At 69.4% G+C, this 54,258-nt stretch carries 55 protein-coding genes (1 of these 55 cut by a window edge); 36 read left to right on the top strand and 19 right to left on the bottom strand.

The window, feature by feature from the left end:
* The first annotated feature begins 55 nt into the window (after window positions 1-55).
* The 3 genes from AC3RCE_RS24435 to AC3RCE_RS24425 all read left to right on the top strand — a co-directional run bounded on the left by AC3RCE_RS24435 (window position 56) and on the right by AC3RCE_RS24425 (window position 3,449).
* Window positions 56-1,495 (top strand): MFS transporter, encoded by a 1,440-nt coding sequence (locus AC3RCE_RS24435; protein ID WP_218298067.1) that lies wholly within the window; start codon window positions 56-58, stop codon window positions 1,493-1,495.
* Between the two features lie 233 nt (window positions 1,496-1,728).
* A complete protein-coding gene (locus tag AC3RCE_RS24430) occupies window positions 1,729-2,811 on the top strand; it encodes a pirin family protein (RefSeq protein ID WP_492254156.1) in 1,083 nt (360 codons plus the stop codon).
* Window positions 2,812-2,972: 161 nt separating this feature from the next.
* A complete protein-coding gene (locus tag AC3RCE_RS24425) occupies window positions 2,973-3,449 on the top strand; it encodes an FKBP-type peptidyl-prolyl cis-trans isomerase (RefSeq protein WP_369643676.1) in 477 nt (158 codons plus the stop codon).
* Window positions 3,450-3,530: 81 nt separating this feature from the next.
* On the opposite strand, the gene AC3RCE_RS24420 is transcribed toward AC3RCE_RS24425, so the two are convergent.
* Complete coding sequence (locus AC3RCE_RS24420) at window positions 3,531-4,664, bottom strand: thiolase family protein (RefSeq protein WP_492254155.1); 1,134 nt, start codon at window positions 4,662-4,664, stop codon at window positions 3,531-3,533.
* 235 nt (window positions 4,665-4,899) lie between these two features.
* On the opposite strand from AC3RCE_RS24420, the gene AC3RCE_RS24415 reads away from it, so the two are divergent.
* Window positions 4,900-5,493, top strand: a complete 594-nt coding sequence (locus AC3RCE_RS24415) for a TetR/AcrR family transcriptional regulator (protein WP_218341747.1) — start codon at window positions 4,900-4,902, stop codon at window positions 5,491-5,493.
* An 89-nt stretch (window positions 5,494-5,582) separates the two neighbouring features.
* Here the strand turns inward: AC3RCE_RS24415 and AC3RCE_RS24410 are convergent, their stop codons facing one another.
* Window positions 5,583-6,512: a LysR family transcriptional regulator gene (locus AC3RCE_RS24410; RefSeq protein ID WP_492254154.1), complete on the bottom strand. Its 930-nt coding sequence runs from the start codon at window positions 6,510-6,512 to the stop codon at window positions 5,583-5,585.
* Window positions 6,513-6,619: 107 nt separating this feature from the next.
* On the opposite strand from AC3RCE_RS24410, the gene AC3RCE_RS24405 reads away from it, so the two are divergent.
* Window positions 6,620-7,264 (top strand): glutathione S-transferase family protein, encoded by a 645-nt coding sequence (locus AC3RCE_RS24405; protein ID WP_492254153.1) that lies wholly within the window; start codon window positions 6,620-6,622, stop codon window positions 7,262-7,264.
* Window positions 7,261-8,232, top strand: a complete 972-nt coding sequence (locus AC3RCE_RS24400) for a flavin-nucleotide-binding protein (RefSeq protein ID WP_492254152.1) — start codon at window positions 7,261-7,263, stop codon at window positions 8,230-8,232. The genes AC3RCE_RS24405 and AC3RCE_RS24400 overlap by 4 nt, the downstream gene beginning before the upstream one ends.
* On the opposite strand, the gene AC3RCE_RS24395 is transcribed toward AC3RCE_RS24400, so the two are convergent.
* Entirely contained in the window at window positions 8,201-9,070 is an 870-nt protein-coding gene (locus tag AC3RCE_RS24395) for a TIGR03915 family putative DNA repair protein (protein WP_492254151.1), read from the bottom strand. The two genes, AC3RCE_RS24400 and AC3RCE_RS24395, sit on opposite strands and share 32 nt — an antisense overlap.
* 11 nt (window positions 9,071-9,081) lie before the next feature.
* On the bottom strand, window positions 9,082-10,368 hold the full coding sequence (locus tag AC3RCE_RS24390) for a putative DNA modification/repair radical SAM protein (protein WP_492254150.1): 1,287 nt from the start codon (window positions 10,366-10,368) through the stop codon (window positions 9,082-9,084).
* 253 nt (window positions 10,369-10,621) lie between these two features.
* Between AC3RCE_RS24390 and AC3RCE_RS24385 the strand changes: the two genes are divergently transcribed.
* Together AC3RCE_RS24385 and AC3RCE_RS24380 are read left to right on the top strand one after the other, a co-directional pair.
* Entirely contained in the window at window positions 10,622-11,479 is an 858-nt protein-coding gene (locus tag AC3RCE_RS24385; RefSeq protein ID WP_255591883.1) for a helix-turn-helix domain-containing protein, read from the top strand.
* 127 nt (window positions 11,480-11,606) lie between these two features.
* Entirely contained in the window at window positions 11,607-11,951 is a 345-nt protein-coding gene (locus AC3RCE_RS24380; protein WP_218298057.1) for a VOC family protein, read from the top strand.
* Window positions 11,952-12,115: 164 nt separating this feature from the next.
* Here the strand turns inward: AC3RCE_RS24380 and AC3RCE_RS24375 are convergent, their stop codons facing one another.
* The gene (locus AC3RCE_RS24375; RefSeq protein ID WP_492254149.1) at window positions 12,116-12,961 is read right to left on the bottom strand and encodes a class III extradiol dioxygenase family protein; all 846 of its coding nucleotides are present in this window, start codon (window positions 12,959-12,961) and stop codon (window positions 12,116-12,118) included.
* Between the two features lie 11 nt (window positions 12,962-12,972).
* Window positions 12,973-13,329: a protocatechuate 4,5-dioxygenase subunit alpha gene (locus AC3RCE_RS24370; protein WP_492254148.1), complete on the bottom strand. Its 357-nt coding sequence runs from the start codon at window positions 13,327-13,329 to the stop codon at window positions 12,973-12,975.
* A gap of 75 nt (window positions 13,330-13,404) precedes the next feature.
* Between AC3RCE_RS24370 and AC3RCE_RS24365 the strand changes: the two genes are divergently transcribed.
* The gene (locus tag AC3RCE_RS24365; RefSeq protein WP_492255433.1) at window positions 13,405-14,373 is read left to right on the top strand and encodes a LysR family transcriptional regulator; all 969 of its coding nucleotides are present in this window, start codon (window positions 13,405-13,407) and stop codon (window positions 14,371-14,373) included.
* 27 nt (window positions 14,374-14,400) lie between these two features.
* Here AC3RCE_RS24365 and AC3RCE_RS24360 read toward each other — a convergent pair whose 3' ends face one another.
* A complete protein-coding gene (locus tag AC3RCE_RS24360; RefSeq protein ID WP_218298053.1) occupies window positions 14,401-15,273 on the bottom strand; it encodes a gamma-glutamyl-gamma-aminobutyrate hydrolase family protein in 873 nt (290 codons plus the stop codon).
* A 297-nt stretch (window positions 15,274-15,570) separates the two neighbouring features.
* On the opposite strand from AC3RCE_RS24360, the gene AC3RCE_RS24355 reads away from it, so the two are divergent.
* The 3 genes from AC3RCE_RS24355 to AC3RCE_RS24345 all read left to right on the top strand — a co-directional run bounded on the left by AC3RCE_RS24355 (window position 15,571) and on the right by AC3RCE_RS24345 (window position 21,719).
* A complete protein-coding gene (locus tag AC3RCE_RS24355) occupies window positions 15,571-19,143 on the top strand; it encodes a TonB-dependent receptor domain-containing protein (protein WP_492254147.1) in 3,573 nt (1,190 codons plus the stop codon).
* Complete coding sequence (locus AC3RCE_RS24350; protein ID WP_492254146.1) at window positions 19,115-21,124, top strand: CHASE2 domain-containing protein; 2,010 nt, start codon at window positions 19,115-19,117, stop codon at window positions 21,122-21,124. The genes AC3RCE_RS24355 and AC3RCE_RS24350 overlap by 29 nt, the downstream gene beginning before the upstream one ends.
* A 244-nt stretch (window positions 21,125-21,368) precedes the next feature.
* Entirely contained in the window at window positions 21,369-21,719 is a 351-nt protein-coding gene (locus AC3RCE_RS24345; protein ID WP_218297921.1) for an HPF/RaiA family ribosome-associated protein, read from the top strand.
* A gap of 212 nt (window positions 21,720-21,931) precedes the next feature.
* Here AC3RCE_RS24345 and AC3RCE_RS24340 read toward each other — a convergent pair whose 3' ends face one another.
* Window positions 21,932-22,897 (bottom strand): PDR/VanB family oxidoreductase, encoded by a 966-nt coding sequence (locus AC3RCE_RS24340; RefSeq protein WP_369643667.1) that lies wholly within the window; start codon window positions 22,895-22,897, stop codon window positions 21,932-21,934.
* Window positions 22,894-23,940: an aromatic ring-hydroxylating dioxygenase subunit alpha gene (locus tag AC3RCE_RS24335; protein ID WP_218297919.1), complete on the bottom strand. Its 1,047-nt coding sequence runs from the start codon at window positions 23,938-23,940 to the stop codon at window positions 22,894-22,896. Before AC3RCE_RS24335 ends, AC3RCE_RS24340 begins: the two co-directional genes overlap by 4 nt.
* A 287-nt stretch (window positions 23,941-24,227) precedes the next feature.
* Between AC3RCE_RS24335 and AC3RCE_RS24330 the strand changes: the two genes are divergently transcribed.
* The 8 genes from AC3RCE_RS24330 (at window position 24,228) to AC3RCE_RS24295 (ending at window position 32,192) form a co-directional block, all read left to right on the top strand.
* Window positions 24,228-25,007: a GntR family transcriptional regulator gene (locus AC3RCE_RS24330; RefSeq protein WP_492245240.1), complete on the top strand. Its 780-nt coding sequence runs from the start codon at window positions 24,228-24,230 to the stop codon at window positions 25,005-25,007.
* 331 nt (window positions 25,008-25,338) lie between these two features.
* Entirely contained in the window at window positions 25,339-26,526 is a 1,188-nt protein-coding gene (locus AC3RCE_RS24325) for an ABC transporter substrate-binding protein (RefSeq protein ID WP_492254145.1), read from the top strand.
* Window positions 26,527-26,861: 335 nt separating this feature from the next.
* Window positions 26,862-27,734: a branched-chain amino acid ABC transporter permease gene (locus AC3RCE_RS24320; protein ID WP_492254144.1), complete on the top strand. Its 873-nt coding sequence runs from the start codon at window positions 26,862-26,864 to the stop codon at window positions 27,732-27,734.
* A gap of 1 nt (window position 27,735) precedes the next feature.
* A complete protein-coding gene (locus AC3RCE_RS24315; RefSeq protein ID WP_218297916.1) occupies window positions 27,736-28,731 on the top strand; it encodes a branched-chain amino acid ABC transporter permease in 996 nt (331 codons plus the stop codon).
* Between the two features lies 1 nt (window position 28,732).
* Window positions 28,733-29,506, top strand: coding sequence for an ABC transporter ATP-binding protein (locus tag AC3RCE_RS24310; protein ID WP_218297915.1), 774 nt, complete (start codon window positions 28,733-28,735; stop codon window positions 29,504-29,506).
* On the top strand, window positions 29,499-30,224 hold the full coding sequence (locus AC3RCE_RS24305; RefSeq protein WP_218297914.1) for an ABC transporter ATP-binding protein: 726 nt from the start codon (window positions 29,499-29,501) through the stop codon (window positions 30,222-30,224). The genes AC3RCE_RS24310 and AC3RCE_RS24305 overlap by 8 nt, the downstream gene beginning before the upstream one ends.
* Before the next feature lie 7 nt (window positions 30,225-30,231).
* A complete protein-coding gene (locus AC3RCE_RS24300) occupies window positions 30,232-31,212 on the top strand; it encodes a Bug family tripartite tricarboxylate transporter substrate binding protein (protein ID WP_492254143.1) in 981 nt (326 codons plus the stop codon).
* Between the two features lie 62 nt (window positions 31,213-31,274).
* Window positions 31,275-32,192 carry a DUF1932 domain-containing protein gene (locus AC3RCE_RS24295; protein WP_492245277.1) on the top strand — a complete coding sequence of 306 codons (918 nt, stop codon included), beginning with the start codon at window positions 31,275-31,277 and terminating at the stop codon, window positions 32,190-32,192.
* Here the strand turns inward: AC3RCE_RS24295 and AC3RCE_RS24290 are convergent.
* Window positions 32,185-33,105: a LysR substrate-binding domain-containing protein gene (locus AC3RCE_RS24290; protein ID WP_492254142.1), complete on the bottom strand. Its 921-nt coding sequence runs from the start codon at window positions 33,103-33,105 to the stop codon at window positions 32,185-32,187. The genes AC3RCE_RS24295 and AC3RCE_RS24290 overlap by 8 nt on opposite strands.
* 160 nt (window positions 33,106-33,265) lie before the next feature.
* On the opposite strand from AC3RCE_RS24290, the gene AC3RCE_RS24285 reads away from it, so the two are divergent.
* The 8 genes from AC3RCE_RS24285 to AC3RCE_RS24250 all read left to right on the top strand — a co-directional run bounded on the left by AC3RCE_RS24285 (window position 33,266) and on the right by AC3RCE_RS24250 (window position 40,065).
* On the top strand, window positions 33,266-33,955 hold the full coding sequence (locus AC3RCE_RS24285; RefSeq protein WP_492254141.1) for a substrate-binding domain-containing protein: 690 nt from the start codon (window positions 33,266-33,268) through the stop codon (window positions 33,953-33,955).
* 58 nt (window positions 33,956-34,013) lie between these two features.
* Window positions 34,014-35,048, top strand: coding sequence for an amidohydrolase family protein (locus AC3RCE_RS24280; RefSeq protein ID WP_492254140.1), 1,035 nt, complete (start codon window positions 34,014-34,016; stop codon window positions 35,046-35,048).
* 1 nt (window position 35,049) lies between these two features.
* A complete protein-coding gene (gene ligK / locus AC3RCE_RS24275) occupies window positions 35,050-35,733 on the top strand; it encodes a 4-carboxy-4-hydroxy-2-oxoadipate aldolase/oxaloacetate decarboxylase (protein ID WP_492254139.1) in 684 nt (227 codons plus the stop codon).
* A gap of 92 nt (window positions 35,734-35,825) precedes the next feature.
* The gene (locus tag AC3RCE_RS24270) at window positions 35,826-36,827 is read left to right on the top strand and encodes a Bug family tripartite tricarboxylate transporter substrate binding protein (RefSeq protein WP_492254138.1); all 1,002 of its coding nucleotides are present in this window, start codon (window positions 35,826-35,828) and stop codon (window positions 36,825-36,827) included.
* A 27-nt stretch (window positions 36,828-36,854) separates the two neighbouring features.
* Complete coding sequence (locus tag AC3RCE_RS24265; RefSeq protein ID WP_218297907.1) at window positions 36,855-37,778, top strand: amidohydrolase family protein; 924 nt, start codon at window positions 36,855-36,857, stop codon at window positions 37,776-37,778.
* 4 nt (window positions 37,779-37,782) lie between these two features.
* Complete coding sequence (gene ligA / locus AC3RCE_RS24260) at window positions 37,783-38,223, top strand: protocatechuate 4,5-dioxygenase subunit alpha (RefSeq protein WP_218297906.1); 441 nt, start codon at window positions 37,783-37,785, stop codon at window positions 38,221-38,223.
* 2 nt (window positions 38,224-38,225) lie between these two features.
* Window positions 38,226-39,095: a class III extradiol dioxygenase subunit beta gene (locus tag AC3RCE_RS24255; protein WP_492254137.1), complete on the top strand. Its 870-nt coding sequence runs from the start codon at window positions 38,226-38,228 to the stop codon at window positions 39,093-39,095.
* A gap of 1 nt (window position 39,096) precedes the next feature.
* Entirely contained in the window at window positions 39,097-40,065 is a 969-nt protein-coding gene (locus AC3RCE_RS24250) for a Gfo/Idh/MocA family oxidoreductase (RefSeq protein ID WP_492254136.1), read from the top strand.
* A gap of 129 nt (window positions 40,066-40,194) precedes the next feature.
* Here AC3RCE_RS24250 and map read toward each other — a convergent pair whose 3' ends face one another.
* Complete coding sequence (gene map, locus AC3RCE_RS24245) at window positions 40,195-40,986, bottom strand: type I methionyl aminopeptidase (protein WP_492245247.1); 792 nt, start codon at window positions 40,984-40,986, stop codon at window positions 40,195-40,197.
* Window positions 40,986-41,240, bottom strand: coding sequence for a ParD-like family protein (locus AC3RCE_RS24240; protein WP_492254135.1), 255 nt, complete (start codon window positions 41,238-41,240; stop codon window positions 40,986-40,988). The genes map and AC3RCE_RS24240 overlap by 1 nt, the downstream gene beginning before the upstream one ends.
* A gap of 143 nt (window positions 41,241-41,383) precedes the next feature.
* Here AC3RCE_RS24240 and AC3RCE_RS24235 point away from each other — a divergent pair, with 143 nt between their 5' ends.
* Window positions 41,384-42,388, top strand: a complete 1,005-nt coding sequence (locus AC3RCE_RS24235; protein WP_492254134.1) for a GNAT family N-acetyltransferase — start codon at window positions 41,384-41,386, stop codon at window positions 42,386-42,388.
* 36 nt (window positions 42,389-42,424) lie between these two features.
* Here AC3RCE_RS24235 and AC3RCE_RS24230 read toward each other — a convergent pair whose 3' ends face one another.
* Complete coding sequence (locus AC3RCE_RS24230; RefSeq protein WP_218297901.1) at window positions 42,425-42,853, bottom strand: hypothetical protein; 429 nt, start codon at window positions 42,851-42,853, stop codon at window positions 42,425-42,427.
* A gap of 153 nt (window positions 42,854-43,006) precedes the next feature.
* Here AC3RCE_RS24230 and AC3RCE_RS24225 point away from each other — a divergent pair, with 153 nt between their 5' ends.
* The 4 genes from AC3RCE_RS24225 (at window position 43,007) to AC3RCE_RS24210 (ending at window position 45,951) form a co-directional block, all read left to right on the top strand.
* A complete protein-coding gene (locus AC3RCE_RS24225; RefSeq protein ID WP_492254133.1) occupies window positions 43,007-43,618 on the top strand; it encodes a YdeI/OmpD-associated family protein in 612 nt (203 codons plus the stop codon).
* Window positions 43,619-43,634: 16 nt separating this feature from the next.
* Window positions 43,635-44,021 carry an iron chaperone gene (locus tag AC3RCE_RS24220; protein WP_492254132.1) on the top strand — a complete coding sequence of 129 codons (387 nt, stop codon included), beginning with the start codon at window positions 43,635-43,637 and terminating at the stop codon, window positions 44,019-44,021.
* 56 nt (window positions 44,022-44,077) lie between these two features.
* Window positions 44,078-45,097, top strand: coding sequence for an aldo/keto reductase (locus AC3RCE_RS24215; RefSeq protein ID WP_492254131.1), 1,020 nt, complete (start codon window positions 44,078-44,080; stop codon window positions 45,095-45,097).
* 83 nt (window positions 45,098-45,180) lie between these two features.
* Window positions 45,181-45,951: an immunity protein Imm33 domain-containing protein gene (locus tag AC3RCE_RS24210; protein WP_492254130.1), complete on the top strand. Its 771-nt coding sequence runs from the start codon at window positions 45,181-45,183 to the stop codon at window positions 45,949-45,951.
* Between the two features lie 234 nt (window positions 45,952-46,185).
* Here the strand turns inward: AC3RCE_RS24210 and AC3RCE_RS24205 are convergent, their stop codons facing one another.
* The 3 genes from AC3RCE_RS24205 to AC3RCE_RS24195 all read right to left on the bottom strand — a co-directional run bounded on the left by AC3RCE_RS24205 (window position 46,186) and on the right by AC3RCE_RS24195 (window position 48,005).
* On the bottom strand, window positions 46,186-47,106 hold the full coding sequence (locus AC3RCE_RS24205; protein ID WP_218297896.1) for an OmpA family protein: 921 nt from the start codon (window positions 47,104-47,106) through the stop codon (window positions 46,186-46,188).
* A gap of 68 nt (window positions 47,107-47,174) precedes the next feature.
* Window positions 47,175-47,552 (bottom strand): DUF4398 domain-containing protein, encoded by a 378-nt coding sequence (locus AC3RCE_RS24200; RefSeq protein ID WP_218341771.1) that lies wholly within the window; start codon window positions 47,550-47,552, stop codon window positions 47,175-47,177.
* Window positions 47,553-47,873: 321 nt separating this feature from the next.
* A complete protein-coding gene (locus tag AC3RCE_RS24195; protein WP_369643649.1) occupies window positions 47,874-48,005 on the bottom strand; it encodes a hypothetical protein in 132 nt (43 codons plus the stop codon).
* Here AC3RCE_RS24195 and AC3RCE_RS24190 point away from each other — a divergent pair.
* Window positions 48,004-49,149 (top strand): mechanosensitive ion channel family protein, encoded by a 1,146-nt coding sequence (locus tag AC3RCE_RS24190; protein WP_218297893.1) that lies wholly within the window; start codon window positions 48,004-48,006, stop codon window positions 49,147-49,149. The two genes, AC3RCE_RS24195 and AC3RCE_RS24190, sit on opposite strands and share 2 nt — an antisense overlap.
* 122 nt (window positions 49,150-49,271) lie before the next feature.
* Here the strand turns inward: AC3RCE_RS24190 and gap are convergent, their stop codons facing one another.
* The 3 genes from gap to AC3RCE_RS24175 form a co-directional block, all read right to left on the bottom strand.
* Window positions 49,272-50,270, bottom strand: coding sequence for a type I glyceraldehyde-3-phosphate dehydrogenase (gene gap / locus AC3RCE_RS24185; RefSeq protein ID WP_492254129.1), 999 nt, complete (start codon window positions 50,268-50,270; stop codon window positions 49,272-49,274).
* A gap of 92 nt (window positions 50,271-50,362) precedes the next feature.
* Complete coding sequence (tkt, locus tag AC3RCE_RS24180; protein WP_369643647.1) at window positions 50,363-52,450, bottom strand: transketolase; 2,088 nt, start codon at window positions 52,448-52,450, stop codon at window positions 50,363-50,365.
* Between the two features lie 317 nt (window positions 52,451-52,767).
* Window positions 52,768-53,397 (bottom strand): response regulator transcription factor, encoded by a 630-nt coding sequence (locus tag AC3RCE_RS24175; RefSeq protein ID WP_369643646.1) that lies wholly within the window; start codon window positions 53,395-53,397, stop codon window positions 52,768-52,770.
* A 320-nt stretch (window positions 53,398-53,717) separates the two neighbouring features.
* Here AC3RCE_RS24175 and AC3RCE_RS24170 point away from each other — a divergent pair, with 320 nt between their 5' ends.
* Complete coding sequence (locus AC3RCE_RS24170) at window positions 53,718-54,107, top strand: S-adenosylmethionine decarboxylase family protein (RefSeq protein WP_218297889.1); 390 nt, start codon at window positions 53,718-53,720, stop codon at window positions 54,105-54,107.
* Window positions 54,108-54,157: 50 nt separating this feature from the next.
* Window positions 54,158-54,258: the start of a nucleotidyltransferase family protein gene (locus tag AC3RCE_RS24165; RefSeq protein WP_218341806.1), read on the top strand. The gene runs 646 nt beyond the window's last position; 101 of the gene's 747 nt are visible here — the first part of the coding sequence; the start codon lies at window positions 54,158-54,160; its stop codon lies beyond the right edge, outside the window.

The raw sequence follows: 54,258 nt of genomic DNA, 5'->3' as shown, positions 1-54,258 counted from the left end.
CCCCCCTGGCGGGGACGCGCCGCACTGCGAATCCTTTTTTCACTCCCGCCGCTCCATGACCCTCCGCATCGAAGGCCGCGCACGCTGGCCCGCCCTCATCCTGCTGTGCCTGGGCGAGCTCATGATCGTGCTCGACACCACCATCGTGAACGTCGCGCTGCCCAGCATCAAGGCCGACCTGGGCTTCACCGAAACGTCCCTGGTGTGGGTGGTCAACGCCTACATGCTCACCTTTGGCGGCTGCCTGCTGCTGGGCGGGCGGCTCGGGGACTTGTATGGCCACCGGCGGCTGTTCCTGGCGGGCATCACGCTGTTCACCCTCGCGTCGCTGGCCTGCGGGTTGGCCCATACGCAGGGGCTGCTGGTGGCGGCGCGCGCGGTGCAGGGCGTGGGCGGGGCCGTGGTGTCGGCCGTGGCGCTGTCGCTCATCATGAACCTGTTCACCGAGCCCGGCGAGCGCGCGCGGGCCATGGGGGTCTATGGTTTTGTCTGCGCCGGAGGCGGCAGCATTGGCGTGCTGCTGGGCGGCGTGCTCACCAGTGCGTTGAGCTGGCACTGGATCTTTCTGGTCAACATCCCCGTGGGCGCGGCCATCTACGCGGCCTGCCTGGTGCTGCTGCCGGGCGGCAAGGGGCATGCCCACGGCCAGCGGCTGGACGTGGCGGGCGCCGTCACCATCACCGCGTCGCTGATGCTGGCGGTGTATGCCATCGTCAATGGCAACGAGGCGGGCTGGGCCTCGCTGCAGTCGGTGGGGCTGCTGGGCGCCTCGGCCGCGCTGCTGGCGTTGTTCCTGTACATCGAATCGCACGTGGCCGCGCCCCTGGTGCCGCTGCCCTTGCTGCGCCAGCGCAACCTGGCCATCTCCAACGTGGTGGGCGTGCTGTGGGCCGCCGGGATGTTCGCGTGGTTCTTCTTGTCGGCGCTGTACATGCAGCTGGTGCTGGGCTACGACGCCATGCAGGTGGGCCTGGCCTTCCTGCCGTCCAATCTCATCATGGCGGGCTGTTCGCTGGGGCTGTCGGCCTGGGTGGTGATGCGCTACGGCATCCGCGGCACGCTGGGCTGGGGCCTGCTGCTGGCCGCCGTGGGCCTGGTGCTGTTCGCGCTGGCACCCGTGGACGGCCGCTTCGTGCCGCATGTGCTGCCCGGCATGCTGCTGCTGGGCGTGGGGGCGGGCATCGCGCTCAATCCGCTGCTGCTGGCCGCCATGGGCGACGTGAAGCCCGAGGATTCGGGCCTGGCCTCGGGTGTGGTCAACACCGCGTTCATGATGGGCGGCGCGCTGGGCCTGGCGGTGCTGGCCAGCCTGGCCGATGCGCGCACCGGCGCGCTGCGCGAAGCGGGGGCATCGGCCCCGATGGCCCTGAACGGCGGCTACCAGCTGGCGTTCTGGGTGGCGGCCGCGGGCTCGCTGGCGGCGGCGCTGCTGGGTGGCCTGGTGCTGCGGCCCGCGCGGCCCCCGGCCGTGGGCGCGCAGGTGGCGGCTCACTAGGGGACAAAAAACGAACTGCTATTGAATAAATAGCTGTTGGCGCAATATCCATAAGCGCTGGCGCCCCATTTCTTTCAAATTGCGAGCAAGGTGGGCCCGCCGGGATCGCCCCACTGTCCTGCCTGGCGCACCGCACTGTTCCACCGGGCGCACTTCTGCTCAGGCACCATTGGCGCCATATTCCACTGGCATGCCGCCCGATCGTGGTGGTGCACAACACGAGGAGTCTTCGTATGTCGTCGTCCACACCTGCTGCAACCACCGCCCTGGTGCCCATCGTGCGCGCCCAGTTGCTGGGACCGCAGTGGCCCACGCTCGACCCGTTTCTTTTCTGCGCCCACCACGACGATGCCTACCCCGCGGGCAACGCCGCGTTCGGCCCGGCCGTGCCCATCGAAGACCGCCAGATCGGCAGCGACTTCAGCCGCAAGGACGGCTGGAGCATGTACCACGGCGACACCGTGCCCGGCTTTCCGGGCCACCCGCACCGGGGCTTCGAGACCGTGACGCTGGTGCGCAAGGGCCTGATCGACCATTCCGACTCGCTGGGCGCGGCCGCCCGGTTTGGCGGCGGCGACGTGCAGTGGGTCACGGCTGGCAAGGGCATCGTGCATTCCGAGATGTTCCCGCTGCTCAACGCCACCGAGCCCAACCCGCTGGAGCTGTTCCAGATCTGGCTGAACCTGCCCGCGCGCAACAAGATGGTGGAGCCGCACTTCACCATGCTGTGGAACGAGCGCATCCCGCGCCTGGTGCACCACGACGCCGCCGGCCGCGCCACCACGGTGACGATGGTGGCGGGTGCCCTGCCCGGCGCGCCCGCGCCCCTGCCGCCACCCCCGGAATCCTGGGCCTCGCAGCCCGAGGGCGACGTGGCCATCTGGACGCTGCGCCTGGAGCCGGGGGCCGAGTGGACCCTGCCTGCCGCCCAGGGCGAAGGCACGCAGCGCATGCTGTACTTCTTCGTGGGTGACAGCCTGCGCGTGGGCCCGCAGGACGTGGACCGCCACGCCGCGCTGCAGGTGCGCCCGCAAGAGGACTGGCTGCTGGCCAACACCGGCGCCACCACCGTGGAATGCCTGGTGCTGCAGGGCCGGCCGATTGGCGAACCCGTGGCGCAGTACGGCCCCTTCGTGATGAACACGCAGGCCGAGATCATGCAGGCCATGAACGACTACCGCCGCACCCAGTTCGGCGGCTGGCCCTGGGCCGAGCAGGACCCGGTGCACGGCACCGAGGCGCGGCGGTTTGCGCGCTACCCCGGCCAGGCCGAGGAAGAGCGCCCCGGCGAGGACGCCGCGGCGGCGCAGGCCTGAACACCTTCGCCCGGTGGGGTCGCGGGCGCGGCCGGGCGGGGTGCCTGGCCGCTCGTGGACAATCCAGGTTTTCGATGCGCGCAGCGCGGCCCGGGCGCCAGCCGGCGGGCAAGGCGCCGCGCCGCACCCCCTGACCCAAAGATGAAAGCGCAAGCCCAGCCATGAGCACCCCCATCACCAAAGACTCCGCCGTCACCCTCACCTACAAGGTCACCACGCCCCAGGGCAAGCCGCTGGATGCCGGCAACCTGTCGTACCTGCACGGGGGCTACGAAAACATCTTCCCCAAGGTCGAGTCCGCCCTCGAAGGCCAGTCCGTGGGCTTTGCCACCACGCTGGACCTCGCCGTGGAAGACGCCTTCGGCGCGCGCGACGAAAGCCTGGTGCGCACCATCCCCAAGACCGAGTTTCCGCCCGGCGTGAAGGTCGGCGGCCAGCTGCAGGGCGTGGGCAGCGACGGCCAGCCCGCCGTGTTCAACGTGGTCAAGATCAAGGGCCCCGAAGTGCACCTGGACGGCAACCACCCGCTGGCGGGCCAGGCCCTGAAGTTCAGCTGCAAGGTGACCGATGTGCGCGCCGCCAGCGCCGAAGAAATTGCGCACCGCCATGTGCATGGCGCGCACGGGCACCAGCACTGACATGGAGGGTGGCGGCCGCCCACGCTGGCTGCGGCCTCGTGGGCCGGCCCCCGGGCAGGCCGAGGCCCGGCGTGGAGAGGGCTACAGCGCCTCCAGCACCGTCGCAATCCCCTGTCCGCCGCCAATGCACTGCGTGGCCAGTGCGTAGCGGCCCTTCTCGCGCTGCAGCAGCGCGGCCGCCTTGCCGGTGATGCGCGCGCCCGTGGCGCCCAGCGGGTGGCCGATGGCCAGGCCGCCGCCGTCGAGGTTGATCGTGTCCTCGCGCAGCCCGAGTTCGCGGATGCAGGCCAGCGCCTGCGAGCCGAAGGCTTCGTTGATCTCCACCACATCCATGTCGCTGGCCGAGAGCCCCGCGCGCGCCAGCGCCTTGCGCGTGGCGGGCACGGGGCCCATGCCCATGTAGGCCGGGTCCACGCCCGCCGTGGCCAGGGCGCGGATGCGCGCCAGGGGTGACAGTCCGTGCCGGGCGGCGTAGGCCTCGGTGGCCACGAGCACGGCCACGGCGCCGTCGGTCAGCGGCGACGAGGTGCCCGCCGTCACCACGCCGTCCTCGCGGAACGCGGGGCGCAGCGCGGCCAGCGCCCCGGGCGTGGTGCCGGGGCGGATGCAGCCGTCCTGCGCCACCACCTCGCCCGCGTCCAGCGCGATGGGCACGATCTCCGCCTGCAGCCGGCCGGCCTCGCGCGCGGCGGCGGCCTTGCGGTGCGATGACACGGCCATCGCCTCCTGGTCGGCGCGGGACACCGCGTACCGGCGTGCCACGTTCTCGGCCGTCTCGCCCATGCTGATGTAGGCGTCGCTGTGCTCATACAGCGCGGGGTGGGCCGAGAAGTTGAAGCCACCCTGCGGCACCATGCTCATCGACTCCACGCCGATGCACAGGTACGCCTCGCCCAGGCCCGCCTCGATTTGCGCGGCGGCGATGTGGATGGCCGACATGGACGAGCCGCAGAAACGGTTCACCGTCATGCCGCCCAGCGCGTGCGGCAGCCCCGCCAGCAGCGACACGATGCGCGCGATGTTGTTGCCCTGCGCGGCCTCGGGGTAGGCGCAGCCGGCGATCACGTCCTCGAGCGTGGCCGGGTCGATGCCGGTGCGCTGCAGCAGGCCCGTGACGACCTGCGCGGCCAGGGTGTCGGGCCGCACCCCCGCCAGCGCGCCCTTGCGCGCGAAGTGAAAGGGGGAACGGGCATAGGCGGAAATCAGTGCTTGCATGGCGGTGCCTTCCCTATTCCTGCGGATGGCGTGGCCGTGGGCGGAATCAGGCCGTGGCGGCGGCGGCGTGGCGCCGCGCCCGGCAAGGGGCGCGGGGAAGGGGACGTGGGGGTGGTCATGGGGGCTCCTGGAAGCGTATTTTAGATGACGGTCATCACGTTTAAATTATATGACAACCATCATTTAAAGTGTCAAGCTGGCGTTTTCGGGGCATCCGGCACAAAGGGGATCGGCGATGAAGGTGAGCAAGGAACAGATGGCGGAAAACCGCGAGCGCATCCTCGATGCGGCGGCGCGGTTGTTCCGCGAACGCGGGTTTGACGGCATCGGCGTGGCGGACCTCATGAAGAGCGCGGGGCTTACGCACGGCGGCTTCTACGGGCACTTCGCGTCCAAGGACGAGCTGATGGCGCAGGCCACGGCACGCGCGCTGGACGGGCTGCAATCGGCGTGGGCCGCGCTCGCGCGCGGCGCCGCGGCGCAGGGGCGGGATCCGCTCGCCGCGATCGAGTCGGCCTACCTGTCGCCGGGCCACCGCGATGCGCCGGGCCAGGGCTGCCTGCTCGCCGCGCTGGGCGGCGATGCGTCGCGCCAGGGGCCGGCCGTGCGCCGGGCCGTGACCGAAGGCATGCAGGCCCAGGTGGCGGGCCTGGCCACGCTGGTGCCCGGGCGCAGCAAGGCCGCCAGGCGCCAGCGCGCGCTGGCCGACTATGCCAGCCTCGTGGGCGCCCTGGTGCTGGCGCGGGCTGCGGACGACCCGCAGTTCTCCGACGAGATCCTGCAGGCCACGGCGGCGGCGCTGCGGCTGCCGGGGCATGCTGCGGACTGAGGGATCGGAATGCTATTTATTTAATAGCTATTTCCGCCGGATGGACGGGCGTTGGCGGCCAAAATCATCGAGGTTGCCATGGTGGCCCGTCACCCCCGCCCGCCGCTGCGCCGCGCCAGGCCCCGCCCCTGCAGCACCGGCTCGGCCGCGAGCCGCCCGCGCGCGAATTCGACAAAGGCCCGCACCTTGGCGGGCGCGCGCCGTCCCGCGGGGTAGACGATGTGCACGGGCACCGGGTCGGGCTCGTGCTCGGCCAGCACCACGCGCAGGCGCCCGGCGCGCAGGCTGGCGGCGGCCTGGTAGGCCAGGCACCGGGTGAGCCCGAGGCCTGCCTCGGCGGCGGCGATGTCCACCTCGTTGCTGTTGCTGATCCAGGCCTGCTGCGGCATGCCCGTGGCGCCGCCCCGGAACTTCCAGGGCGCGGGCGCGCGCGCATCGAACGAAAAGGCAATCGCCCGGTGCTGCCCCAGTTCCTGCGGGTGGCGCGGCTCCCCATGCCGCGCGAGGTAGCCGGGCGACGCCACCACCATGCGCCGCAGCGCACCCACCCGCAGCGCGGTCAGGCCCGAGTCCGGCAGGTGGGCGATGCGCACGGCCACGTCCATGTCCTCCTCCAGCAGGTGCACCAGCCGGTTCACGAACAGCGTGCGCGCCTGCACGCGGGGCTGGGCCTGCAGGAAGTCCAGCACGATGGGCGCCACGTGCTGGATGCCGAACATCTGCGGCGCGGTGATGGACAGCAGGCCCTGCGCCTCGGCCTGCGCGCCGCTGGCGGCCTGCTCGGCCTCCTGCAGGTCGTTCAGGATCGGGCGGCAGTCGGCCAGGAAGCGCTCGCCCGCCTCGGTCAGGCGCACGGTGCGCGTGCTGCGCTGGAACAGCAGCACCGACAGGCGTGCCTCCAGCGCCGCGATGGCGCGGGTCACGGCCGTGGCCGAGCAGCCCAGGCGCCGCGCCGCCACGGCGAAGCCGCCCGCATCGGCCACGGCCACGAAGCAGCGCAGGGTGTCGAGATGGTCCATTGTTGCGGAAAATGCAATTTTGAAAGGCGAACTATGGCTATTCACGGCAGGATACGCAATAGCTAACGTGGAGGCTTCTTTGTTGACCCTCTCCAGGACCCACCGCCATGGCACCCACCTCCCCTTTGACGCTGTACCGCATGTCCATCTCGGGCCACTGCCACCGTGCCGAGCTGATGCTCTCGATGCTGGGCCTGCCCCACGCGCTGATCGACGTGAACCTGCTCGCCGGCGAACACCGGCAGGCCGCCCACCTGGCGCGCAACCCGCTGGGCCAGGTGCCCGTGCTGGTGGATGGCGACGTGGTGCTGTCCGACAGCAACGCCATCCTCGTGTACCTGGTGCAGCGTTACGCGCCCGGCAGCCAATGGCTGCCGCAGGACCCCGTGGGCCAGGCCGGCCTGCAGCGCTGGTTCAGCCTGGCGGCCGGCATGCTGGCCCCCGGGGCATCGAGCGCGCGTTTTGCCGCCCTCACGGGCCGCGAGCCCAGCGAGGCGGCGCTCGCCATCGGCCGCAGGCTCTTCGACTTCATGGAGCCCGCGCTTGACGGCCGCGACTGGCTGCTGGGCGGTGCCGCCCCCACGCTGGCCGACATCGCCATGGTGAGCTACACCTCGCAGGCGCCGATCGGCGGTTTGTCGCTCGCCACCTATCCGCGCATCGCGGCCTGGGTGGCGCGGATGGAAGCCCTGCCGGGCTATGTGCCGCTGGCGGACCGCCTGCCCGCCCCTGGCGCCATGGTGCCGGCATGAACGCCACGCCCGCCGCCGCCTTCCACGCGGGCGAGCAGGCCCTGCAGGAGCGCGTGGGCGTGCGCGAGCGCATGGCCGCCGTGGGGCCCCTGGTGCTGCGCGACCACATGCCCGACCAGCACCGCGAGCTGTTCGAGAAGCTGCCCACGCTGCTGCTGGGTGCGCTCGACGACCAGGGCCAGCCCTGGGCCACCATGGTGGCAGGGCCGCCGGGCTTCGTGCACACGCCCGATGCCCATGCCATGCACATGGCGGTGGCGCCCGATGCGGCCGACCCGGTGCTGGCCCGGCTGGTACCCGGTGCGCCGGTGGGCGTGCTGGGCCTGGAGCCGCACACGCGCCGGCGCAACCGCATGAACGGGCGGGTGGCGTCGTTCGGCGCCCGCGGGCTGGAGGTGGACGTGGTGCAGAGCTTCGGCAACTGCCCCAAGTACATCCAGGCGCGTGCGCCCGGCCTGCGCGCGGAGGTGACGCCGCCGGCACCGGCCCAGGTGCTGGGTGCGGGGCTCGACGCCGCCGCGCGGGGCCTGATCGCGCGCAGCGACACGATGTTCATCGCGAGTGCCTCGGCGGCGCACCCGGGCGCAGGGCGCGATGAAGGCGTGGACGTGTCGCACCGCGGCGGCGAGCCGGGTTTCGTGCATGCCGAGCAAACGGAGCGGGGGCTGGTGCTGACCCTGCCCGACTACCCTGGCAACCTGTTCTTCAACACCCTGGGCAACCTCGCGCTGCACCCGCAGGCCGGGCTGCTGTGGGTGGACTACGAGGAGGGCGGCCTGCTGCATGTGGCCGCACGCGCCGAGCTGCTCTGGGACGAGGCCTCGCGTGCGCGCTGGCCCGGCGCGCAGCGCGTGCTGCGGCTGCAGGTGCTGGGCGGCATCTGGCGCGCGAATGCCTTGCCCTGGCGCTGGACAGCGGCCGAACCCGCGCCGCAGTTCAGCGCGATGCGTGCGCGTGCGACGGAATGAGCGGTGCGATGGCCTTGCGCGGCGTGGTGGCCTCGGCCTGCACCATGCGCGCGCTGCGTTCGTGGGCGCCGCGCGCCAGCTCGGTGATCAGGGAGGCCTCGGGCAGGTTGTGCCAGTAGCGCTGCGGCATCTCCTTGCGCATCATGTCGGTCTTCAGGCGCGCGGGGTTGAAGATGTGGCGGTAGTAGGTGAGCCACAGCGCCTCGCCGGCGTCGGGCGGCGGCGCATCGCTGCGCTGGCCGCCCGGGCCGGTGTGCAGCGCCGTGCCGTCCCAGCGCACGCTGGCATCGGGCGTGAGGATGGCCCAGCGCATCTGCGTGAAGCGCCGCACGAAGAAGCCGGCATTGGCCTCGGTGATGAAGTGGTCGGGCTCGAACCAGGCCACCTGCACGGTATGGCCCTCGGTGTCGGTCACGGGGCGAAAGCGCACGAAGGCGTGCATCTTGTGCATGTCGCGCGCCACGGCACGCACCATGTGGTGGGCCTGCAGGCGGTCGGCATCCAAGGGGTCGTGGCGCAGTCCGCGCTCGCGCACCAGGCGCCACAGCAGGCGGTACATGAGCGCGAAGCGCACCGGGTTGCGGTGCAGCACCAGGCGCTCGCACAGGCGCAGGAAATCCTCGGGCACCCGGGGCGCCGCGCCGCCCGCCGGGGACGGCAGCGGATCCACGGAGGAGCCCGGTGGCGCGGGGCTGGCGAACAGGTCCTGCGCGGCCCCTTGCGCGGTGAACCACTGCACCTCCTGCGGCGGCACGCCGGCCTGCACCAGCGCGCGCGCGGCCCGGCGAAAGCCCGGCCAGTCGGTGGCATGTGCGAGGGTGATGGTGTGCAGGGCCATGGTGGCTTGCCTCAATCGAAAAGCTTGCGCTGCGCCGGCGGCGGGGCCATGCGCGCGGCCAGGTCGGCGGCGTCGAGCGCGCGGCCGGGCCGGTAGTCGGCGGCTTCCACGAAAGGCAGCACCTTCTGGAGCGGCACGTGCAGCCGCGCCAGGTCGGCGTGGCGCAGGCGGCGCACGCGGCGCGCGGCCAGCAGGCGGTCCACCGTCAACACGCCGAAGCCGGGCACGCGCAGCAGCAGCTCGCGCGGGGCGGTATTCAGGTTCACGGGGAAGCGCTCGCGGTGCGCAATCGCCCAGGCGAGCTTGGGGTCCATGTCCAGCGCCAGCATGCCGCCCTGGCCGGCGGGCACGATCTCGCCGTGCGCGAAGCCATAAAAGCGCATCAGCCAGTCGGCCTGGTACAGGCGGTGCTCGCGCACGGTGGGTGGCGCGACGAGCGGCAGCGCGCGCGCCGCGTCGGGGATGGGGCTGAAGGCCGAGTAGTACACGCGCCGCAGCCGGTGCACGCCGTACAGCCCGGCGCTGGTGGCCAGGATGGTGCGGTCGTCGGTGGCGTCGGCGCCGACGATCATCTGCGTGCTCTGCCCGCCGGGCGCGAAGTGTGGTGCCGCCGCGCGCCGCGTGAGCGTGCGCCGGGTGGCGGGCATCGACACCACCTGGGCGGCGGCCTGCTGTTCCTTGCGCGCCTGCCGCGCGTCCTCGATGTGCACCGCCATGCGCGCCATGGAGCGCGCGATGGCCGCGCCGTCCTTCTGCGGCGCCAGGGCCGTGAGCCCTTCGGGCGTGGGCAGCTCCACGTTGATGCTCAGCCGGTCGGCATGGCGGCCCGCGCGCTCCATCAGCTCGGGCGAGGCATCGGGGATGGTCTTGAGGTGGATGTAGCCGCGAAAGTCGTGCTCCTCGCGCAGCACGCGCGCCACCTCCACCACCTGCTCCATGGTGTAGTCGGGGCTCTGGATGATGCCGCTGGAGAGGAACAGCCCCTCGATGCAGTTGCGCCGGTAGAAGTCCAGCGTGAGCTGCACCACCTCCTGCACCGTGAAGCGGGCGCGCTGCACGTTGCTGCTGACCCGGTTCACGCAGTACAGGCAGTCGTACTGGCAGAAGTTGGTGAGCAGGATCTTGAGCAGCGAGATGCAGCGGCCGTCCGGCGCGTAGCTGTGGCAGATGCCCATGCCCTCGGTGGAGCCCATGCCGCGCCCGCCCACCGAATCGCGCGGCGCCGCGCCGCTGGATGCACACGAGGCGTCGTACTTGGCGGCGTCGGCCAGGATGGCGAGTTTGGACTGTAAATTCACTGTATGAATTTACAGTATTTTCCGGTGTCCGACCAGCTTGCAGGGTGTATTTGCTATCAAAAAAATAGCTTTTCGCGCAGATGGATAAAGCGCTAGACGCCAAAAAGGCTTGAAGCCTGTGGCTGCGCGGCCTCCCGTGCCAGCACCGCCGGGGTTCGTGGGCCGCGCGGGGTCCGCGACCCCGGCGACCTGGGGAGCCGCTGGGCGGTGTAAGGTGGCCCACCGGCGCACTTCGGCCCGGCAGGAGGAACCCATGCCATCGCTCATCGCCTCAAGCCGGGCCATCCCCGGCCCCGGCTTGCCGGGGCTGCCCGCCGCCGCCTGTGCGATGTGGGGGTTCGAGGAATACCTGCCGCACACGGTGCGCCGCCTGGAGGTCGCGCACGCGGGCATCAAGCTGATCATCGGCTGGCACGCGGCTTACGGCGTCGGGCAGCCCGGCGGCGCCATGCAGCGGTACCAATCCCTGGTGGCGGGGCTCGGTGGCGGGCCGATGGTGACCGAGCACCTGGGAGCGCAGTCCTGCGTGGAAGTGACGCTGGCACCCTGGCTGGGCTTTCAGCTGTTCCATGGCAGTCCGGATGTGCTCTCGTGCCCGGTGGCCGCGCTGGCCGATGTGTGGGGCGGCACGGCCACGCGGCTGTCCGAGCAGTTGCACCACGCGCCGGATTGGCCCGCGCGGTTTGCCCTGGTGCAGCGGTGTCTGCAGGGGGTGCTGGGCCGGTCGCGCCACACGGCGCAGGCCCCGGTGCGGCAGGCCTGGGCATTGCTCAGCGCGCAGCGCGGCAACCTGTCCATGTCTGCCCTGTGCCGCGCCGTGGGCTGGAGCGAGCGGCATCTGGCGCTGCAGTCCCGCAACCAGCTGGGGGATACACCCAAGCGCCTGGCGCGGCGGCTGCGCTTTGGCGCGGCCCAGCAGGCCCTGGGAGAGGTCACCGGGCCCGCGGGGATGGCGGACCTGGCGGATCTGGCCGCCCGCTGCGGATATGCCGACCAGAGCCACCTGAGCCGGGAGTTCCGGCACTTTGCCGGTTGCTCGCCAGCGGCCTATCAGCGCGCAGGCTGGGCCGATGTCCCGGGCAAGCCTGCCAGCCTGGTGGAGACGGCGTAGCCGGGGGGAGAGGACGGGGCCGCGGTCCGAGGCACCGGAACCCCCCAGGTCATTTTTCTTCAAGACGGACAGGCGCAAGCAGCCCAGACTGGCGAACCTGACCTGTTTTTTTCAGATGGAGCTTCCGATGCACGCCAACGTCTCATTCCTTGAAATTGGAGCCGAAAACGCCCTGGTTTCGCAGCAGTTTTTCAGCCACCTCTTCCAATGGGCCTTCGAGCCCACGGAGAAGGAGGGCGAGGGCTGGTTTCGCAATGGGAACATGAACGTCGGCCTGCATGGCGCGGACCCTGCGCGGGCCATCACCCCCTTCTTTGAAGTGGCCGATGCGACGCAGGCGGCCCAGCGTGTGCTGGCGCTGGGAGGGACCGTGCAGCCTCCGGGGCCGCAGGAGCCCGGCTTTGGCGTGTTTCTCATGTGCACGGACCCCGGCGGGGTCCGCTTTGGCCTGCACCAGCCGGCAGGGCGTTGAAGGCGGCGGCCAGCGTTCCTTGGAACCCGTTCGAGGCCTTGGTGGCGCCGCGCGCCTTCCTTGCCTGGATGGGGGATGGGATGCCAGTCGCGGTGCGCGGCTGCTAGCCCGCGCATCCAGAACCCCTGGGCAGGTTCTGGGCGCCTGGGCTGCCGTCCACCGTGCTACACCGCCTCCAGCGCCATGACAGCGGTGGCGGTGTTCGAGATCGGGATGTGGTAGTTGCTGTGCACGCGGCGCACGCCCGGCGCGGCGGCGCTGAGCGCGCCGCGCATCGCCAGCCACATCAGCAGCTCCACGCCCTGGGTGCCCGTCTTCTCCACCAGCTCGTGCACGCTGAACTGCGTGGCCCATTCAGGGTTGGTGGTCAGGCTCTCGATGAACTGCAGGTCGAACGCCTTGTTGATGAAGCCCGCGCGCTCGCCGTCGAGCTGGTGGCTCAGGCCGCCGGAGGCCATCACCGCCACCTTCTTGTCGCTGTCCCAGCTCTGGATGGCCTGGCCCACGGCCTTGCCCAGCGCATAGCAGCGCTTGGCCGACGGCAGCGGGAACTGCACGGTGTTGATGCACACCGGCACCACCGTCACGGGGCAGTCGCCCTCGGGCCAGAAGAGCTTGAGCGGCAGCGTGCAGGCGTGGTCCACCAGCATCTCCTGGCAGGTGGTCACGTCGAACTCCTGGTCGATCAGCGTGTTGATGAGATGCCACGACAGGTCCACCTCGCCCGCGAACGGCGGCAGCGTGGGAATGCCCCAGCCCTCGTCGGCGTTGTGGTATTCGGCGGCGGCGCCCACGGCGAAGGTGGGCATCTTGTCCAGGAAGAAGTTCAGGCCGTGGTCGTTGTAGAACATCACGACCACATCGGGCTTGCGGGCCTGCAGCCACTGGCGGATGGGCGGAAAGCCGTCGAAGAAGGGTTTCCAGTAGGGCTCGTTCTGCAGGCCCTTGTGGATGGCGCCGCCAATGGCGGGGATGTGCGAGGTGCCGAGGCCACCGATGAGTTGTGCCATGTGATGTCTCCTTATTGACCTGCGGCCACGAGCATGGCCTTGAATTCGTCCTTGGTCATGCCCGTCTGCTGCGCGCCGATGTCCTGCATGTCGAGCTTGAAGATGCCCGCGAATTTGGCCAGGTAGTAGGCGTTGCCGCCCGCCGCGATGAGCTGCAGCACGTTCCTGGCGCGGATGGCGGCGGCCTGCTGCGCGTTCAGGCCGTACTGCTTCATGTAGGCCTCCTCGTCCTCGGCGAAGGCCTTGCGGTTGGCCTCGTCGTTGAACGAGAAGCACATCTTGTTGAGCGCATAGCCCTTACGGGCCTGGGCGCCGTCGAACGGCGTGGTGCCCGGGATGGGGCGCGGCGGGGTCGGTTTCTTGGTCACGATGTCTCCGTGGCTTGATGTAGGTCAGGCCGCAGTGTCGGGCGTGCATTGCCAAAGATGAAGGGGGCAAAGATCATCGAACGCATGAGCAGAATCGATGATTGGTCCGGCCTGGACGCCCACCTGCTGCAACTGCTGGTGGCGGTGCTGGAAACCGGCAGCATCACCGCCGCCGCCGCCCGCCTGGGCGTCACGCAGTCGGCGGTGAGCCACCTGCTGGGCAAGCTGCGCGCCATCACGGGCGACCCGCTGTTCGTCAAGCGGGGGCGGGGCATCGTGCCCACCGCGCGGGCCGAAAGCCTGGCGGCGCCGGCGCGCGAGCTGCTGCGCCAGATGCAGCAGTTCGCGCAGGGCTGCGCGTTCGAACCCGCCCGCTGGCGGGCCGACCTGACCCTGGCCGCCAACGATTTCCAGCGCGACCTGCTGCTGCCGCCCCTGGCCGCCCGCCTGCGCGAGGCCGCGCCCGATGTCACGCTGCGCATCGTGCCCAGCGGCGCGCCCGGCGCGGACCTGCTGCGCTCGGATGCATGCCAGCTGGCCATCACCCCGCGCCCGCCGGACGGCACCGACATCCTGCAAAAGCGCCTGTTCGAGGACCAGTACCGGGTGTTTTACGACCCTGCCGTGCGCGAGGCGCCGCGCGACGCGCAGGACTATCTCGCGGCGGCGCATGTGACGGTGGCCTATGAGGCGCACCGCGGCCTGGCGCTGGACCGCCAGCTGGCGGCCCGCGGCCTGCACCGCCGCTTCGCGGTGCGCGTGCCGGGCTTCGGGGCGCTGCCCGCCTTCGTGCGCGGCACGCCGCTGCTCACCACCGCCCCCTCGCTGCTGGGCCGCACGGCGCTCTCGGCGCTGGCCAGCGCGCCCGTGCCGGTGCCTTGCCCGCGCCTGCCGATGTACCTGGTCTGGCACGCGCGCTACCAGCAGGATGCGGCGCACCGCTGGCTGCGGGCGCAGATGGAGGATGTGGTGGGGACGGCCCTGGCCGGCGGCCCGGGCGCCGAGGTCAAGGCCGGGCAAGCCGTGCGGGCGCAGCCCGCCTGAGGCGCCGCGCCCGGGCGCGGCGTGCGCTCACTCCCGGGTCCTGTGCAGCGCCTGCCGCAGCATCCGTGTCGCCCGGTCGCGGATGCGCAGGGGGCCGCGGTGCGGCGGGGGGTTGGCCTTGGCCAGCGCACAGGCGGACAGGAAGTCGTCGAGGATGGCGGTGTCGTCCAAGGTGTCCGCGCCCACCTTGTGAAATTCCGGATGCCACTGCGTGGCGGCGATGTAGCCGCGCCCTGGCGCGGGCTTCAGGCGGATCGCTTCGGGCACGCCGTCGGGTTCGCTCAGGGCCTCGACGACAAAATCCGGCGCCACCCGCTTGATGCCCTGGTGGTGGATGCTGTTGACGCGGGCGCGGGGCGTGTCGGGATACAGCTTGGCCAGGTGCGAGTCCGGCACGATATGGATGTCGTGGAAATGCTGGTCGTACGTGGTCGCGTTGCGGTGCTCCAGCGCCCCGGGGTGCTGGGTCTGCAGGTCCTGGTAGAGCGCACCGCCAAACGCCACGTTGATCAGCTGCAGGCCCCGGCAGACGCCGAAGATGGGCTTGCGCACCTCGGCGAACGCTTTCACCACGGCCAGGTCGTACAGGTCGCGCACCCGGTCGCCCAGCCACTCCTCGCGCAGCGGTTCCTCGCCGTAGTTGCCCGGCCAGACGTCGGCGCCGCCGTGCATGACCACGCCGTCGAGCCAGTCGGCGTAGTGCGCGAGCGTCACGTCGCCGCGCGCCGTCTCGCCCGTGGGACAGGGCACCATCACGACCATCGCGCCGGCGGACATGAGCCAGTGCGCGATGGACTGCTCGACATACTGCAGCGTCTTGCCGGTGAAAAGCGGGCGGGTGGGGTCGGCATGCTGGAAACAGGCGGACAGACCAATCTTGAGGCGGCGGGAAGCGGGCATGGTGGAGGGCTCCGGGCAGTACGCAAATGGTGTGCACCCGGTGCGATGCAAGGGGTATGCCAATTTGTAGCACCGACCCCGCACGGCGTCTGTAGGAAGGGGCCGTGCGGGGTGGTGCGCGATCCCCGGGCCGTGACTTGATGCTGCGAAATGTGGCTTTCTTCATGAAAATGCAAGCGCATGCAGCGTGTAGGCGGGGGGCTGCGGGGCCGGGGCTCGTGATAATTTCTGCACGCCGGGCGCCAGGGAGGTTGCGCCCGGCGGGTGCCATTCCAGCCTTCCCCGAAAGTCCACGACATGCCCCACAAGAAGAATTGCCTGCCCGCCCTCACGGCGCTGGCCGCGTTGACCGCCCTGGCCTGGCCGCTCTCCGGCCACGCGGCCGTGCCCGCGGGCGCGGCCGCGGAGATCGTCAGCCTGCAGGGTACGGGCGACCAGCGCGCCGCGGCCGCCGCCGACTGGCAGCCCGCCCGCCCCGCCCAGGCCCTGGCCACGGGCGACTTCGTGCGCACGCGCCAGGCCGCCAAGATGGCCCTGCTGTTCGCCGACGACACGCAGCTGCGCCTGCACCAGAACACCGTGCTGCAGGTCAAGGGCGTGGCCACGCCGGCCCAGCCCGTGACCACCCTGCTGCTCAACGCCGGGCGCGCGTGGACGCAGACGCGCCGGGCCGATGGCAGCCGGCTGAACCTGGAGACGCCGGCCGCCACCGCCGCGATCCGCGGCACGGACTGGGACCTCGCCGTGGAGGACGATGGCCGCACGCTGCTCACGGTGCTGTCGGGCACGGTGGAGTTCTCCAATGCGCAGGGCCAGGTCTCGGTGGGCGCCAACGAGGCCGCCATCGCCGAGGTGGGCAAGGCCCCGGTCAAGCTCGTGCTGAGCCAGCCGCGCGACCGCATCCAGTGGGTGAACGCCCTGCGCGCCGACCCCGTGCCGCACCTCGCCGCCGAGCCCGTGCCGCCGCCGCTCGCGCCGGTGCGCGCCGCGCTGGCCGCCCGCGATCTGGCCACCGCCCGCGCCGCGCTGGCGCAGGCGCGGGGCCAGGCGCCCGCACCGTGGGCGGCGGTGATGGACGCCGCCATCGCGCTGCAGGCCGGCGAGGTCCTGGCCGCCCGCGAACTGCTGGCGCGCCAGCTCGCCGCCGCCGCGCCGGCCGCCGCCCCGCTGCCCGCGTGGCTGATGCAGTCGGACCTGCAGCTCATGGACGGCGATGGTGCCGCCGCCGCGCAGACCCTGCGCACGGCGTTGCAGCACTGGCCCGCGCAGCCCGCGCTGGTGGCCCAGCTGGCCCGGGCGCAGATGCTGAGCGACCGCGTGGAGGACGCCACGGCCACGCTGGCCCCGGCGCAGGGCACCGCGCACGCGGAGATCGCCCTGGTGCGCGCCGAGCTGGCCCGCCGCCGGGGCGATGCGCCCGCCACGCTGGCGGCCTACACCGAGGCCACGCGGCTGGCCGGGGGCGACGCGCGCGGCTGGCAGGGCCTGGGCAGCGCGCACACGGAGCGCGAGGACTCCGGCCCGGCCCGCGCCAGCCTGAAGCAGGCCCTGGCGCTCGCGCCGCAGAGCCCGGGCGCCTGGGGCGAACTGGGCACGCTGGAGACCTTCGCCAACCAGTTCACGGAAGCGGGCCAGGCATTCAACACGGCGCTCGGCGAGAACCCGGCGGACTATGTGGCGCTCACGGGGCAGGGGCTGCTGCACCTCAAGCAGGGCCAGCCGCAGGCCGCGCTCGACGTGTTCCTGCGCGCCGGGGTGATGGAGCCCCGCTACGCGCGCGCCAAGACCTGGACGGCCGTGGCGTACTACCAGCTCGGCCGCCACCAGGATGCCCTGGCCACGCTGCACCAGGCCAGCGCCCTGGACGACAAGGACCCCGTCCCGTACATGCTGCTCGCGCAGATCCACACCGACCTGTTCCAGCCTGGCGAGGCCGTGGAGGCGGCCCGCGCCGCCGTCGAACGCATGCCCTATCTCAAGTCCCTCAACCAGGTGGCCAATGACCAGAAGGGCAGCGCCAACCTGGGCGCCTCGCTCGCGTTCTTCGGCATGGAGGACTGGGCGCTGGAGCTGGCGCAGCAGAGCTTCTACCCGTACTGGGGCGGCAGCCACCTGTTCCTGGCGGACCGCTACCCGGGCGAGTTCAACAAGAACTCGGCGCTGTTCCAGGGCTTCCTCACGGACCCGATGGCGTTTGGCGCGAGCCAGCGGTATTCGTCGCTGCTGCAGCAGCCGGGCGCGCACGGGGCCGTGGGGGTGACGCTGGACAAGGACCTGTACCGCATGCGGGCGCCCGCGGTCACCCTCAACGGCATGGACAACACCCACGTGCCCGTGTCGTGGTTCTTCAAGGCGCAGTCGGCCAATGCCAGCGAGTTTCCGTTCGATCTGCAGGTCAACGATGCCCCGGCCGTGCGGGGCGGCTATGGCGACGTGCGCGCACGCGCGGTCACGGTGGGCGCAGGCATGCAGCCCACCGAGCGCATCAACCTGTTTGCCTATGTGAACCAGTTCGACATGCGCCTGCGCAGCCAGAACCTGTTCGAGACCTCCATGGACAACAAGAGCACCCAGGGCGCCCTGGGCATGTCCTACCGCTGGGGGCCGACCGAGCAGACCTGGATCAAGCTGGGGCGCAGCGTGGAGGACATCCTGCTGCTGCGCTACCCCACGCTGTATCTGCAGCCGCCCTTCGTGAGCCTGATGGGCGTGAGCAGCGAACCCAAGAAACAGTTCACCGACCTGCAACTGCGCCATACGGTGGACACCGCGCCCGGCAGCCGCTGGAGCGTGGCGCTGGAGCACGTGCGCGAACGCCAGAACAACCTGATCGGGGGCGAGGCGGCCGTGGGCGCCAACATCCCGGGCGTGGGCGAGTACCGCGACTACCTGCTGGTGGGCGGGTACAACCGCGTGGACCGGCGCTACACCGCCCTGACCCTGGCCACGACCCAGCGCCTGGACCCCGCGCTGAACCTGGATGCGGCGCTGGGCCTGCAGCAGATACGCCACCGCGTCGATGGCCTGACGCAGAGCTACCTGGTGAATCTGGACCACTTCAGCGAGGAGGAGGCGCGCCGCGCCGAGATGGAACGCGTGGTCACGCCGCGCGTCGGCCTCGTCTGGCAGCCAGCGCAGGGCACCACGGTGCGCATGGCCTACCAGGATTGGCTGCGCCCGCTCAGCGTATCGACGCTCACCAGCGTGGAAACGGCGGGAATTCCCGTCGAGGACCGTCTGGTCGAGGCCGGCGGCCGCCACAAGCGCACCGTGGCGCAGGTGGGCCTGGAGCTGGGTGCGAGCACCTTCCTGAGCCTGCGCGCGGACCACCTGCGCGTGCGCAACCCCGGCACCGTGGGCGTGGACCTGCGCACGCCCAGCCTGCCGTTCCTCGAAGAAATGCGCAACGCGCAGCTCGTCAACCTCTCGACCACCGACCTGCTGGAAGACACGCCCAGCTTCGACTCCGGCACGCTCAAAACCCTGGGCGCGGGCCTCAACCACATGTTCAGCCGGCGCTGGTCGGGCTATGCCAAGTACCTCTACCAGGGCAGCGAAAGCCGCAGCCACGACGCGGACGTGCCCGTGGGCCGCATCCCCTACATCCCGCGCCACACGCTGGCGGTGGGCGCCACCTGGGCCAGCCCGCAGCGGCTGTACCTGAGCGGCCGCGCGGTGTACCGGTCGGAGCGCTTCGAGGACAAGGAGAACCTCACGCGCATCGCGCCGGGCTGGGGCGTGGACCTCATGGGGTTCTGGGAATCGCAGGACAAGCACTGGGTCGTGGGTGTGGCCGCCATGAACCTGTGGGCGCCGAAGTCGGACCGCAGGAAGACCCGCTATGTCCTGGACGCGCGCTACCGCTTCTGAGCCTGCCGCGCCCACCGCGCGGCGCCGGCAGCGGCTGCTGTCGCTGGGGGCCTGCGCGCTGGCGCTGCTGCTGGTGGGCGCCGCCACGCTCAGCCGCCCGTGGCACGCGCTGGAGTTCAAGACCTTCGACGTGCTCACGGCCCTGGCCGCGCCGCAGCGTCCGGGCCTGCCCGTGGTGATCCTGGCGATCGACGAACCCACCTTCCAGGAACTGCAGCAGACCTGGCCGTTCCCGCGCGGCATGCATGCGGCCCTGCTGCGGCGCCTGCACGCGGAGGGCGCCGCCGCCGTGGGCCTGGACATCGTGTTCGCCGACCCGTCCACCGAGGCGCAAGACGCCGCCCTGGCGCGCAGCATCGCCGAGACCGGCCCCGTGGTCCTGGCCGCCACCCGCGAGAAGATCGACAGCGCCAACGCCGCGCTGTGGATGGACGTTCTGCCGCTGCAGCGTTTTCTGGACGCCGGTGCCGATGCGGGCGATGCCGGCGTGGAGCCGGACGACGACTTCGTGGTGCGCCGCGCCCCGGTGGCGCGCGAGAGTTTTGCGTTGCGCCTGGCGCAGCGCGCGGCCGAGGCGCGCGGCCAGATGCCGGTGCTGCGCCACTTCGACTGGATTGGCTACCGGGGCCCGCGTGGCACCTTTGACACGCGCTCGTACTACCAGGCGCTGGAGCCGGGCCTGCTGCCCGCGGGCTTCTTCAAAGGCAAGATCGTGCTGGTGGGGCGCTCGGCGCGCACGGCCACCGAGCTCACGCGCTCGCAGGCCGATCTCTTCAATTCGCCGTTTGGCACGGCGGGGGGCGAGCGGCTGTTCCCGGGGGTGGAGCTGCAGGCCACGCTGGTGGACAACTTCCTGTCCGGCGGCGGGCTGCGCAGCGTTTCGGAGGGCTGGACGCTCGCGCTCACCGCCTTGCTGGTACCCGTGCTGCTGTGGGGCAGCCGCCGCCTGCACCCTGCGGGCGCGGCGGCGCTCACGGGGGCGCTGGTGGTGGCGATGGGGGCGGTGTCGTGGTGGCTGTTCGCCGGTTTTCGCCTCTGGTGGCCGCCGCTGCTGCCCGCCGCGGCCGCGGTGGCCGTCTATGGCGCGGCCGCGCTCGTGGGCTTTGCCATCGTGCGCCAGCGGGCCCGCCAGACGCGGGCGATGTTCGCGCAGTACGTGCCCCCCGCCGTGGTCTCGCGCCTCATCGCGCAGCCCGGGCTGATGCGCCTGGGCGGCGAGGCGCGCGAGGTGACGCTGATGTTCACCGACCTGGCCAACTTCACCACCTTGTCCGAGCAGCTGAGCGCGGAGCAGACCGTGGAGGTCCTCACCGGCTATTTCAACGCGATGACGCCCATCGTGCATGCCAGCGGCGGCACGGTGGACAAGTTCATCGGCGATGCCGTGATGGCGTTCTGGGGCGCGCCGCTGGACGACCCGCAGCATGCCGCGCATGCGGTGCAGGCGGCCATCGCCATGCAGCAGGCGATGCAGGCGCTGGTGGCCGACCTCGTGGCGCGGGGGCTGCCGCCCATCCACATGCGCATCGGCCTGCACACGGGGCGGGTGGTGGTGGGCAACGTCGGGTCGGAACAGCGCTTCTCGTACACCGCGATCGGCGACGCGGTGAACCTCGCGGCCCGGCTGGAGGGGGCCAACAAGGCGTTTGGCACGGGCATCCTGCTGTCGGCCGCCACGGCCGCGCAGTTGCCCGCCTCGGTGACGCTGCGCGCGCTGGACGATGTGATCGTCAAGGGCAAGACCGAGCCGGTGCGCGTGTTCACGCCCTGCGACGATGCCGTGGTGCGCGATGCCAGCCTGGCGGCGCTGGGCGCCTTCCATGCGCGCGACTGGGAGCGCGCCAATGGCCATCTGGCGCAGGTGCTGGCGCGCGTGCCCGGCGATGCGGCGGCGCTGCGCCTGCAGGAGCGCGTGGCCCTGGCGCGCGCCTTGCCCGCTGGCGGCGACTGGTCGCCCGCCGTGGCGCTGGACAAGTTGTGAGGATGTTTTGACATGTATTCACCGGGGACATGGCCCGCGGTGCCATCATGGGGTCAGGAGCCTGTCTGACCTGGAGCGTCGAAGCGAAGATTGGCCCAGCGAGGATGGTTTTGCTGGATTTGCAGCCCCATGGCCGAGCCATGGGGCCAAAGACGGTAAAAAAATGGACCGCTGCGGCCAATCCGCAGCCGACGACTCCCAGTCAGACAGGTTTCTCAAGCAACGTCATCTGAAAGGAACCCCGATGCAAGTACACGTCAACACAGACGACCACATCCACGGCGGCGAGTCGCTCGCGCAGTGGATCACGGATGAATCCAGAAGCCGCCTGTCGCGCTTTCAGGATCACGTCACGCGGCTGGAGGTGTTTCTGTCGGACCTGGATGCGGGCAAGTCCGGCGCCAACGACAAGCGCTGCCGCATCGAAGCGCGCGTGACGGGTCGCCAGCCCATCACCGTGACCGACGAAGCCGACAAGATGGCCAACGCCTTCATCGGTGCCGCCGACAAGCTGGGCCGCGCCCTCGATACCGACCTGGGCCGGGCCAAGGACCGCCACGGCCGCGACACCATCCGGACGGCGGTGGAAGAGTAGTTTTGAATGAAATTGGCCGCCAGCGCTTGATGGATAAGCGCTGGCAGCTATAAATTCAGGAGCTTTTCCAGGAGCCTGGTGTTTGTCCTGGAGCGGGTGCATGAGCTGGGCGTGCCCCCCGCGAGGCCCGCCAAGCAACAACCGCCCCGCTTCGGGGGCTCCGTCCCCCTTCAGGAGGACGGAGCCACGGGCGACTCAGGGGGAGGTCAATTTCACAGATCCAGCACCAGCAGCTTGCTGCGCGCGCGCGAGCAACAGGGCATGAACTGCTCGTTGCCCGCTTTTTCTTCGTCGGTGAGGTACATGTCCCGGTGGTCCACCTCGCCCTCCAGCACGCGCGTGAGGCAGGTGCCGCACACGCCCTGCTCGCACGAGGTCAGGATGTCGATGCCTTCGCTGCGCAGGGCCTCCACCACCGACACATCGCAGGCAATGCGGTAGACCTTGCCGGTGCTGGCAATGCGCACGTCAAAGTCCTGATCGCCCGAGGTGTCCTGCGCGGGGGTGCCAAAGTATTCGAGGTGGATATGGTCCTGCGGCCAGCCCAGGGCCTTGGCGGTGGTCACCACGTGGTCGATGAAGCCCGGGGGGCCGCACACATACAGGCGCTTGTCGGGCCCGGGGCCGGCCAGCGCCGCGGGCAGGTCGAGCTTCTGGCCGGGAGCGCCCGCATCGAAGTGGAACTGCGTGTGCGGCGCCATGGCCGAGGCCGCGATCTCGCCGGCGAACGCCGTGCGTTCGGCCGAGCGGGTGCAGTAGTGCAGCGTGAAGTCGGCGCCCGTGTGCGCCAGCCGGTCGGCCATGCACAGCAGCGGCGTCACGCCGATGCCGCCCGCCAGGAGCAGCGTGCGCTGCGCCGGGTGCAGCGCGAAGTGGTTGCGCGGCGTGCTGATGGTGATCACGTCGCCCTCGTGCACGCTGTCGTGCATGGCAACCGAGCCGCCACGCGAAGCGGGGTCGCGCAGCACCGCGATGCGGTAGCGGTGCGATTCGTGCGAGGCGTTGCACAGCGAGTACTGCCGGGTCAGCCCCCCGGGCAGGTGCACGTCGATGTGCGAGCCCGCGCTGAAAGGGGGCAGCGCCGCGCCGTCCACGCGCGCCAGCTCGAAGCTGGCGATGCCTTCGGCCTCGGCCCGCTTGCTGGCCACGCGGACCTGCAGGGTCTCCTGCGCGGTCATGCCGGCTGCTCCGCGGGCGCGCGTTCGGCCGCCAGGGCGCGGTCCAGCACCTTGCGCGATTGCACGCCGCCCGCGTCGATGTTGAGCATGAGCAGCTTGCGCTCGGGGTAGCGCAGCAGGTTCTGCTGCTGCAGCTCCAGCATTTCCTGGTCTTCGGCAAAGATCTTGCCCTGGCCCTCGCGGATCTGCGTGGTGAGCGACGGGTCTTGCGGCTTGAAGTTGCGCGCCATGCCCCAGAAGTAGTGGATGGAGGTCTCGGTCTCGGGCGTGATGAAGTCCACCACGATGCTCGACGCCTTCTTGTCGGCCGGCGCGTCGTAGCCACCGTGGCCGGCCAGCGCCACGCCCACCTCGATCAGCACGTGGCTCGGTGGCGTGAAGTGGCAGATCTGCCAGCGGTCCACGGGCTGGTCGTCGGGCAGGCCGTTCATGCGCAGCGCCATCTTCCAGAACGGCGGGGCTTCGATGCCTTCCATGAAGCGGCTGGTGATGACCTCGTCGCCCTCCACGCGGGTCTTGCAGGGCACCTCGTCGATTTCCTTTTGCCCGATGCTGGTGGCATGCACGTAGGTCTCGTGCGTGAGGTCCATCAGGTTGTCGATCATCAGGCGGTAGTCGCAGGCGATGTGGTACAGCCCGCCGCCATAGGCCCATTCGGGGTTGTCGGCCCAGGGCAGGTGGTGGATGGTGGCCGGGTCCGCCTGGGCCGCGTCGCCGGGCCACACCCAGATGAAGCCGTAGCGCTCCACCACCGGAAAGCTGCGCGCCTTGGGAAACCCCTGCACGCGCTGGCCGGGCATGGACACCGACTTGCCCGTGCATTCCACCCGCAGGCCGTGGTAGCCGCATTGCAGGTGGCCGTCGCACACGGTGCCCAGCGACAGCGGTGCGCCCCGGTGGGGGCAGAAGTCGTCGAGCGCGGCGACCTGGTCGGGCGCGGGGCGGTAGAACACGATCTTCTCGCCGCAGATGGTGCGGCCCAGGGGCTTGTCCGCGATTTCGTCGGGTGTGCAGGCGACGTACCAGGCGTTCTTGGGATACATGGCGGTTTGTCTCTTTCTGTGGGGGTCGTGGGGCCCGGGGCTGCACGGCCGCAAAGCCTGGGCGCTGGTCCGAATTGTGCGAAATGCCGGCGGCGCTGTATACATAAAAATCAGCGAAATCAGCTATCGCACATTAGCATGGCCTATAAGTTGTTGTTTTGATTGATTTTGCTGGGCGTGTTGTGAATCCAGGGGGAAATTTCTGTATACATTGAGGGGCGCCACATGGCGCCTCTGTCTGTGTATTTCTTCGCCGGCCTGCGCAAGGCCGGGCGTGGAGTTCCCCCATGAATCTGAACGACGACCCCTTGACCGCTTCCGGTCCTTCCCCCGTGGCTGACGCGGGCGCCTCCCAGGCCGTGAAGGCGCAGTTGCGGCTGCGCGAGATGATCCTGGCGGGCGAGCTGCCGGGCGGTGCGCGCATCGCCGAACTGACGCTCGTGGAAAAACTGGGGGTGTCGCGCACGCCCATCCGCGCGGCGCTGATGCGGCTGGAGCAGGAAGGGCTTTTGCACCGGCTGCCCGGGGGTGGGTATGCGGTGCGCACCTTCTCCGAGACGGATGTCGCCGATGCCATCGAATTGCGCGGCACCATGGAAGGGCTGGCCGCGCGCCTGGCCGCCGAGCGCGGCGTGGAGGCCACCGTGCTGGCCCAGGCCCACGCCTGCCTGGACGACATCGATGCCGCCCTGGTTCCGCGCACGCTGGACGACGAGGGCTTCGCGCGCTACGTGGAGCTCAACGCGCGTTTTCACCTGCTGCTCAGCCGCATGGTGGGCAGCGATGTCATTGCGCGCGAGCTGGACCGCGTCAAGGGCCTGCCCTTCGCGTCGCCCTCGGCCTTCGTGGTGGTCCAGACGCATTCGCACGCGGCGCGCGACATGCTGGTGGTGGCGCAGGACCAGCACCGCCAGGCCCTGGATGCCATCGAACGCCGCGAGGGCGCGCGGGCGGAGGCCATCATGCGCGAACACTCGCGCATCACCCGGCGCAACCTGCTGGCGGCCGTGCAGGCGGCGCAGGTGCAGGGGCTGCCGGGGGTGGGGCTCATCCGCGAGCGCGGGTGATTCTTGGGCGGAAAAATGGGGTTTGGGGCATATGTGGAAAGCGCCAGCAGCTATCTTTTTGATACTGCGGCGATGTGGACTTCTGCCGGCCCTCCAGGGTGCCGCGCATGAAGCAGGCGGGCGCGGCCCCGGCGAGTCCGGGTGGGCCCAGCCCGTGGCTGCCCTCTGCGCCCGAAGGGCAGGGGTGCCGCCCCAGGGCACCCGGCGGAAGGCTTAGTTATCCCATTTGGCGATATCTAAAAGTCGGAAATCCCACTTGTGAAATGACGCCCCACGCTCCAAACTCCGGCCAGCAGTTGCTGTATACAACGACATTCCACAGGAGACAACGATGCAAAAACGCCACCTTCTTCGCGCCTCGGCCGCTGCCGCCCTGGCTTTGTCCGCAGGCCTCCTGGCCGCCGTGCCCGCGTCGGCGCAGGACAACGTCTTCAAGATCGGCCTCATCCTGCCCATGACCGGCCAGCAGGCCACCACGGGCCGCCAGATCGAGGCCGCCGCCAAGCTCTACATGGCGCAGAACGGCGACACCGTGGCCGGCAAGAAGGTGCAGCTCATCGTCAAGGACGACACCAGCCTGCCTGACGTGACGCGCCGCCTGGCCCAGGAACTGGTGGTGAACGAGAAGGTGAACGTGCTCGCCGGCATGGGCATCACGCCGTCGGCCATGGCCACGGCGCCGCTGGCCACGCAGTCCAAGACCCCGCTGGTGGTGATGGCGGCCGCCACGTCGAGCATCACCGAGGCATCGCCCTACGTGGTGCGCAGCAGCTTCACGCTGCCCCAGGTGTCGGTCGCCCTGGCCGACTGGGCGCCCAAGAACGGCATCAAGAAGGTGGTGACGCTGGTGAGCGACTACGGTCCCGGCATCGACGCCGAGAAGTACTTCAACCAGCGCCTCACGTTCAACGGCGGCCAGGTGACCGAGGCCCTGCGCGTGCCGCTGCGCAACCCCGACTTCGCGCCCTTCCTGCAAAAGGTGCGCGACGCTAAGCCCGACGCGCTGTTCGTCTTCGTGCCCTCGGGCGCGGGCGCCGCGGTGATGAAGCAGTTCCTGGAACGCGGCATGGACAAGGCCGGCATCAAGCTCATCGCCACTGGCGACGTGACCGATGACGACCAGCTCAACGACATGGGCGACGGCGCCCTGGGCGTGGTCACCTCGCACCACTACTCGGCCGCGCACCCCTCGCCGCTGAACAAGAAGTTCGTCGACGCCTTCGAAAAGGCCAACAAGGGTCTGCGCCCCAACTTCATGGCCGTGGGCGGCTACGACGGCATGCGCGTGATCTACGAAGCGCTGCGCACCACCAAGGGCGCGGGCGGCGGCGACGCGCTGCTGGCCGCGATGAAGGGCCAGGTCTTCGAGAGCCCGCGCGGCCCGGTGTTCATCGACGCGCAGACCCGCGACATCGTGCAGAACGTGTACCTGCGCAAGGTGGAGCGGGTCAACGGCCAGCTCTACAACGTGGAGTTCGATGTGATCAAGGATGTGAAGGACCCCGGAAAAACCAAGTAACCCCTGGATAGGAAGCCCCCCTGAGTCGCTTCGCGCCTTCCCCCTACAGGGGGACGCCACCCGTGGCCTGGCGAAGCCAGTTCCACGGTGGCACTGGCCTGGGGCGCGCCGGTTGTTGCGGGCGGGGGCGGTTTTCCATCCGGTGTGGGGCGTGCCAGTTTTTGGGGTCGGTGGCCCTCTTTCCTCCACCCGTTCGGGCTGAGCATGTCGAAGCCAGGGCGTCACCGTTCAGGCTGAGCTTGTGGAGAGGCGCCACCCGTTCAGGCTGAGCCTGCCGAAGCCAGGGCGCCGTGCACGAGCCCATGACTCTTGTTCGTCTTCATTGAAGTGATTTCATGCTGACCATTCTTTTCGACGGCGTTGCCTACGGCATGCTGCTGTTCATCCTGGCGGTGGGCCTGGCCGTGACCATGGGGTTGATGAACTTCATCAACCTGGCGCACGGTGCCTTTGCCATGGCGGGCGGGTACATCACGGTGCTGCTGATGCAGCGGCTGGGCGTGCCGTTTCTGGTGTGCCTGCCTCTGGCCTTTGTCGGCACGGCGTTGCTGGGGGCGGTGCTGGAGCGCACGCTGTACCGGCCGCTCTACAACAAGGCGCATCTGGACCAGGTGCTGTTCTCCATCGGGCTGGTCTTCATGGCCGTGGCCAGCGTGGACTACTTTGTGGGCTCCACCCAGCAGATCATGCAGCTGCCCGAATGGCTCAAGGGCCGCACCGAGATCGGCAGCGGCGCCTTCATGCTGGGCATGGGGCACTACCGGCTGTTCATCATCGCGGTGTGCGCGGCGCTCACGGTGGGGCTGCAGTACGTGCTGACCAAGACACGCTTCGGCAGCCGCCTGCGCGCCAGCGTGGACGACCAGCGCGTGGCCGCCGGCATGGGCATCAACGTGAACATCGTGTTTTTGTCCACCTTCGCGTTTGGCTCGGGCCTGGCGGGGCTGGGCGGAGCGCTGGGCGCCGAGGTGCTGGGTCTGGACCCGAGCTTCCCGCTCAAGTTCATGATCTACTTTTTGATCGTGGTGGCGGTGGGCGGCACCTCGTCCATCACCGGCCCGCTGCTGGCCGCGCTGCTGCTGGGCATCGCCGACGTGGCGGGCAAGTACTACATCCCCAAGCTGGGTGCCTTCATCGTGTACAGCCTCATGATCGTGATTTTGATCTGGCGGCCCCAGGGCCTGTTTGTCCGCAAGGGAGGGAAATGAGATGAACGCTCAGACCTCCATCCTCTTGAAGGCCCGGCGCTTTCGCTGGTGGGAACCCATCTTCTGGATCCTGGCCTTCGTGGCGCCGCTGGCGCTGCCCAGCCATGCGCTCATCATCAACGAGATCGCCATCGTGGCGCTGTTCGCCCTGTCGCTGGACCTGATCCTGGGCTACACCGGCATCGTGTCGCTGGGCCATGCGGCCTTCTTCGGCCTGGGCGGCTATGCGGCGGCGCTGTTCGCCAAGCACGTGATGCCCGACCCGCTGGTGGGCCTGGCGGTGGGCATCGCGGCGGCCACGGTGCTGGGGGCGGTGGCCTCGCTCACCATCATGCGCGGCACCGACCTCACGCGGCTCATGGTCACGCTGGGCGTGGGCCTCATCATGCTGGAGCTGGCCAACAAGCTCGACTGGCTGACCGGCGGCGCCGACGGCCTGCAGGGCGTGGTGATGGGCCCGGTGCTCGGCCAGTTCGAGTTCGACCTGTATGGCCGCACGGCGGCGTGGTATTCGCTCACCGTGCTGCTGGTGTTCTTCCTCATCGCGCGGCGCATCGTGCAGTCGCCGTTCGGCGCCACGCTCAAGGCCATCCGCGACAACCGGCTGCGCGCCATGGCCATCGGCATCCCCGTCACGGCCAAGCTGGCGCAGGTGTACACGCTGGCCGCCGCACTGGCGGGCGCCGCGGGCGCGCTGCTCACGCAGACCACGGGCTTTGCATCGCTCGACCTGTTCGAGTTTCACCGCTCTGCGGACGTGATGCTGATCCTCGTGATCGGCGGCGTGGGCTGGCTCTACGGCGGCATCCTGGGCGCCGTGGGCTTCAAGCTGCTGCAGGACGTGATCTCCTCCGTCACGCCGCAGTACTGGACGTTCTGGATCGGCCTGTTCCTCGTGGTGCTGGTGCTGGTCGGGCGCGACCGCCTGTTCCGCCCCTGGACATGGTTCCGCGCCGGGCGCAAGCCCGGCGCCAGCTCCAGCGCGGGAGGCCATTGATATGAACACGACAACCTCCACCACCGTGCTGTCGGCGCAGGGACTGGTCAAGCGCTTCGGCGGCATCACGGCCACGAACAACGTCACGCTCGATCTGAAAAAGGGCGCACGCCATGCGCTCATCGGCCCCAACGGCGCGGGCAAGACCACGCTGATCAACCTGCTGACCGGCGTGCTGGAGCCCACCGAAGGCTCCATCGTGCTCGAAGGGCAGGACATCACGCGCCTGGCGCCGCATCAGCGTGTGGCGCGCGGCATGGTGCGCACCTTCCAGATCAACCAGCTGTTCGACAGCCTCACGCCGCTGGAAACCCTGGCGCTCACCGTGTCGCAGCACCAGGGCCTGGGCGGCAAATGGTGGCAGCCGCTGGGCGCGCGCCGTGCGGTCACCGAGCGCTGCGAGCAACTGCTCGAGCAGTTCCACCTGACCTCCGTGATGGCCGAGGAAACGCGCGTGCTGGCCTACGGCAAGCGCCGCCTGCTGGAGATCGCGATCGCCCTGGCCTGCGAGCCGCGCGTGCTGCTGCTGGATGAACCCGTGGCCGGCGTGCCTGCGGGCGAACGCGAAGAACTGCTGCAGACCGTGGCGGCACTGCCCGCCGATGTCTCGGTGCTGTTGATCGAACACGATATGGACCTGGTTTTCAGCTTTGCCAACCGCATGACGGTGCTGGTCAACGGCACGGTGCTCACCGAGGGCGACCCGGACACGATTGCCAACGACCCGCAGGTGAAGGCCGTGTACCTGGGGCATGGGGAGGATGCGCATGCCTGAGCTGTTGAAGATCGAAGGCCTCAGCGCGGGCTACGGCGAGGCCGTGGTGCTGCAAGGCATCTCCCTCTCGCTGGCCGAGGGCGACACCCTGGCGCTGCTGGGCCGCAACGGCACCGGCAAGACCACGCTCATCAACACCCTGGCGGGGGCCACGCGCCAGCATGGCGGCAGCGTGTCGCTGGGCGGTGCCGTGCTGCACAGGCTGCCCTCGCACGAGCGCGCGGCGGCCGGCATCGGCTGGGTGCCGCAAGAGCGCAACATCTTCAAGTCGCTCACGGTGCACGAGAACCTCACGGCCGTGGCGCGCCCCGGCCGCAAGGGTTCCAGTGCCCGGCCCTGGACCCCAGAGCGCGTGTACGAAATGTTTCCGCGCCTGGCCGAACGCAAGACCAACCTGGGCACGCAACTGTCGGGCGGCGAGCAGCAGATGCTGGCCGTGGGCCGCGCGCTGGTGCTCAACCCGCGCCTGCTGCTGCTCGACGAGCCGCTCGAAGGCCTGGCGCCCATCATCGTGGAAGAGCTGCTGCGCGCCATCCGCCGCATCACGCGCGAAGAAGGCCTGTCGGCCATCATCGTGGAGCAACACCCGCAGGCCATCCTGGCGATCTCCGACCAGGCCGCCGTGCTGGACCGGGGGACCGTGGTGCACACCGGCACGGCCGCCGAGCTGCAGGCGCAGCCCGAGCTGCTCGGCCGCCTGCTGGGCGTGGCGCGGTAGATCCGCCATGGCCTTCCTGCACCGCAGAACCCTGCTGGCGTTGTGCGCCGTGCCTTTCGCGGCCGGGAGCCAGGCGCAGCAGCCGGCGTTCCCCTCGCGCCCCCTCCGCATCGTGGTGCCCAACGCCGCGGGCGGCGCGGCCGACATCACGGCGCGCACGGTGGGCCAGAAAATCGCGGGCCCCCTGGGGCAGAGCGTGGTGATCGAGAACAAGCCCAGCGCCGGCGGCGTGGTGGCGGGCGAACTGGTGGCGCGTGCCGAGCCCGACGGCCACACGCTGCTGCTCATCAGCAGCGGCACGGCGGTGAGCGCCGCGCTGTTCCATTCGCTGCCTTTCGACACCCTCAAGGACTTCGCGCCGGTGTCCCTGCTGGCCACCTTCGACCTCGCGATCGTCGTGCGCGAAGGCGGGCGCTTTTCCACCCTGGCGGACCTGCTGGCCTACGGCCGCGCCCACCCGGGCAAGCTCAACATCGGCACGCCGCAGATCGGCACCACGCAGAACCTGGCGGCCGAACTCTTCAAGGTGACTGCCGGCATCGACGCCCAGGTGGTGCCCTTCAACGGCACGCCGCCGGTCATCACGGCCGTGCGCGGCGGCGAGGTGGACGCCATGGTGGACATCCTCGGCGCTCTGATGCCGCAGGTCGCCGTCAAGGCCCTGCGCCCGCTGGCCGTGCTGGGCGCCCGGCGCGCGCCGCAGCTGCCCGGTGTGCCCACGGTGCGCGAAAGCGGCGGCCCGCTGGAGGGCTTCAACGTCACGTCCTGGAACGGCCTGGCCGTGCCCGCGCGCACACCGCCCGCCGTGGTGGAGCGGCTCTCGCGCGAAGTGCAGGCGGCCCTGGCCCAGCCCGACGTGAAAAAACGCCTGCTGGAGCTGAACCTGCAGGCCCAGGGCAGCACGCCCGCGCAGGCCAGCGAACACCTGGCGGCCGACGCGCGGCGCTGGGCCGATGTGATCGCCCGGGCCAAGATCGCGCGGCAGTAGGGCGCTCCGCAAGGCGCATGGTGCGCCCGGGGGCAGCGTCGACACGGAGGCAAAAGATGAACCTGCAGATTGAACACATCGGCCTCATCGGCTACGGCGAGGTGGGCAAGATTTTCGGCACGGGCCTCAAGGGCCGGCCGGGCGTGGCGAGCATCGCTGCCTGGGACCTGAAGTTCGGGGACGATCGCACAGCGTCCGCAGAGCGCGCGCACGCAGACCGGGCGGGCGTCGTGGCCACGGCCTCGGTGCGCGAGCTGTGCGGGCGCTCGGACCTTGTCATCTCGGCCGTCACTGCCTCCAGCACGCTGGCAGTGGCCGCAGCGGCCGCACCGCACCTGCGCGCGGGCACGGTGTTCCTCGACCTGAATTCCGCATCGCCCGGCACCAAGCAGCAGGCGGCCGCGCTGGTGGATGCGCGCGGCGCGCACTACGTGGAGGCGGGCGTGATGACCTCGGTGCCGCCCTACGGCATCCGCGTTCCCATGCTGCTGGGCGGCGCACAGGCCGCCGCGCTGGCGGAGGTGCTGGGCCGCTGGGGCATGGATGCCAAGCCGGTGAGCGCGCAACTGGGCATCGCCAGCGCCATCAAGATGTGCCGCAGCATCATGATCAAGGGCCTGGAGGCGCTGGTGGCCGAGAGCTACGCCACGGCCCGCCACTACGGTGTGGAAGACCAGGTGCTGCCCACGCTGCAGGAGACCTTTCCCGGCATCGACTGGAGCGCGCAGGGCGCGTACTTCCTGAGCCGCGTGGCGCAGCACGGCCAACGCCGCGCGGAGGAAATGCGCGAGTCCGCCCACACCGTGCGCGAAGCGGGCATGGAGCCCGTGATGGCATCGGCCATTGCCGCCAAGCAGCAGTGGGTGGCCGACCTGGCCGCCACGGGCGCGTTTGCGGACGTGGCCCAAGGCGCGCGCTGGCAGGACTACGCGGATGCCTTGCTTGCGGCCCGAACCCCCTCGGGGGACCGTTCTAGGTAGGCTCGAAAACCAGCGGCACGGTGCGCTGGATCAGGTCCAGCGCCGCCTTTTGCACCTGCGTGGCCGGCCGCTGCAGGCTGGTGGCCAGCGACAGCGCGATGCGCAGCGGTGGCTTGCCGGGCGTGCCGATGACCTGGGCGGTATAGGCCGAAGGCCGGGGCGAGTTGAGCAGCGCATTGCGCGACAGCACCGCGCAGCCCGCGCCGTCGGCCACCAGGTCCAGGATGGCGGAGACGCCGTCGATCTCCAGCGCCACCTCGGGGCGGCAGCCGATGCTGGCCATTTCCGATTCCACATGCATGCGGATGGCGTTCGGGCGCGACGGGATGATCAGCGGCAGCTGCGCCACCTCGGCCAGCGGGATGGGGCCGGGCGGCGGGTCTTCGGCCAGGCCGGGCGGGCGCACGCGCACCAGCACCAGGTCTTCGTCGATGAGGTGCGACACATCGATGTCGCGCGAGGGCTGGGCGTTGTAGAGCACCACGATGTCCAGGCGCCCGCTGACCAGCCCCTCCAGGATGGCGCCCGAGAGCCCCTCGCTGATGGACAGGCGCGCCTCGGGCAGCTCCTGGCGGAACGCGCGGGTCAGCGGCACCGTCATCACCCGCGCCACGCTGTTGGGCAGGCCGATGGCCACGCGGCCCGACAGCCCGCCGCGCATGCGGTCCATGTCTTCGCGCGCCCGCGCCATCTGGTGCAGGATGCCGCGCCCGTGCTCCACCAGCAGCTTGCCCGCCTCGGTGGGCGTGGCGCCCCGGCCGTTGCGCACCAGCAGGTTCTGGCGCAGCTCCACCTCCAGCAGGCGGATCTGGCGGCTCAGCGCCGACTGCGCCACGTCCAGCGCGGCGGCCGCGCGGGTGAAGCTGCCCAGCTCGGCCACGCGCACAAAGTATTCCAGCTGCTTGAGGTCCATGGGGGTCGACAGAGGGGAGTGTTTCCTATCGGTAAATGATATACCTGATAGATGGTGTGCCTACTTTTTGTATAGCTTGCCTTCACCCAGAATCGGCCTACACAGCGGCACCGCCGCCTGTGCCGCAGCCTTGTTGTCCCCTTTCCAATCGACGCCCGTCATGCCCCAACACCTTCGCGGAATCTCGTCCATGGCCACCCGCCAGGTGCTGGCCGAGCTGACCTCCGGCTATGAGCAGGCGACCGGTCACCGCGCCAGCATCGAGGCCGTGGGCGGCGTGGACGCCGCCCAGCGCGTGCTGGCCGGCGAGGCCTTCGATGTGGTGGTGCTCGCGGCCGACGCCATCGCCAGGCTGCTGGCGGCCGGCTGCATCGTGCCCGGCAGCGTGGTGGACCTGGTGCAGTCGGGCGTGGCGGTGGCCGTGCCCGCAGGCGCGCCGCTGCCGGACATCGGCTCCGAAGACGCCGTGCGCCAGGCCGTGCTGGCGGCGCGCAGCATCAGCTATTCCACCGGCCCGAGCGGCGTGGCGCTGGCAAAACTGTTCGAGCGCTGGGGCATCGCTGATGAGATCGCCGGCCGCATGGTGCAGGCACCGCCCGGCGTGCCCGTGGGCTCGCTGGTGGCCAAGGGCGAGGTGGAACTCGGTTTTCAGCAATTGAGCGAGCTGCTGCACGTGCAGGGCATCACCATCGTCGGGCCGCTGCCGCCCGCCATCCAGGTCACGACCACGTTTTCCGCCGGGATCGGCGCGTTGTCGCAGCAGGCCGATGCCGCGCGCGAACTGCTGACCTACATGGCGTCGCCGCAAGCAGCGGACGCCAAGCATAGGCAGGGCATGAGCCCCGCGTGACCGGCCTGCGCCACAGCACAAGCACTTCGACAAGAACATCTTTCAGGAGCACAAACCCATGAGCATCATCATCGACTGCCACGGCCACTACACCACGGCCCCCAAGGCGCTGGAGAACTGGCGCAATGCGCAGATCGCCGGCATCAAGGACCCCGCCCAGATGCCCAAGGTGGCGGACCTGAAGATCAGCGACGACGAGCTGCGCGAGTCCATCGAGACCAACCAGCTCAAGCTGATGAAGGAGCGCGGCAGCGACATCACGCTGTTCAGCCCGCGCGCCAGCTTCATGGCTCACCACATTGGCGACTTCAATGTGTCCAGCACCTGGGCCGCCATCTGCAACGAGCTGTGCTACCGCGTCTCCACGCTGTTCCCCGACCACTTCGTGCCCGTGGCCATGCTGCCGCAAAGCCCCGGTGTCGATCCCGCCACCTGCATCCCCGAGCTGGAAAAGTGCGTCAAGGAATACGGCGCCGTCGGCATCAACCTGAACCCCGACCCCTCGGGCGGCCACTGGACCAGCCCGCCGCTGACCGACAAGCACTGGTACCCCATCTACGAAAAGATGGTGGAGTACGACCTGCCCGCCATGATCCACGTGAGCACCAGCTGCAACGCGTGCTTCCACACCACGGGCGCGCACTACCTGAACGCCGACACCACGGCCTTCATGCAGCTGATCCAGGGCGATTTGTTCAAGGACTTCCCCACGCTCAAGTTCCTGATCCCGCACGGCGGCGGCGCGGTGCCCTACCACTGGGGCCGTTTCCGGGGGCTGGCGCAGGAGATGAAGAAGCCGCTGCTCGACGAGCACCTGATGAACAACGTGTTCTTCGACACCTGCGTGTACCACCAGCCCGGCATCGACCTGCTGAACACGGTGATCCCGGTGAAGAACGTGCTGTTCGCCAGCGAAATGATCGGCGCGGTGCGCGGCATCGACCCGACCACCGGCAACTACTACGACGACACCAAGCGCTACATCGAGGCGTCCACGATCCTCAGTGCCGAAGACAAGCACCAGATCTACGAAGCCAACACGCGCCGCGTGTTCTCCCGACTCGATGCACGCCTGAAGGCAAAGGGGCTCTGACATGTACGAACTAGGCGTTGTCTACCGCAACATCACCCGCGCCGACCGCGCGGCCGCCGACGGCCTGGCCGCTTTGGGCTCGGCCACCGTGCACGAGGCCATGGGCCGCGTGGGCCTGCTCAAGCCGTACATGCGGCCCATCTACGGCGGCCAGCAGGTCAGCGGCACGGCCGTGACCGTGCTGCTGCAGCCCGGCGACAACTGGATGATGCATGTGGCGGCCGAGCAGATCCAGCCCGGCGACATCGTGGTGGCGGCCGTCACCTCCGAATGCACCGACGGCTACTTCGGCGACCTGCTGGCCACGTCCTTCCAGGCCCGTGGCGCCCGCGCGCTCATCATCGACGCCGGCGTGCGCGACGTGAAGACGCTGCAGGAGATGAGCTTCCCCGTGTGGAGCCGCGCCATCAGCAGCAAGGGCACGATCAAGGCCACGCTGGGCTCGGTGAACATCCCCGTGGTGTGCGCCGGTGCGCTCGTCACGCCGGGCGACGTGATCGTGGCCGATGACGACGGCGTGGTCTGCGTGCCCGCCGCACGCGCCGCCGCCACGCTGGAAGCCGCGCAAAAGCGCGAGAGCTTCGAAGGCGAAAAGCGCGCCAAGCTCGCTTCGGGCGTGCTGGGCCTGGATATGTACAACATGCGCCCCGGCCTGGAGAAGGCGGGCCTCAGGTACATCGACTGACACGCCAGTTTTGAATCTTTCAGGCCTCTAGCGCTTTACTGGCAAGCGCTGGAAGCTATTGAATTTGTAGCATTCTATTTTTCCTGCATCCCATGACCTTTCGCACCTTGTCCCCCCTGCGTCGCAGTCTTGCCTTGGCCCTGGGCCTGGCCGCCACCCTGGGCCTCGCATCCCACGGCGCACACGCCCAGGCCTTCCCCACCAAGCCCGTGCGCATCATCACGCCCTTCCCCGTGGGCGGTGGTCCCGACGGCGTGGCGCGCATCGTGGCCGAGAAGCTGGGCCGCATCTGGAACCAGCCCGTGGTGGTCGAGAACCGCCCCGGCGGCAATGGCTTCATCGCCATCGATGCCTTCAAGCGCGGTGCCAAGGACGGCCACGACCTGATCGTGCTGGACAACGTGCACCTGGCCGCCTACCCCAGCCTGCTCAAGAAGCTGCCCTACGACGTGGCCAAGGACTTCGACACGCTGCTGCCGCTGTTCAAGACCCACTTCTTCTTCACCGTGGGCACGGGCAGCAAGTACAAGACCGTGGGCGACATCGTGGCCGACGCCAAGGCCCGCCCGGGCAAGCTCAACTACGGCTCCTGGTCGGTGGGCAACCCCGTGCACCTGGGCTCCGAGCTGTTCGAGAGCGCCACCGGCACGCAGATGGAGCACGTGATCTTCAAGGAGACCACGCAGCTGTACACCTCGGTCGCCACCGGCGACATCGACTTCGCCTTGGGCAGCGCCGCCACCGCCGGGCCGCTGTACCGCGCGGGCAAGCTGCGCCTGCTGGCGTTCGCCGGCCCCCAGCGGTCGGCCGAGTTCCCCGACGTGCCCACCGTGGCCGAAGCCGGTGGCCCCAAGGACTTCGCCGTGACCGGCTGGAACGCCATCGCCGTGCCGCCCGGCCTGCCCGCGGCCGTCACCGACAAGATCAAGCGCGACATCGAGCAGGCCCTGACCGGCCCCGATGTGGCCGAGAAGTTCAAGACCTTCGGCTACGAGCAGTTCCCCACCACGCGTGCGCAGTTCGCCCAGTTCGTGAAGGACGAGAGCCAGCGCTTTGGCGACGTGATCAGGAAGGCCAATGTGTCGCTGGATTGATCGGAGCGAAACGCAAGGAGCACGCACATGAGTGAATTCACCAAGACCCCTGGCTGGCTCGACTGGTACGCCGGCCCGAGCAAGCCGCGTTTTCAGGTGCCCGCGGGCGCCGTGGACGCGCACTGCCACGTGTTCGGCCCCGGCGCCGAGTTTCCCTACGCGCCCGAGCGCAAGTACACGCCCTGCGACGCCAGCAAGCAGCAGCTCTATGCGCTGCGCGACCATCTGGGCTTCGCGCGCAACGTGGTGGTGCAGGCCACCTGCCATGGCGCGGACAACCGCGCCATGGTCGATGCGCTCGTGCACTCGGGCGGCAAGGCGCGTGGCGTGGCCACGGTGCGCCGCTCGGTGAGCGACGAGGAGCTGCAGGCCATGCACGACGCCGGCGTGCGCGGCGTGCGCTTCAATTTCGTCAAGCGCCTGGTGGACTTCACGCCCAAGGACGAGCTCATGGAGATCGCGGCGCGCATCGCCAAGCTCGGCTGGCACGTGGTGATCTACTTCGAGGCGGTGGACCTGCCCGAGCTGTGGGATTTCTTCACCGCACTGCCCACCACGGTGGTGGTGGACCACATGGGCCGCCCTGACGTGACCAAGCCCGTGGACGGCCCCGAGTTCGAGCTGTTCCTGAAATTCATGCGCCAGCACCCCAATGTGTGGAGCAAGGTCAGCTGCCCCGAGCGCCTGAGCGTGGCCGGACCCAAGGCGCTCGATGGCGAGCAGGCCGCCTACCGCGACGTGGTGCCATTCGCGCGCCGCGTGGTCGAGGAGTTCCCGGACCGCGTGCTCTGGGGCACCGACTGGCCGCACCCCAACCTCAAGGACCACATGCCCGACGACGGCCTGCTGGTGGACTTCATCCCGCACATCGCCACCACGGCCGGGCTGCAGCAAAAACTGCTGGTGGACAATCCCATGCGGCTGTACTGGCCGGAAGAAGAAAAGGGCTGACGCCATGTCCCTCGACAAACCCTACCTGGACGTGCCCGGCACGACCATCTTCGATGCAGAGCAAAGCCGCAAGGGCTACTGGCTCAACCAGTTCTGCATGAGCCTCATGAAGGCCGACAACCGCGCCCGCTTCAAGGCCGACGAGCGCGCCTACCTCGACGAGTGGGCGATGACCGAGGAACAGAAGCAGGCCGTGCTCGCGCGCGACCTCAACTGGTGCATCCGCCTGGGCGGCAACATCTACTTCCTGGCCAAGATCGGTGCCACCGACGGCAAGAGCTTCCAGCAGATGGCCGGTTCCATGACCGGAATGACCGAGGACGAGTACCGCGCCATGATGGTCGGTGGCGGCCGGTCGGCGCAGGGCAACCGCGTCATCGGCGAAGACGGCGATGCCCAGGCGCACCGCCAGCCGCAGGGTGCTGCGGGAAAGAAAGGAAACTGAACATGGCGCGTATCACCGCCTCCGTCTTCACCTCGCACGTGCCCGCCATCGGCGCCGCGCTCGATCTGGGCAAGACGCAAGAGGACTACTGGAAGCCGCTGTTCGCGGGCTATGACTTCTCCAAGCAGTGGATGAAGGACAACAAGCCCGACGTCATCTTCCTCGTCTACAACGACCATGCCACGGCCTTCAGCCTGGAGATGATCCCCACCTTCGCCATCGGCACCGCCGCCGAGTACCAGCCCGCCGACGAGGGCTGGGGCCCGCGCCCCGTGCCCAAGGTCATCGGCCACCCGGACCTGGCCTCGCACATCGCGCAGTCGGTCATCCAGCAGGATTTCGACCTCACCATCGTCAACCGCATGGACGTGGACCACGGCCTCACGGTGCCGCTGTCGCTGATGTGCGGCCAGCCCGACCCTGTGGCCGGTGCCTGGCCCTGCCCGGTGATCCCTTTTGCGGTCAACGTGGTGCAGTACCCCGTGCCCAGCGGCCGGCGCTGTTACAACCTGGGCCAGGCGATCCGCAAGGCGGTGGAGAGCTACGACGAGGACCTCAACGTGCACATCTGGGGCACGGGCGGCATGAGCCACCAGCTGCAGGGCCCGCGCGCGGGCCTGATCAACAAGGACTTCGACAACGCCTTCCTCGACAAGCTCATCGGCGACCCCGAGGCCGCCGCCAGCATCCCGCACATCGACTATGTGCGCGAGGCCGGCAGCGAAGGCATCGAGCTCGTGATGTGGCTCATCGCGCGCGGCGCCATGGCCGACGTGGCCGGAGGCGGCAAGCCGCCCAAGGTCGCGCACCGCTTTTACCATGTGCCTGCGTCCAACACGGCCGTGGGCCACCTGATCCTGGAGAACTCCTGACATGACTGCGAACAACAAGACCATCAAGGTCGCCCTGGCGGGCGCCGGTGCCTTCGGCATCAAGCACCTGGACGGCATCAAGAACATCGACGGCGTGGAAGTCGTCTCGCTGATCAGCCGCGACCTGGACAAGACCAAGGAAGTCGCCGCCAAGTACGGCATCGGCCATGTCACCACCGACCTGGCCGATAGCCTGGCCCTGCCCGAGGTGGACGCGGTGATCCTGTGCACGCCCACGCAGATGCACGCCGAGCAGAGCATCGCATGCCTGAAGGCCGGCAAGCACGTGCAGGTGGAGATCCCGCTGGCCGACAGCCTGAAGGGCGCGCAGCAGGTCGTCGCCGCGCAAAAGGAAAAGGGCCTGGTGGCCATGTGCGGCCACACGCGCCGCTTCAACCCCAGCCACCAGTACGTGCACCGGAAGATCCAGGCCGGCGAGTTCAACATCCAGCAGATGGATGTGCAGACCTACTTCTTTCGCCGCACCAACACCAACGCGCTGGGCCAGGCGCGCAGCTGGACGGACCACCTGCTGTGGCACCACGCCGCCCACACCGTGGACCTGTTCGCGTACCAGGCGGGCAGCCCCATCGTGAAGGCCAACGCCATCCAGGGCCCGATCCACCCGGTGCTGGGCATCGCAATGGACATGAGCATCCAGCTCAAGGCCGCCAATGGCGCCATCTGCACGCTGAGCTTGAGCTTCAACAACGACGGCCCGCTGGGCACGTACTTCCGCTACATCGGCGACACCGCCACCTACCTGGCGCGCTACGACGACCTGTACAACGGCAAGGACGAGAAGATCGACGTGAGCCATGTCGACGTGTCGATGAACGGCATCGAGCTGCAGGACCGCGAGTTCTTCGCCGCCATCCGCGAAGGCCGCGAGCCCAACTCCAGCGTGGGCCGCGTGCTCGCCTGCTACGAGGTGCTGCACGACCTGGAGCAGCAGCTCAACGCGGGCTGAAGTTGGGTTTATGGGGCTGGATAGGCCCCCTGCGCTCATCAGGAGCGCGCGGGCAGCTATCGAATCGATAGCTGCTTTTTTCTTGCCCGGGCGTCCTGCACACGCAGTGCCCCTGGCTGAAGCCGGCGGTCAGATCGGCGCGTAGCTGCCCGTGCCGCCCGGCCAGGCCGTGAGCACCTCGTATCCGTCGGGCGTCACCGCCACCATGTGCTCCCACTGCGCGGACAGCGAGCGGTCCTTGGTCACCACGGTCCATCCGTCCGCCAGCTCCCTGGTCTCGCGGCCGCCCGCGTTGAGCATGGGCTCGATGGTGAAGACCATGCCGGCCTCCAGCGTGAGCCCGGTGCCGCGCTGGCCGTAGTGCAGCACGTTGGGCACGTCGTGGTAGACCTGCCCGATGCCGTGCCCGCAGTACTCGCGCACCACGCTGAAGCGCTCGCGCTGCGCCACCGTCTGGATTGCGTGGCCGACGTCGCCCAGCGTGGCGCCGGGCCGCACCTGCCGGATGCCCGCGCACAGGGCTTCGTACGTTGTTTCCACCAGGCGCCGGGCGAGCGTGCTGGGCGCACCGACGAAGTACATGCGGCTGGTGTCGCCGTACCAGCCGTCCTTGATCACCGCCACGTCGATGTTGACGATGTCGCCCTTCTTCAGGATCTTGTCGTGCGACGGAATGCCGTGGCAGACCACCTGGTTGACCGAGGTGAGGATGGTCTTGGGGTACCCCAGGTAGCCCACGTTGGCCGGCACCGCGCCCTGCACGTTCACGATGTGGTCGTGGCAGATGCGGTCCAGTTCTTCGGTGCTCACGCCGGGCACCACGTGGGGCTCGATCATGTGCAGCACCTCGGCGGCCAGTTGCGCGGCGCGCCGCGACAGGGCCAGCTCGTCCGCCGACTTGATGGGAACGCCGCGCGCCATCAGTGCTTCCCGTTGGCCACGGCGCGGGGTTTGGCCGGCAGGCCGTTCACCGCCATGCCGATATCGAAGCCACCCGCCATTTCGGCCCGCACCAGCAGCTGGCAGATCTCGCGGTGGTCGAGCTCCGGGTGCATCTCGGTCAGCATGCCCACCCGCATCCAGTGCTCGGCCTGCGCGTTGATGGAGCGGCTCAGCGCGGTGCCTGCGACACGCAGGTTTTCGTGCATCTGGTCTGAAATCTTGACGATACCCATGGATGATCTCTATACAAAACGTATACGAATTATATATAAAACGTGTGGCGGCGTCTTAAGGTGGCACACAGGGTGCGCTGGCCACAATGCCAGGCTTGCCATGCCCTCACACCCCGGACACACCGCCCCAGGAGCCCATCCCGATGCAACCACCGCAGCACGTGACATTCCGGGCTTTTGCCGGGGCCTCGGATTTTCCGGCCATGGTCGCCTGTGCGAACGCCAGCTTTGCCGCCGACCAGACCCGGTTCTTTCGCACCGTGGAGGACGTGGCGCGGGACTACGCCGCGTTCACCCAGTGCGTGCCGCAGCAGGACGTGTGGATCGCGCAGGCGGGCGATGAGATCGCTGGCTATGTGCGTGCCTGGCATTGGGCACAGGCCGATGGGCTGCAGCTCCACGGGCAGTTTGCGGTCGTTGCGCCGCGGTGGCGCCGGCAGGGCATCGGCGCACGGCTGCACGCGTGGCTGGAGGCGCGCCAGCGCGAGATGGCAGCGGCCCTGGGCCAGGCCGGCCCGCATGCGCACCACGCCTTCGTCACAGAGGGCGAAACCGCACGTGCGGCGCTGCTGGAAAAAGCAGGCTACCGGCCCGAGCGCTATTTCTTCACCATGGGCCGCCCCACGCTGCAGGCCATTGCCGACTTTGCGCTGCCTGCCGGCCTGGAAGTGCGTGCGGTGCAGCCCGGCCACTACCACGCCATCTGGGATGCGCATGCCCGCGCTTTCCATGCGCACTGGGGCTATGCACCGCCCGACGAGGCGGACTACCAGCGCTGGCTGGCCAGCCCGGTCTTCCAGCCGCACCTGTGGCAGGTGGCCTGGGACGTGCGGATGAACGAGGTGGCGGGCCAGGTGCGCACCTACATCGACACCACATGGAACGCGGGCAATGGCCGCCAGCGCGGATGGACGGAATTCATCAGCGTGGGCGAGCGCTGGCGGCGCCGCGGCCTGGCGCGGGCCCTGATTGCGCGCAGCCTGCGCGCCCAGGCCGATGCAGGCATGCAGGAGTCCGGGCTGGGGGTGGACAGTGAGAATGCGAGCGGCGCGCTGCGCGTCTATACGGACTGCGGCTTCGTTGTGGAACAGCGCAACTGCGTGTTCCGCAAGCCGCTGGTGCTGGGCACCCCCGGCCGCGGGGCCTGACGCCACCGGCACCACGCGGCCGGCAGGCGCGGGCTGTCACAGGGACCGGGACAGCGCGATGAGCCCCCAGACAAGCACCACCAGCTGGGCAAGATTGACGAGCAGCGCGGTGGCATGCACCCGGCGGAACCGCTGCACCGCCCCGCCGTTCCTGGCTTCTATCTGGCTGCCCAGTTGCTGCATGGCGGGCACCAGGCGCTTGCGCAAGGCCGTGGAAACCGCTGCCATGGCCGCCGCGCCAGCGGCATAGGCCCACTGTCCCCACAGCGCGTAGCTGGCCGACGCGCACAGGGCCACCCAAAATGCAGCCTTGTAGTAGACATTGAAGAAACCGCGCACGAACCGGGCGTCGAGCGGCTCGTCGTGCTGGAGGATCAGCAGCGGCAGGCCGCCCAGCAGGAAGTAGGCGGTGGTGACGAGCATGGCGACAGTGAAGAAGAAGGCTGCGTAGATGGCGGAAGGCATGGCGCTTCTCCTGGGCGGGATGGGCCGCTGCGGTGCGCGCGGCTTCGCGTAATGTATCGCGCCGACCCGGCGCAGCTAACCACCGCGGCCCCCGTGGCCGGCGCGCCATGGCCGGCTATCCGTGCGCGCGGATGTTGGCAACAATGGCACCCCATGACCCCGCCTGCCTTCTTTGCCACCTCCGCTGCCTTCCGCCAGTGGCTGCAAGCCCATGCGGCACACGCGCCCGAACTGCTCGTGGGCTTCCACAAGGTCGGCTCGGGCCGCCCGTGCATGACCTGGTCCGAGTCGGTGGACGAGGCGCTGTGTTTTGGCTGGATCGACGGCGTGCGCCGGCGCATCGACGAGCACACCTATTCCATCCGCTTCACGCCGCGCAAGCCATCGTCCGTCTGGAGCGCGGTGAACATCGCCAAGATGGAGCAGCTGAAGGCCGCCGGCCGCATGACGCCCGCGGGCCTGGCGGCCTTCAGCCACCGCAAGGCCGACAAGTCCGCGATCTACTCGCACGAACAGGCCGCAGTGGCCGAGCTGCCCGCCGCGCAGTTGCGCGAGTTCAAACGCCACAAGAAGGCATGGCAGTTCTTCGAGGCCGCCCCCGCGGGCTACCGCAAGTCCATGCTGCACTGGGTGACGTCGGCCAAGCGGCCTGAAACCCGCGCGGCGCGGTTTGCGCAGCTGCTTGCGGCCTCGGTGGCCGGCGAGCGGATCGACCTGTGGACCCGGCGCCCCCGCGCGGGCGATGCTGCTGCACCTTCGGCCTGAAAGGACCTCGCCCACCATGGCCCCGCCCGCGCCCTCCCAACCCACCACCATCGCGGACTACATCGCGGCCGCCCCCAAGGCGGGCCAGCCGCTGCTGCATGCGCTGTACGCCATCCTGAAGCGCGCCGCGCCGCAGGCCGAGGAAGCCATCAAGTGGAACACGCCGTTCTTCATCGAGCCGCGCTTCGTGTACGCCTTTTCGGCGCACAAGGCGCATGCGAGCTTTGCGCCGCCCGCTGCGGCACTCGCGCATTTCGGGCAGGCGCTGCAGGCCGTCAGGACGACCAAGGGCACCATCGTGCTGCCCTACGACCAGCCGCTGCCGGCAGAGCTGATCGAACAGATTGCGCGGTACAGCGTGCAGCGCGTGCGCGCGCGCACCACGGACAGCTTCTGGGAGTGAGCACGCCGCGTAGCGGCCGTGCGGCGCGGGGTGCATGCATGCCGTAAGCTTGCGCCATGCAACAAAGAAACCTTGGACCTTTCTCCGTCTCGGCCATCGGCCTGGGCTGCATGAACCTCTCGCACGCCTACGGCGCGCCCGTGTCGGCCGAGCAGGGCGAGCGCGTGTTGCTGGCCGCGCTCGATGCGGGCGTGACGCTGTTCGACACCGCCACGCTGTACGGCTTCGGCGCCAACGAAACGCTGGTGGGCCGCGTGATGAAAAGCCACCGCAGCCGCTTCACCCTGGCCAGCAAATGCGGCATGCAGGGCGTGGACGTGAACGGCGACGGCAAGCTGGTGCGCGTGATCGACGGCCGCCCCGCCACGCTGCGCCAGACCTGCGAGGACAGCCTGCGCCGCCTGCAGACCGACGTGATCGACCTGTACTACCTGCACCGCTGGGACAAGAAGGTGCCCATCGAGGACAGCGTGGGCGCATTGGCCGACCTGGTGCGCGCGGGCAAGATCCGCAGCATCGGCCTGTCCGAAGTGTCGGCCGCCACCCTGCGCCGCGCGCACGCGGTGCACCCCGTCGCGGCGGTGCAGACCGAGTATTCGCTGTGGACACGCAACCCCGAGATCGCCGTGCTCGATGCCTGCCGCGACCTGGGCGCGGCCTTCGTGGCCTTCAGCCCCGTGGCGCGGGGGTTTCTGTGCGGCGAACTCAGGGACGTCTCCGCCCTCGACCCCAAGGACATCCGCCGCGCCATGCCCCGCTTCGCGCCCGATGCCTACGCCGCCAACCTGCAGCTGCTGGACGGCTACCAGGCCATCGCGCGCGAAGTGGGCTGCACGCCGGCGCAGCTGGCGCTGGCCTGGCTGCTGCACCAGGGCAGGCACATCATTCCCATCCCCGGGACGACCAGCGTGGAGCACCTGCGGGACGATGTGGGCGCGGCCGGTGTGCGGCTCGATGCCACGGTGCTCGCGCGGCTGGATGCACTGATCAACGAGCGCACCGTGGTGGGCCCGCGCTACAGCGCGCAGAGCGCGAGCGAGGTGGACACCGAGACGTTCGAAAGCCACGCGGTGTAAGTCGTCCTGCGGCCCCGGACCGCCTGGCGGGCGCCACGGACGACGCCCGGCCGCCCTGGGCCGCCCAGCCGCACCTGAAAAAAATGTCCCTGCGCTCCATCCTCTCGACATTCGGCCGCAAGCCTGCACCGGCGCGGCTGGACACGCCATCCGTGCACGCCACTTCCCGGTGCAAGCTGTACGGCCATCCCGAGTTCCAGATCCGCATGTCGAACAGCGCGGTGCCGGTGGAGGACATCTCCTTCCTGCTGCAGTTCTTCGAGCAACGGGTCGCCCGGGGCGAGAAGTTCCGCGGTGGCGAGAGCCTGCAGGTCGGCTGGATGTTCACGATGCTGGAAGAGGGGCCCGCAGGATTCCTGCGGGTGCTGGAGCCCGACATGCAGGTGGTGCCCGTGAAGTTCGTCGATTCGGTCGACAACACGCTCATGCAGCTGCGCAACCAGAAAGACGTTGTGGAGAGCCTCTCCCCGTCCATCGCGCTGGACTTTCCGTCGCTTCGCCAAAGCGCCGTCGTGCACGTGAACTACCAGGAAGCCCGTCGAATCCTGCTGACCCGAAACGACCCCGTCGACGCGGCGGATTCCGGCTGGTGGCTCTCGGACCTGGACGACGAGGCACGCCTTGAAGATCCGGCACGCTTCATGAAGACCTCCCTGTACCAGCTGGGCGTGCACCGCCCCGACCTGATCCAGTTCCTTGCGGTGCCGGCGGGATTGCAGGTGGCCGTGGACGGCGCGCGCATCAGCGTGCTCGGACCCGTGCAGGAGGTGCAGCAGATTCCGGGCTCGTACCTGAGCGAATTGAACAAGGCGCGGCAGAGCGCCGTCTCGGCCGGTCGGTCCTCGGCAGGCTAAGCCAGGCACAGGCACGAGGGCTCTCGCCCATCTCACCAGGCGGGCTGCGGCATTCGGCGGTCACAAACACCTCGCAGACCTCCGCTCGCGCCCACGTTCAAAGGCTGCGCTTTCTGAAAGGAAAAAGCCCTGGAGCATCACTGCTCCAGGGCTTGTTCGTTCGGCACGCTGGCGGGATCTGGTGACCTTGCCGTCCCCCGGCCTGTCCGCCGAGGGATCGGGCGCCCCAGGGGCTCAACGGCCGCGCAGGGTGCCCTTGTCGTCGGCGATCACGATCTCCACGCGGCGGTTCATGGCGCGGCCTTCCGGCGATGCGTTGTCGGCCACGGGGTGGGCCTTGCCGTAGCCGCGCGCGGTGATGCGGCTGCTGTCCACGCCGCGCTGCACCAGTGCGTCGCGCACGGACTGGGCGCGGCGGTCCGACAGGTCCTGGTTGTAGCCGTCGGAGCCCACGCTGTCGGTGTAGCCCTCGATGAGCAGCTTGCGGTCCGGGAACTGCTTGAGGAAGCTGGCCAGCTTGTCCAGGCGGGGGCCGGCCTGGGCCGACAGCTCCGCCTTGTTGAAGGCAAACAGCACGTCGCCCAGCGTCACGAGCAGCCCGCGCTCGGTCTGCTGGGCTTCCATGTCGCGCAGCTGGGCTTCCAGTGCGCGCACGCGGTCCTGTGCGGCGCTGGCCTGGGCCATCGCGACGCTGGCATTGGCCTGCTGCTGGGCGGCGCGCTGCTCGGCGTTCAGGGCCTGGGCCTGGGCCTGCTGGGCGCGCAGGCGGGCCTGGTCGGCCTCCTGGGTGCGGGCCTGCAGGCGGATGCGGTCGGCATCGCCGCTGGCTTGCTGGATGCTGGCGTCCAGCTGGCGTGAGCGTGCCGCGTTCGTGGCGATCTCGGCGCGCTGGCGTGCGATGTAGGCCAGGTGGTTGGTTTCCGATTCGTCGTGGTCGTCGGCCCATTCGCGGTCGGCGCGGGCCAGAGCGTCGGTCGCTTCCTTCAGTTCCACGGGGGCGTACTGGTTCACGATGGGATCGCCGGCGACGGCGCTCACGGCGGAGCGGGCCTGCTCCAGCGCCGGGAACGGCGCGGTGCTGGCACAGGCCGCGAGCAGCCCCACGGCGATGAGGCTGGTGCACAGGGCGGTGGTACGTTGGATCAATCGGTGCATGGTGTGGTGTCCTTCAAAGGTCAAGAGCGGCCCGCGGTGCGGGCGGCGTGGTCAGGAGCGCTCGGCCCTCAGCGGGGGGACCGGCGGTTGATTTCTTCCTGCAGCGCGCGGATGCTGTCCTGGACCTGGGCAAGGTTGGTCGCATTGCGTGCCGCGTCGGCACGGGTCTCGGCCACGCGGGCGTCGACCTCGGCCTCGGCCGCCAGGCGCCGGGCGTTCTTGTAGTCCTGCTGGGCCATGGCCTTCTCGGCGAGGATGAGTTTTTCCTGCGCACGCTGCAGGTCCACGGGGGCGCTGGTGGCCGTCGCCGGCGCCGCCGCCACGCGGTTCACCGTGGTGCGGGTGACGGCCATCTGTTCGGTGGGCGGGGGCGTGGACGAGCATGCTGCCAGGGCGCCCAGCGCGAGGGCTGCGGCCGTGAGACGGAGGGGGGTGGATGGGTGCATGGTGTGGAGACCTCCTGAGCGGGTGGATTGTTGGTGGGCATGCCCCGGCGCGTTGCGCGCCTCACTGGGCAGGGGGCGCGGCGCCAGGCAATGCATGCCAGCTTTTTGATGAATGCATTGTTCGCCGCGCGGCCCGCCGCCCGCGTAGGCACTGCCTCTGTATTCCTGTGGGCCATGTCTTACGAACGCTTGCAATTTGCGTGGGGCGTGGCCGGGCCTGTGCCGGGCGTCGTCCACCGCTTCACCCGTCCCTCACTCAGGTGCTGGCGGCCGTGCCGTGCAAGGGTGCGGGAACTCTGCGCGGCGCTGGCTGTCGATCAATCAGTCCACCGCGCGCCACTGCCATCGGCCATCGGCGGCCGCACCCGCGCCCACGCAGGCCTGCAAGCGGGCCACGCGCCGCAGCCCGGCGCGCGTGCCGCGCCCGCCGCCCCACCAAGGAGAAACAACCATGCCGCCATCGACCTTCTCAACCTGGATCCGCGAGACGACCTTCGTGGGCGTTCCGCTGTGGAGCCTGATGGTGGCGCTGGCCGCCGCCGCCACGACCTATGTGGGCATCCTGCTGGTGCTGCATCTGCTCACGGGCCGTGCCAGGGTGTGGGCCACGCAGTCCGGCAGCGCGGCGGCGCACACCGTGGTGGAGGTGCTGGAGGGCACGAGCCGCCTGCTCATGGTGGTCGTGGCCCTGCTGGTGGGCGCGAGCCTGCTGGAGCTGCCGGGCCGCTGGGAAAGCCGGCTCAGCCAGCTGTGGTTTGTCGCCCTTGCGCTGCAGATGGGCCTGTGGGGCATGCGGGCCATCGGCATGGGCGTGCGGCGGTATGTGGAACGCCATTCGTCCACGGGCATGACCCAGGTCAGCGCCTCCGCCACGCTGTTGTCCTGGGGGCTGCGCACGCTGCTGTGGAGCGTGGTGCTGCTGGCCATCCTGTCCAACGTGGGCGTGAACATCACGGCCTTCATCGCCAGCCTGGGGGTGGGGGGCATCGCCGTGGCGCTGGCGGTGCAGAACATCCTGGGCGACCTGTTCGCCTCGCTCGCGATCGCGGTGGACAAGCCCTTCGAGGTGGGCGATTTCATCGTGGTCGGCAGCGTCTCGGGCACGGTGCAGGTGATCGGGCTGAAGACCACGCGCATCCGCAGCCTGCAGGGCGAGCAGATCGTGATGTCCAACACCGACCTGCTCAAGCAGACCATCAGCAACTACCGCATGCTGGAGAAGCGGCGCATCGTGTTCGGCTTCGGTGTGTCGTACAACACCACGCCCGAGCAGGCCGAGGCGATCCCGGGCGTGGTGCGCAAGCTCATCGACGCCCATCCGGAGCTGCGCTTCGACCGCGCGCACTTCAAGGCGTTTGGCGCGAGTTCGCTGGACTACGAGGTGGTCTACATCGTCCAGGACCCGGCGTTCAACCTCTACATGGACCTGCAGCAGTCCATCAATCTGGGCCTCATGCGCGAGTTCAAGGCCATGGGGGTGGAGTTTGCCTTTCCCACCAGCACGGTGCACATCGCCAGCGCGCCTGCGCAGTCCCAGGGCCCGGCGCCGCTGGCTGGTGCTGCGGCGGCCGCCGCCGCGTCCGTGGCCGCGCGTTGAGGCGGTGGCCTGCCGCGCACCGCGGGGCGGGCGGGGGGCAAAAAAAAGCCGGCAGCCTTTGCAGGCGGCCGGCTTGAACAGGGTAGTTGCTTCTAATGCTTCTTCATTCTCAAGGGTAACGCTTACTTGGAAACAACGCGCACCATTTCCAGGCACTTGTTCGAGTAGCCCCATTCGTTGTCGTACCAGCTCACGACCTTCACGAAGGTGCCGTCCAGCGCGATGCCGGCGTCGGCGTCGAAGATGGACGTGCGGGTGTCGCCACGGAAGTCGGTGGCCACCACCTTGTCCTCGGTGTAGCCCAGCACGCCCTTGAGCGCGCCTTCGGACTGGGCCTTCATCTCGGCCTTGATTTCCTCATAGGTGGCAGCCTTGTCCAGCTCCACCGTCAGGTCGACCACCGACACGTCGCTGGTGGGCACGCGGAAGGACATGCCGGTCAGCTTCTTGTTCAGCGAAGGAATCACCACGCCCACGGCCTTGGCAGCGCCGGTGCTCGAGGGGATGATGTTTTCCAGGATGCCGCGGCCGCCGCGCCAGTCTTTGTTCGAAGGGCCGTCCACGGTCTTTTGCGTGGCGGTGGCGGCGTGCACGGTGGTCATCAGGCCGCGCTTGATGCCCCACTTGTCGTTGAGCACCTTGGCCACGGGGGCCAGGCAGTTGGTGGTGCAAGAAGCGTTGGACACGATGGCCTGGCCGGCGTAGGTGTCGTGGTTCACGCCGAACACGAACATGGGCGTGTCGTCCTTGGACGGGGCCGACAGGATGACCTTCCTGGCTCCGGCATCGATGTGCTTTTGCGCGGTGACCTTGTCCAGGAACAGGCCGGTGGATTCGATCACCACGTCGGCGCCGACTTCGTTCCACTTGAGGTTGGCGGGGTCGCGCTCTTGCGTCAGGCGGATCTTCTTGCCATTGACGACCAGGGTGTTGCCGTCCACCGAGACTTCGCCCTTGAAGCGACCGTGCACCGAGTCGTACTGCAGCATGTACGCGAGGTACTCCGGCTCCAGCAGGTCGTTGATGCCCACGACTTCGATGTCGCTGAAGTTCTGGATGGCCGAGCGCAGCACGTTGCGGCCGATGCGGCCAAAGCCGTTGATACCAATCTTGATCGTCATAGGGTGTCTCTCCAAGGTTGCAAAGTCGAAATCAGGAATCTGCCGGGGCGCGCCCGCTGCAGCAGTGGGCACGCAGCGGGCGGGGAGGCGTCTCAGCGGGCCTTGGCCTTCTTGGCGGGCTTGAGCCGTGCGGCGCCGATGGCGACCAGCACCGCGTCGGCCACGTTCTCTTCGGTGAAGCCGAAGTGCTTGAACAGCACGGGCGCCGGGGCCGATTCGCCGTAGGTGTCGATGCCCACCACGGCGGCGCAGCCGTACTTCCACCAGCCGTCGGTCACGCCCATTTCCACGGCCACGCGGGGCACGCCGGCGGGCAGCACGCTGCCCTTGTACTTGGCGTCTTCGCGGTCGAACGTGGTCGTGCTGGGCATGGAGACCACGCGCACGGCGATCTTCTTGTCGGCCAGCAGGCGCTGGGCCTTCAGGGCCAGCTGCACTTCGGAGCCGGTGGCGATGATCACGGCCACGGCCTTCTTCTTGATGCCGACATCCGCGGGTTCGGAGAGCACGTAGGCGCCGCGCGAGATGTCGCCCAGGTCGCGCTTGGGCGCGTAGGGCAGGTTCTGGCGCGACAGCAGCAGCGCGGTGGGCTTGTCCTTGTTGGACAGGGCCACGCTCCAGGCCACGGCGGTTTCGGCCGTGTCACCGGGGCGCCACACATCCAGGTTGGGGATCAAACGCAGGCTGGCGGCGTGCTCGATGGACTGGTGGGTCGGGCCGTCTTCGCCCAGGCCGATGGAGTCGTGCGTGAACACGTGGATCACGCGCTGCTTCATCAGCGCGGCCATGCGGATGGCGTTGCGGCTGTAGTCGCTGAACGTGAGGAAGGTGCCGCCGTACGGGATGAAGCCGCCGTGCAGCGCGATGCCGTTCATGATCGCGGCCATGCCGAACTCGCGCACGCCGTAGTTGATGTGGCGCCCGCCGATCTTCTGGCCGTTTTCCAGCGTGGTCTGCACCACGTGGCCCTGCATGTCAAAACGCAGATTGGGGGTGCTCTTGGTGTTGGTGAGGTTGGAGCCCGTCAGGTCGGCGCTACCGCCCAGCAGTTCGGGCAGCGCGGCGGTGAAGGCTTCCAGCGCCAGCTGGCTGGCCTTGCGGCTGGCCACGGTCTCGCCCTTGGTGTGGGCCGCCACCACGGCGTCCACGGCCACTTGCGCGAAGTTGGCGGGCAGGTTGCCCTCCATGCGGCGCGTGAGTTCGGCGGCCAGCTCGGGGAAGGCGGCGCTGTAGGCGGCAAAGCGCTCGTTCCACGCGGCCTCTGCAGCCTGGCCGTTGGCCTTGGCATCCCAGCCGGCGTACACGTCGTCCGGGACCACGAAGGGCTCGCTGGTCCAGCCCAGGGCTTCGCGCGTGAGCTTGATTTCTTCCGCGCCCAGCGGCTCGCCGTGGGCCTTGGCGGTGTTGGCGCGGTTCGGGCTGCCCTTGCCGATGTGCGTCTTGCACACGATGAGGGTGGGGCGCTCGGTCTGCTTCTTGGCTTCCACGATGGCGGCGGCCACCTTGTCGGCGTCGTGGCCGTCGATGGGGCCGATCACGTTCCAGCCGCTGGCCACGAAGCGCAGGGGGGTGTTGTCGGCGAACCAGGGGGCGACCTGGCCGTCGATGCTGATGCCGTTGTCGTCATACAGCGCGATCAGCTTGTTGAGCTTCCAGGCGCCAGCCAGCGACACGGCCTCGTGGCTGATGCCTTCCATCAGGCAGCCGTCGCCCAGGAACACGTAGGTGTTGTGGTCCACCACCGCGTGGCCTTCGCGGTTGAACTCGGAAGCCAGCAGCTTTTCGGCCAGCGCGAAGCCCACGGCATTGGTGATGCCCTGGCCCAGCGGGCCGGTGGTGGTTTCCACGCCAGCGGTGTAGCCCACTTCGGGGTGTCCTGGCGTCTTGCTGTGCAGCTGGCGGAAGTTCTTGAGTTCGCCAATGGGCAGGTCGTAGCCGGTGAGGTGCAGCAGCGCGTACAGCAGCATCGAGCCGTGGCCGTTGGAGAGCACGAAGCGGTCGCGGTCGAACCACTGGGGATTCGTGGGGTTGTGCTTGAGGTGGCGGCTCCACAGCGCCACGGCCATGTCGGCCATGCCCATCGGGGCGCCGGGGTGGCCGGAGTTGGCTTGTTGAACGGCGTCCATGGCCAATGCGCGGATCGCATTTGCCATCTGTTGGGATTGCTGGGTGTTGGCCATGGGGGAGGGTTCAGGGTGGGAGGTTCAGGGGAAACCCGGCATTTTACCGGGGCGGCGCCCCCGCCCCTCCACCGGCGGCCTGGAGCCCGGAGCGCGGTCCCCCGCGCTGGCGGCTTTTGCCCCGGCGGAAGCCGCACGGCCCGCGCGCAGCCCGCGGCACATCTGCGCTCAGTGATCGGCCGTTCCGAGTCTCGGAGGCGGGCGCATTGCGCGGCCGTCGCACCGCGGTCTGCCGGACCTTCAATTTTGAATCAAACAGATCACCAGCGCTTGTCTATAAAGCGCTGACAGCTATCAAATCAGGAGCTTTCTTGGGCTCAGTCGGGCGCCAGCAGGCCCAGCCGCCGGGCCATGCGCACGGCCTGCACGCGGTTGCTGACCTCCAGGCTGCGGAAGATGGCACCCGTGTGCGCCTTCACGGTCGCCTCGCTCATGCCGAGCTGGCGCGCGATCACCTTGTTGGCATGCCCGTTCGCCAGGCCGTGCAACACCTCGACCTGCCGGGGGGTCAGGGCGGCGCAGGCGGACGCCCGGGCCGCCGTGCCCAGGAGCATGGGCGGCAGGTAGATGCCGCCGGCCAGCACCAGATGCAGGGCGTTGAGCATCACGGCGGCGCGTTCGCGCTTGGAGATGAACCCCATGGCGCCCGCGTCCAGCACGTCGCGGACCACGGCGGGGTCTTCGCGGGCGGAGAGCACCACCACCGGCACGCCGGGCGCCAGCGCCAGCAGGCGTTCCAGGCCGCCGCCACCCGGCGCGCTGGCGTCGCGGCCCGGCATGTCCAGGTCCACCAGGGCGAGGGCGGCATCGGGATGCTCCACCACCAGCAACGCCGCGCTGGCGTAGTCGTTCGCCTCCAGCACCTGGGCCTGAGGGTCCAGTGCCGACAGCAGGTGCTGCAGTCCTTCGCGGAACAGCGTGTGGTCGTCGGCAAGGATGATCTTCATGGTGGCGACACTATGGGGGGTGTCGGTGCCCGCGAAACGGCGGCCCACGATCGCGCGCAGGCGTGATCCGGTAATAGTTGGCACAAGCGGCTTCGGGTGGCCGGGCCGGGGTTGCGGGGCAGGGGCTGTCATGGGCCGCGCAGGCTACCCGAGCGCCCGGCGCATCGCCCTACCCCGGCGGGATAGTCCGTGGCGCCGCGCGCGCGACCACCGCCTGGGCGCTGGACCGCCGGGACCGGCCGGGGTGGCGCCAGCCCGGCCGCGATGCGGGCCCGAAAGCCCGGCGTCGCCCGCCCCCGTGATGCACTACAGTGCGGGCCATGCAAGGACTGCACCTCACCGCCGATCTCCATGGCTGCCGCTGCGCCCCCGTGTGGCTGCTCGATGCCGCCGCCCTGGGCCAGGCCTGCGGCGACGCCGTGCGCGCCGCCGGGCTGCAGCCCGTGGGCCAGCTGTTCCACGGATTTCCCGCCACCGCCCACGGACCTGGCGGGGTGACCGCCACCGTGCTGCTGGCCGAGTCGCACCTGTGCGTGCACACCTGGCCCGAACAGCAGGCCGTCACGCTCGACGTCTATGTGTGCAACTTCGGTGCGGACCATTCGGGCAAGGCACGCGCGCTCCTGGAGGCGCTCGTGGCCCTGTTCGCGCCCACGGCCGTGCAGCGCCACGCGCTGCAGCGGGGCGCCCTGCAGGAGGCCGTGGCGTGAGCGCGGGTGCCGCGGCGCTGGCCGCCGCCACCGGGGGGCAGGTCCCCGCCATGCTGCTGGCCGCAGGCCGTGGCGAGCGCATGCGCCCGCTGACCGACACCATCCCCAAACCCCTGCTGCAGGTGCAGGGCCAGCCGCTGCTGCAGTGGCA

It is taken from the genome of Acidovorax sp. GW823-FHT05D11 (genome assembly GCF_058795695.1).
The sequence above is the reverse complement of the archived record's forward strand: the minus strand, read 5'-3'. Positions and strand labels throughout refer to the sequence as shown.

Coding starts and splice junctions, on each gene's coding strand:
- AC3RCE_RS24435 (WP_218298067.1), top strand. CDS start 56: ATGACCCTCCGCATCGAAGGCCGCGCACGCTGGCCCGCCCTCATCCTG.
- AC3RCE_RS24430 (WP_492254156.1), top strand. CDS start 1,729: ATGTCGTCGTCCACACCTGCTGCAACCACCGCCCTGGTGCCCATCGTG.
- AC3RCE_RS24425 (WP_369643676.1), top strand. CDS start 2,973: ATGAGCACCCCCATCACCAAAGACTCCGCCGTCACCCTCACCTACAAG.
- AC3RCE_RS24420 (WP_492254155.1), bottom strand. CDS start 4,664: ATGCAAGCACTGATTTCCGCCTATGCCCGTTCCCCCTTTCACTTCGCG.
- AC3RCE_RS24415 (WP_218341747.1), top strand. CDS start 4,900: ATGAAGGTGAGCAAGGAACAGATGGCGGAAAACCGCGAGCGCATCCTC.
- AC3RCE_RS24410 (WP_492254154.1), bottom strand. CDS start 6,512: ATGGACCATCTCGACACCCTGCGCTGCTTCGTGGCCGTGGCCGATGCG.
- AC3RCE_RS24405 (WP_492254153.1), top strand. CDS start 6,620: ATGGCACCCACCTCCCCTTTGACGCTGTACCGCATGTCCATCTCGGGC.
- AC3RCE_RS24400 (WP_492254152.1), top strand. CDS start 7,261: ATGAACGCCACGCCCGCCGCCGCCTTCCACGCGGGCGAGCAGGCCCTG.
- AC3RCE_RS24395 (WP_492254151.1), bottom strand. CDS start 9,070: ATGGCCCTGCACACCATCACCCTCGCACATGCCACCGACTGGCCGGGC.
- AC3RCE_RS24385 (WP_255591883.1), top strand. CDS start 10,622: ATGCCATCGCTCATCGCCTCAAGCCGGGCCATCCCCGGCCCCGGCTTG.
- AC3RCE_RS24380 (WP_218298057.1), top strand. CDS start 11,607: ATGCACGCCAACGTCTCATTCCTTGAAATTGGAGCCGAAAACGCCCTG.
- AC3RCE_RS24375 (WP_492254149.1), bottom strand. CDS start 12,961: ATGGCACAACTCATCGGTGGCCTCGGCACCTCGCACATCCCCGCCATT.
- AC3RCE_RS24360 (WP_218298053.1), bottom strand. CDS start 15,273: ATGCCCGCTTCCCGCCGCCTCAAGATTGGTCTGTCCGCCTGTTTCCAG.
- AC3RCE_RS24355 (WP_492254147.1), top strand. CDS start 15,571: ATGCCCCACAAGAAGAATTGCCTGCCCGCCCTCACGGCGCTGGCCGCG.
- AC3RCE_RS24350 (WP_492254146.1), top strand. CDS start 19,115: ATGTCCTGGACGCGCGCTACCGCTTCTGAGCCTGCCGCGCCCACCGCG.
- AC3RCE_RS24345 (WP_218297921.1), top strand. CDS start 21,369: ATGCAAGTACACGTCAACACAGACGACCACATCCACGGCGGCGAGTCG.
- AC3RCE_RS24340 (WP_369643667.1), bottom strand. CDS start 22,897: ATGACCGCGCAGGAGACCCTGCAGGTCCGCGTGGCCAGCAAGCGGGCC.
- AC3RCE_RS24335 (WP_218297919.1), bottom strand. CDS start 23,940: ATGTATCCCAAGAACGCCTGGTACGTCGCCTGCACACCCGACGAAATC.
- AC3RCE_RS24330 (WP_492245240.1), top strand. CDS start 24,228: ATGAATCTGAACGACGACCCCTTGACCGCTTCCGGTCCTTCCCCCGTG.
- AC3RCE_RS24325 (WP_492254145.1), top strand. CDS start 25,339: ATGCAAAAACGCCACCTTCTTCGCGCCTCGGCCGCTGCCGCCCTGGCT.
- AC3RCE_RS24320 (WP_492254144.1), top strand. CDS start 26,862: ATGCTGACCATTCTTTTCGACGGCGTTGCCTACGGCATGCTGCTGTTC.
- AC3RCE_RS24315 (WP_218297916.1), top strand. CDS start 27,736: ATGAACGCTCAGACCTCCATCCTCTTGAAGGCCCGGCGCTTTCGCTGG.
- AC3RCE_RS24310 (WP_218297915.1), top strand. CDS start 28,733: ATGAACACGACAACCTCCACCACCGTGCTGTCGGCGCAGGGACTGGTC.
- AC3RCE_RS24305 (WP_218297914.1), top strand. CDS start 29,499: ATGCCTGAGCTGTTGAAGATCGAAGGCCTCAGCGCGGGCTACGGCGAG.
- AC3RCE_RS24300 (WP_492254143.1), top strand. CDS start 30,232: ATGGCCTTCCTGCACCGCAGAACCCTGCTGGCGTTGTGCGCCGTGCCT.
- AC3RCE_RS24290 (WP_492254142.1), bottom strand. CDS start 33,105: ATGGACCTCAAGCAGCTGGAATACTTTGTGCGCGTGGCCGAGCTGGGC.
- AC3RCE_RS24285 (WP_492254141.1), top strand. CDS start 33,266: ATGCCCCAACACCTTCGCGGAATCTCGTCCATGGCCACCCGCCAGGTG.
- AC3RCE_RS24280 (WP_492254140.1), top strand. CDS start 34,014: ATGAGCATCATCATCGACTGCCACGGCCACTACACCACGGCCCCCAAG.
- ligK (WP_492254139.1), top strand. CDS start 35,050: ATGTACGAACTAGGCGTTGTCTACCGCAACATCACCCGCGCCGACCGC.
- AC3RCE_RS24270 (WP_492254138.1), top strand. CDS start 35,826: ATGACCTTTCGCACCTTGTCCCCCCTGCGTCGCAGTCTTGCCTTGGCC.
- AC3RCE_RS24265 (WP_218297907.1), top strand. CDS start 36,855: ATGAGTGAATTCACCAAGACCCCTGGCTGGCTCGACTGGTACGCCGGC.
- ligA (WP_218297906.1), top strand. CDS start 37,783: ATGTCCCTCGACAAACCCTACCTGGACGTGCCCGGCACGACCATCTTC.
- AC3RCE_RS24255 (WP_492254137.1), top strand. CDS start 38,226: ATGGCGCGTATCACCGCCTCCGTCTTCACCTCGCACGTGCCCGCCATC.
- AC3RCE_RS24250 (WP_492254136.1), top strand. CDS start 39,097: ATGACTGCGAACAACAAGACCATCAAGGTCGCCCTGGCGGGCGCCGGT.
- map (WP_492245247.1), bottom strand. CDS start 40,986: ATGGCGCGCGGCGTTCCCATCAAGTCGGCGGACGAGCTGGCCCTGTCG.
- AC3RCE_RS24240 (WP_492254135.1), bottom strand. CDS start 41,240: ATGGGTATCGTCAAGATTTCAGACCAGATGCACGAAAACCTGCGTGTC.
- AC3RCE_RS24235 (WP_492254134.1), top strand. CDS start 41,384: ATGCAACCACCGCAGCACGTGACATTCCGGGCTTTTGCCGGGGCCTCG.
- AC3RCE_RS24230 (WP_218297901.1), bottom strand. CDS start 42,853: ATGCCTTCCGCCATCTACGCAGCCTTCTTCTTCACTGTCGCCATGCTC.
- AC3RCE_RS24225 (WP_492254133.1), top strand. CDS start 43,007: ATGACCCCGCCTGCCTTCTTTGCCACCTCCGCTGCCTTCCGCCAGTGG.
- AC3RCE_RS24220 (WP_492254132.1), top strand. CDS start 43,635: ATGGCCCCGCCCGCGCCCTCCCAACCCACCACCATCGCGGACTACATC.
- AC3RCE_RS24215 (WP_492254131.1), top strand. CDS start 44,078: ATGCAACAAAGAAACCTTGGACCTTTCTCCGTCTCGGCCATCGGCCTG.
- AC3RCE_RS24210 (WP_492254130.1), top strand. CDS start 45,181: ATGTCCCTGCGCTCCATCCTCTCGACATTCGGCCGCAAGCCTGCACCG.
- AC3RCE_RS24205 (WP_218297896.1), bottom strand. CDS start 47,106: ATGCACCGATTGATCCAACGTACCACCGCCCTGTGCACCAGCCTCATC.
- AC3RCE_RS24200 (WP_218341771.1), bottom strand. CDS start 47,552: ATGCACCCATCCACCCCCCTCCGTCTCACGGCCGCAGCCCTCGCGCTG.
- AC3RCE_RS24190 (WP_218297893.1), top strand. CDS start 48,004: ATGCCGCCATCGACCTTCTCAACCTGGATCCGCGAGACGACCTTCGTG.
- AC3RCE_RS24195 (WP_369643649.1), bottom strand. CDS start 48,005: ATGGTTGTTTCTCCTTGGTGGGGCGGCGGGCGCGGCACGCGCGCCGGG.
- gap (WP_492254129.1), bottom strand. CDS start 50,270: ATGACGATCAAGATTGGTATCAACGGCTTTGGCCGCATCGGCCGCAAC.
- tkt (WP_369643647.1), bottom strand. CDS start 52,450: ATGGCCAACACCCAGCAATCCCAACAGATGGCAAATGCGATCCGCGCA.
- AC3RCE_RS24175 (WP_369643646.1), bottom strand. CDS start 53,397: ATGAAGATCATCCTTGCCGACGACCACACGCTGTTCCGCGAAGGACTG.
- AC3RCE_RS24170 (WP_218297889.1), top strand. CDS start 53,718: ATGCAAGGACTGCACCTCACCGCCGATCTCCATGGCTGCCGCTGCGCC.